Source organism: Kribbella sp. NBC_01484, assembly GCF_036227145.1.
Lineage (GTDB): Bacteria > Actinomycetota > Actinomycetes > Propionibacteriales > Kribbellaceae > Kribbella.
In genome coordinates this window covers 7,483,429-7,537,916 of sequence record NZ_CP109437.1, presented here as the reverse complement: position 1 = coordinate 7,537,916, position 54,488 = coordinate 7,483,429, and the positions used below count along the sequence as shown (strand labels likewise).

Annotated in this window: 59 protein-coding genes and 1 pseudogene (2 of these 60 only partly in view); 32 read left to right on the top strand and 28 right to left on the bottom strand. The window is 68.8% G+C overall.

Going from position 1 to position 54,488, the window contains the following annotated elements:
• Positions 1–1,046, bottom strand: the 5' portion of a protein-coding gene (locus OG555_RS36420) for an AI-2E family transporter (RefSeq protein ID WP_329477552.1). Its footprint begins 115 nt before the window's first position; 1,046 of the gene's 1,161 nt are visible here — the first part of the coding sequence; it begins with the start codon at positions 1,044–1,046; its stop codon lies off the left edge, out of view.
• A gap of 187 nt (positions 1,047–1,233) precedes the next feature.
• On the opposite strand from OG555_RS36420, the gene OG555_RS36415 reads away from it, so the two are divergent.
• The 6 genes from OG555_RS36415 (at position 1,234) to OG555_RS36390 (ending at position 7,948) form a co-directional block, all read left to right on the top strand.
• On the top strand, positions 1,234–1,752 hold the full coding sequence (locus OG555_RS36415; RefSeq protein ID WP_329477550.1) for a hypothetical protein: 519 nt from the start codon (positions 1,234–1,236) through the stop codon (positions 1,750–1,752).
• Positions 1,753–1,858: 106 nt separating this feature from the next.
• The gene (locus OG555_RS36410) at positions 1,859–2,269 is read left to right on the top strand and encodes a DUF7144 family membrane protein (protein ID WP_329477548.1); all 411 of its coding nucleotides are present in this window, start codon (positions 1,859–1,861) and stop codon (positions 2,267–2,269) included.
• Positions 2,270–2,282: 13 nt separating this feature from the next.
• A complete protein-coding gene (locus OG555_RS36405) occupies positions 2,283–4,349 on the top strand; it encodes an alkaline phosphatase family protein (protein ID WP_329477546.1) in 2,067 nt (688 codons plus the stop codon).
• Positions 4,350–4,396: 47 nt separating this feature from the next.
• Complete coding sequence (locus tag OG555_RS36400) at positions 4,397–5,992, top strand: phospholipase D family protein (protein WP_329477544.1); 1,596 nt, start codon at positions 4,397–4,399, stop codon at positions 5,990–5,992.
• A gap of 1 nt (position 5,993) precedes the next feature.
• Entirely contained in the window at positions 5,994–7,082 is a 1,089-nt protein-coding gene (locus OG555_RS36395; RefSeq protein WP_329477542.1) for a hypothetical protein, read from the top strand.
• Between the two features lie 77 nt (positions 7,083–7,159).
• Positions 7,160–7,948, top strand: coding sequence for a YhjD/YihY/BrkB family envelope integrity protein (locus OG555_RS36390; RefSeq protein ID WP_329477540.1), 789 nt, complete (start codon positions 7,160–7,162; stop codon positions 7,946–7,948).
• A gap of 234 nt (positions 7,949–8,182) precedes the next feature.
• Here the strand turns inward: OG555_RS36390 and OG555_RS43000 are convergent.
• Positions 8,183–8,623 (bottom strand): annotated as a pseudogene (locus OG555_RS43000) (hypothetical protein); the annotation flags it as partial.
• 147 nt (positions 8,624–8,770) lie between these two features.
• Here OG555_RS43000 and OG555_RS36380 point away from each other — a divergent pair.
• The gene (locus OG555_RS36380; RefSeq protein WP_329477537.1) at positions 8,771–9,262 is read left to right on the top strand and encodes an RDD family protein; all 492 of its coding nucleotides are present in this window, start codon (positions 8,771–8,773) and stop codon (positions 9,260–9,262) included.
• Between the two features lie 2 nt (positions 9,263–9,264).
• The gene (locus OG555_RS36375) at positions 9,265–9,702 is read left to right on the top strand and encodes a DUF7144 family membrane protein (RefSeq protein ID WP_329477535.1); all 438 of its coding nucleotides are present in this window, start codon (positions 9,265–9,267) and stop codon (positions 9,700–9,702) included.
• A 13-nt stretch (positions 9,703–9,715) separates the two neighbouring features.
• Here the strand turns inward: OG555_RS36375 and OG555_RS36370 are convergent, their stop codons facing one another.
• Entirely contained in the window at positions 9,716–12,136 is a 2,421-nt protein-coding gene (locus OG555_RS36370; protein WP_329477533.1) for a helix-turn-helix transcriptional regulator, read from the bottom strand.
• A gap of 444 nt (positions 12,137–12,580) precedes the next feature.
• Between OG555_RS36370 and OG555_RS36365 the strand changes: the two genes are divergently transcribed.
• The 5 genes from OG555_RS36365 (at position 12,581) to OG555_RS36345 (ending at position 15,629) form a co-directional block, all read left to right on the top strand.
• A complete protein-coding gene (locus OG555_RS36365; protein ID WP_329477531.1) occupies positions 12,581–12,847 on the top strand; it encodes a hypothetical protein in 267 nt (88 codons plus the stop codon).
• Positions 12,834–13,085: a hypothetical protein gene (locus OG555_RS36360; RefSeq protein WP_329477529.1), complete on the top strand. Its 252-nt coding sequence runs from the start codon at positions 12,834–12,836 to the stop codon at positions 13,083–13,085. The genes OG555_RS36365 and OG555_RS36360 overlap by 14 nt, the downstream gene beginning before the upstream one ends.
• A 101-nt stretch (positions 13,086–13,186) precedes the next feature.
• Positions 13,187–13,633, top strand: a complete 447-nt coding sequence (locus tag OG555_RS36355; protein ID WP_329477527.1) for a DUF6325 family protein — start codon at positions 13,187–13,189, stop codon at positions 13,631–13,633.
• 10 nt (positions 13,634–13,643) lie between these two features.
• Positions 13,644–13,961 carry an SHOCT domain-containing protein gene (locus OG555_RS36350; RefSeq protein WP_329477525.1) on the top strand — a complete coding sequence of 106 codons (318 nt, stop codon included), beginning with the start codon at positions 13,644–13,646 and terminating at the stop codon, positions 13,959–13,961.
• A 78-nt stretch (positions 13,962–14,039) separates the two neighbouring features.
• Positions 14,040–15,629, top strand: coding sequence for an MFS transporter (locus OG555_RS36345; protein WP_329477523.1), 1,590 nt, complete (start codon positions 14,040–14,042; stop codon positions 15,627–15,629).
• Here OG555_RS36345 and OG555_RS36340 read toward each other — a convergent pair.
• Positions 15,610–16,149, bottom strand: coding sequence for a potassium channel family protein (locus OG555_RS36340; protein ID WP_329477521.1), 540 nt, complete (start codon positions 16,147–16,149; stop codon positions 15,610–15,612). The two genes, OG555_RS36345 and OG555_RS36340, sit on opposite strands and share 20 nt — an antisense overlap.
• Before the next feature lie 233 nt (positions 16,150–16,382).
• Here OG555_RS36340 and OG555_RS36335 point away from each other — a divergent pair, with 233 nt between their 5' ends.
• The gene (locus OG555_RS36335; RefSeq protein ID WP_329477519.1) at positions 16,383–17,798 is read left to right on the top strand and encodes a DUF2252 domain-containing protein; all 1,416 of its coding nucleotides are present in this window, start codon (positions 16,383–16,385) and stop codon (positions 17,796–17,798) included.
• Positions 17,799–17,804: 6 nt separating this feature from the next.
• On the opposite strand, the gene OG555_RS36330 is transcribed toward OG555_RS36335, so the two are convergent.
• Both OG555_RS36330 and OG555_RS36325 read right to left on the bottom strand, forming a co-directional pair.
• The gene (locus tag OG555_RS36330) at positions 17,805–19,130 is read right to left on the bottom strand and encodes a hypothetical protein (protein ID WP_329477517.1); all 1,326 of its coding nucleotides are present in this window, start codon (positions 19,128–19,130) and stop codon (positions 17,805–17,807) included.
• 30 nt (positions 19,131–19,160) lie between these two features.
• Positions 19,161–19,541, bottom strand: coding sequence for an SHOCT domain-containing protein (locus OG555_RS36325; protein WP_329477515.1), 381 nt, complete (start codon positions 19,539–19,541; stop codon positions 19,161–19,163).
• Between the two features lie 160 nt (positions 19,542–19,701).
• Between OG555_RS36325 and OG555_RS36320 the strand changes: the two genes are divergently transcribed.
• From OG555_RS36320 to OG555_RS36310, 3 genes are read left to right on the top strand one after another with little or no spacing between them, the layout of a single operon-like run.
• Positions 19,702–20,265, top strand: coding sequence for an HdeD family acid-resistance protein (locus OG555_RS36320; protein WP_329477513.1), 564 nt, complete (start codon positions 19,702–19,704; stop codon positions 20,263–20,265).
• Positions 20,266–20,316: 51 nt separating this feature from the next.
• Positions 20,317–20,913 (top strand): GNAT family N-acetyltransferase, encoded by a 597-nt coding sequence (locus OG555_RS36315; protein ID WP_329477511.1) that lies wholly within the window; start codon positions 20,317–20,319, stop codon positions 20,911–20,913.
• On the top strand, positions 20,910–22,124 hold the full coding sequence (locus OG555_RS36310; RefSeq protein ID WP_329477509.1) for a VOC family protein: 1,215 nt from the start codon (positions 20,910–20,912) through the stop codon (positions 22,122–22,124). The genes OG555_RS36315 and OG555_RS36310 overlap by 4 nt, the downstream gene beginning before the upstream one ends.
• On the opposite strand, the gene OG555_RS36305 is transcribed toward OG555_RS36310, so the two are convergent.
• The 4 genes from OG555_RS36305 to OG555_RS36290 form a co-directional block, all read right to left on the bottom strand.
• Complete coding sequence (locus OG555_RS36305; RefSeq protein WP_329477507.1) at positions 22,061–22,888, bottom strand: metal ABC transporter permease; 828 nt, start codon at positions 22,886–22,888, stop codon at positions 22,061–22,063. The genes OG555_RS36310 and OG555_RS36305 overlap by 64 nt on opposite strands.
• A complete protein-coding gene (locus OG555_RS36300) occupies positions 22,885–23,736 on the bottom strand; it encodes a metal ABC transporter permease (RefSeq protein ID WP_329477505.1) in 852 nt (283 codons plus the stop codon). The genes OG555_RS36305 and OG555_RS36300 overlap by 4 nt, the downstream gene beginning before the upstream one ends.
• The gene (locus OG555_RS36295) at positions 23,733–24,542 is read right to left on the bottom strand and encodes a metal ABC transporter ATP-binding protein (protein ID WP_329477503.1); all 810 of its coding nucleotides are present in this window, start codon (positions 24,540–24,542) and stop codon (positions 23,733–23,735) included. Before OG555_RS36295 ends, OG555_RS36300 begins: the two co-directional genes overlap by 4 nt.
• An 86-nt stretch (positions 24,543–24,628) precedes the next feature.
• Complete coding sequence (locus OG555_RS36290; protein ID WP_329477501.1) at positions 24,629–25,606, bottom strand: metal ABC transporter solute-binding protein, Zn/Mn family; 978 nt, start codon at positions 25,604–25,606, stop codon at positions 24,629–24,631.
• An 88-nt stretch (positions 25,607–25,694) separates the two neighbouring features.
• On the opposite strand from OG555_RS36290, the gene OG555_RS36285 reads away from it, so the two are divergent.
• Together OG555_RS36285 and OG555_RS36280 are read left to right on the top strand one after the other, a co-directional pair.
• Complete coding sequence (locus tag OG555_RS36285; RefSeq protein ID WP_329477499.1) at positions 25,695–26,129, top strand: nitroreductase family deazaflavin-dependent oxidoreductase; 435 nt, start codon at positions 25,695–25,697, stop codon at positions 26,127–26,129.
• 82 nt (positions 26,130–26,211) lie between these two features.
• Positions 26,212–26,367: a hypothetical protein gene (locus tag OG555_RS36280; protein ID WP_329477497.1), complete on the top strand. Its 156-nt coding sequence runs from the start codon at positions 26,212–26,214 to the stop codon at positions 26,365–26,367.
• 8 nt (positions 26,368–26,375) lie between these two features.
• Here OG555_RS36280 and OG555_RS36275 read toward each other — a convergent pair whose 3' ends face one another.
• From OG555_RS36275 to OG555_RS36265, 3 genes are read right to left on the bottom strand one after another with little or no spacing between them, the layout of a single operon-like run.
• Positions 26,376–27,986 (bottom strand): RecQ family ATP-dependent DNA helicase, encoded by a 1,611-nt coding sequence (locus OG555_RS36275; protein ID WP_329477495.1) that lies wholly within the window; start codon positions 27,984–27,986, stop codon positions 26,376–26,378.
• Positions 27,987–28,000: 14 nt separating this feature from the next.
• Complete coding sequence (locus OG555_RS36270; RefSeq protein ID WP_329477493.1) at positions 28,001–28,669, bottom strand: DNA-3-methyladenine glycosylase family protein; 669 nt, start codon at positions 28,667–28,669, stop codon at positions 28,001–28,003.
• On the bottom strand, positions 28,653–29,687 hold the full coding sequence (locus tag OG555_RS36265; protein ID WP_329477491.1) for a phosphotransferase enzyme family protein: 1,035 nt from the start codon (positions 29,685–29,687) through the stop codon (positions 28,653–28,655). Before OG555_RS36265 ends, OG555_RS36270 begins: the two co-directional genes overlap by 17 nt.
• 239 nt (positions 29,688–29,926) lie before the next feature.
• Here OG555_RS36265 and OG555_RS36260 point away from each other — a divergent pair, with 239 nt between their 5' ends.
• Positions 29,927–30,244: a hypothetical protein gene (locus OG555_RS36260; protein WP_329477489.1), complete on the top strand. Its 318-nt coding sequence runs from the start codon at positions 29,927–29,929 to the stop codon at positions 30,242–30,244.
• 2 nt (positions 30,245–30,246) lie between these two features.
• On the opposite strand, the gene OG555_RS36255 is transcribed toward OG555_RS36260, so the two are convergent.
• The 5 genes from OG555_RS36255 to OG555_RS36235 are packed head-to-tail and all read right to left on the bottom strand — an operon-like array spanning position 30,247 to position 33,762.
• Positions 30,247–30,537, bottom strand: coding sequence for a hypothetical protein (locus OG555_RS36255; RefSeq protein ID WP_329477487.1), 291 nt, complete (start codon positions 30,535–30,537; stop codon positions 30,247–30,249).
• Positions 30,538–30,544: 7 nt separating this feature from the next.
• Positions 30,545–31,222: a VOC family protein gene (locus tag OG555_RS36250; RefSeq protein ID WP_329477485.1), complete on the bottom strand. Its 678-nt coding sequence runs from the start codon at positions 31,220–31,222 to the stop codon at positions 30,545–30,547.
• A gap of 33 nt (positions 31,223–31,255) precedes the next feature.
• Positions 31,256–31,984 (bottom strand): ABC transporter permease, encoded by a 729-nt coding sequence (locus OG555_RS36245; RefSeq protein WP_329477483.1) that lies wholly within the window; start codon positions 31,982–31,984, stop codon positions 31,256–31,258.
• A complete protein-coding gene (locus tag OG555_RS36240; RefSeq protein WP_329477481.1) occupies positions 31,981–32,937 on the bottom strand; it encodes an ABC transporter ATP-binding protein in 957 nt (318 codons plus the stop codon). The genes OG555_RS36245 and OG555_RS36240 overlap by 4 nt, the downstream gene beginning before the upstream one ends.
• A gap of 57 nt (positions 32,938–32,994) precedes the next feature.
• The gene (locus OG555_RS36235) at positions 32,995–33,762 is read right to left on the bottom strand and encodes an SDR family NAD(P)-dependent oxidoreductase (RefSeq protein ID WP_329477479.1); all 768 of its coding nucleotides are present in this window, start codon (positions 33,760–33,762) and stop codon (positions 32,995–32,997) included.
• Positions 33,763–33,899: 137 nt separating this feature from the next.
• On the opposite strand from OG555_RS36235, the gene OG555_RS36230 reads away from it, so the two are divergent.
• Together OG555_RS36230 and OG555_RS36225 are read left to right on the top strand one after the other, a co-directional pair.
• Positions 33,900–35,390 (top strand): MFS transporter, encoded by a 1,491-nt coding sequence (locus OG555_RS36230; protein ID WP_329477477.1) that lies wholly within the window; start codon positions 33,900–33,902, stop codon positions 35,388–35,390.
• A gap of 19 nt (positions 35,391–35,409) precedes the next feature.
• Complete coding sequence (locus OG555_RS36225; RefSeq protein ID WP_329477475.1) at positions 35,410–36,171, top strand: SDR family oxidoreductase; 762 nt, start codon at positions 35,410–35,412, stop codon at positions 36,169–36,171.
• A gap of 6 nt (positions 36,172–36,177) precedes the next feature.
• On the opposite strand, the gene OG555_RS36220 is transcribed toward OG555_RS36225, so the two are convergent.
• From OG555_RS36220 to OG555_RS36205, 4 genes are all read right to left on the bottom strand, one after another.
• Positions 36,178–38,925, bottom strand: coding sequence for an ATP-binding protein (locus OG555_RS36220; protein ID WP_329477473.1), 2,748 nt, complete (start codon positions 38,923–38,925; stop codon positions 36,178–36,180).
• A 159-nt stretch (positions 38,926–39,084) separates the two neighbouring features.
• A complete protein-coding gene (locus tag OG555_RS36215) occupies positions 39,085–39,456 on the bottom strand; it encodes a VOC family protein (protein ID WP_329477471.1) in 372 nt (123 codons plus the stop codon).
• 2 nt (positions 39,457–39,458) lie between these two features.
• The gene (locus OG555_RS36210; RefSeq protein WP_329484920.1) at positions 39,459–40,217 is read right to left on the bottom strand and encodes an arsenate reductase/protein-tyrosine-phosphatase family protein; all 759 of its coding nucleotides are present in this window, start codon (positions 40,215–40,217) and stop codon (positions 39,459–39,461) included.
• A 77-nt stretch (positions 40,218–40,294) separates the two neighbouring features.
• Positions 40,295–42,409, bottom strand: coding sequence for a DEAD/DEAH box helicase (locus OG555_RS36205; protein WP_329477468.1), 2,115 nt, complete (start codon positions 42,407–42,409; stop codon positions 40,295–40,297).
• Positions 42,410–42,804: 395 nt separating this feature from the next.
• Between OG555_RS36205 and OG555_RS36200 the strand changes: the two genes are divergently transcribed.
• Genes OG555_RS36200 through OG555_RS36190 form a run of 3 tightly spaced genes read left to right on the top strand, consistent with a single transcriptional unit; the run spans position 42,805 to position 45,305 of the window.
• A complete protein-coding gene (locus tag OG555_RS36200) occupies positions 42,805–44,196 on the top strand; it encodes an alkaline phosphatase (protein ID WP_329477466.1) in 1,392 nt (463 codons plus the stop codon).
• Positions 44,197–44,208: 12 nt separating this feature from the next.
• Positions 44,209–44,589, top strand: coding sequence for an ArsR/SmtB family transcription factor (locus OG555_RS36195; protein WP_329477464.1), 381 nt, complete (start codon positions 44,209–44,211; stop codon positions 44,587–44,589).
• The gene (locus tag OG555_RS36190; RefSeq protein ID WP_329477463.1) at positions 44,586–45,305 is read left to right on the top strand and encodes a cation diffusion facilitator family transporter; all 720 of its coding nucleotides are present in this window, start codon (positions 44,586–44,588) and stop codon (positions 45,303–45,305) included. Before OG555_RS36195 ends, OG555_RS36190 begins: the two co-directional genes overlap by 4 nt.
• On the opposite strand, the gene OG555_RS36185 is transcribed toward OG555_RS36190, so the two are convergent.
• A complete protein-coding gene (locus OG555_RS36185; protein ID WP_329477461.1) occupies positions 45,302–45,958 on the bottom strand; it encodes a TetR/AcrR family transcriptional regulator in 657 nt (218 codons plus the stop codon). The two genes, OG555_RS36190 and OG555_RS36185, sit on opposite strands and share 4 nt — an antisense overlap.
• A 79-nt stretch (positions 45,959–46,037) precedes the next feature.
• Between OG555_RS36185 and OG555_RS36180 the strand changes: the two genes are divergently transcribed.
• The 3 genes from OG555_RS36180 (at position 46,038) to OG555_RS36170 (ending at position 48,908) form a co-directional block, all read left to right on the top strand.
• Positions 46,038–47,480 (top strand): MFS transporter, encoded by a 1,443-nt coding sequence (locus tag OG555_RS36180; protein ID WP_329477460.1) that lies wholly within the window; start codon positions 46,038–46,040, stop codon positions 47,478–47,480.
• 13 nt (positions 47,481–47,493) lie between these two features.
• On the top strand, positions 47,494–48,156 hold the full coding sequence (locus OG555_RS36175) for a transglycosylase SLT domain-containing protein (protein WP_329477458.1): 663 nt from the start codon (positions 47,494–47,496) through the stop codon (positions 48,154–48,156).
• A gap of 128 nt (positions 48,157–48,284) precedes the next feature.
• Entirely contained in the window at positions 48,285–48,908 is a 624-nt protein-coding gene (locus OG555_RS36170; protein WP_329477456.1) for a DUF1684 domain-containing protein, read from the top strand.
• Position 48,909: 1 nt separating this feature from the next.
• Here OG555_RS36170 and OG555_RS36165 read toward each other — a convergent pair whose 3' ends face one another.
• Positions 48,910–49,329 carry a hypothetical protein gene (locus tag OG555_RS36165; RefSeq protein ID WP_329477454.1) on the bottom strand — a complete coding sequence of 140 codons (420 nt, stop codon included), beginning with the start codon at positions 49,327–49,329 and terminating at the stop codon, positions 48,910–48,912.
• Position 49,330: 1 nt separating this feature from the next.
• The gene (locus OG555_RS36160) at positions 49,331–49,840 is read right to left on the bottom strand and encodes a DUF2231 domain-containing protein (protein ID WP_329477452.1); all 510 of its coding nucleotides are present in this window, start codon (positions 49,838–49,840) and stop codon (positions 49,331–49,333) included.
• A 114-nt stretch (positions 49,841–49,954) separates the two neighbouring features.
• On the opposite strand from OG555_RS36160, the gene OG555_RS36155 reads away from it, so the two are divergent.
• On the top strand, positions 49,955–50,656 hold the full coding sequence (locus OG555_RS36155) for a helix-turn-helix transcriptional regulator (protein ID WP_329477450.1): 702 nt from the start codon (positions 49,955–49,957) through the stop codon (positions 50,654–50,656).
• A 3-nt stretch (positions 50,657–50,659) separates the two neighbouring features.
• Here OG555_RS36155 and OG555_RS36150 read toward each other — a convergent pair whose 3' ends face one another.
• Positions 50,660–51,628, bottom strand: coding sequence for a TIGR03557 family F420-dependent LLM class oxidoreductase (locus OG555_RS36150; RefSeq protein WP_329477448.1), 969 nt, complete (start codon positions 51,626–51,628; stop codon positions 50,660–50,662).
• Between the two features lie 210 nt (positions 51,629–51,838).
• Between OG555_RS36150 and OG555_RS36145 the strand changes: the two genes are divergently transcribed.
• The 3 genes from OG555_RS36145 (at position 51,839) to OG555_RS36135 (ending at position 53,549) form a co-directional block, all read left to right on the top strand.
• Positions 51,839–52,426 (top strand): dihydrofolate reductase family protein, encoded by a 588-nt coding sequence (locus OG555_RS36145; protein ID WP_329477446.1) that lies wholly within the window; start codon positions 51,839–51,841, stop codon positions 52,424–52,426.
• A 97-nt stretch (positions 52,427–52,523) separates the two neighbouring features.
• Positions 52,524–53,279 carry a DinB family protein gene (locus tag OG555_RS36140; RefSeq protein ID WP_329477444.1) on the top strand — a complete coding sequence of 252 codons (756 nt, stop codon included), beginning with the start codon at positions 52,524–52,526 and terminating at the stop codon, positions 53,277–53,279.
• A 126-nt stretch (positions 53,280–53,405) separates the two neighbouring features.
• The gene (locus OG555_RS36135) at positions 53,406–53,549 is read left to right on the top strand and encodes a GPGG-motif small membrane protein (protein ID WP_329477442.1); all 144 of its coding nucleotides are present in this window, start codon (positions 53,406–53,408) and stop codon (positions 53,547–53,549) included.
• A 55-nt stretch (positions 53,550–53,604) separates the two neighbouring features.
• On the opposite strand, the gene OG555_RS36130 is transcribed toward OG555_RS36135, so the two are convergent.
• Positions 53,605–54,228 (bottom strand): UdgX family uracil-DNA binding protein, encoded by a 624-nt coding sequence (locus tag OG555_RS36130; protein ID WP_329477440.1) that lies wholly within the window; start codon positions 54,226–54,228, stop codon positions 53,605–53,607.
• Positions 54,229–54,257: 29 nt separating this feature from the next.
• Positions 54,258–54,488 carry the 3' portion of a vitamin K epoxide reductase family protein gene (locus OG555_RS36125; protein ID WP_329477438.1) on the bottom strand. Its footprint extends 246 nt past the window's final position, so the window shows 231 of its 477 coding nt (coding positions 247–477); the start codon falls outside the window, past its right edge — the gene reads right to left on this strand; its stop codon occupies positions 54,258–54,260.

Here is a 54,488-nt window from a genome sequence, read left to right as displayed (position 1 = left end):
GGGTCGGCCTCCAGGAGCAGGGCCTTCGTCAGCAGCGAGAGCGGGATGGCCATGACGGCGCCCAGCGGGCCGAGGACCCAGGCCCAGAAGACCAGGGAGACGAAGGTCAGCGTCGTGGACAGACCGACCGCGTCGCCGACGACCTTCGGCTGGATGATCGACTGGATGATGAAGTTGATGACGCTGTACGCCACGATCACCCACAGAAAGGTCTCCCAGCCCTGGTCGAGCAGCCCGAGCAGCGCGGGCGGGATCACCCCGATGAAGAACCCGACGTTCGGGATGTAGTTGGTGATCAGGGCGAGCAGACCCCACAGCCAGGGCAGCGGGATGTCCAGCAGGTAGAGGACCCCGACGTCGAAGATCGCGACGATCAGCCCGAAGACGGTGGAGACGATCAGGTAGCGCGTCGTGCTTCGTGCGAAGCCGGTCAGGGCGGCGGTGATCTCCGGCCGGACCCGCGCCGTCTCGCGCAGGCGGTCCGAGAAGTGGGTGGCGTCGATTCCCATGAAGAACAGCAGGATGACGACGAAGGCCAGGTTCGAGAAGACCCCGAGGAGTCCGCTCAGCCAGCCTTGCAGGACATCGAGGAGCGCCCCCAGGTCGAGCTTCTTCAGGGCGGCCTGGATTTGGTCCTGGCCCACGCCGAGGTTCGCCAGCCAGCTCCGGATGTCGTCGACAAGGCCGGCGAACTTGTCCTGGTACGTCGGCAGCAGAGTCGCCAGCTTGGCGAGCGACAAGGCCAGCGCAACCGCCACTGCCAGCAAGAAGACGATCACGACCACGAGCGCGATCAGTGCGGCAAGCCAGCGCCTGACGCCTCGTCTGATCAGCAGTTGGCGCAGCGGCGTGACAGCGATCGTCAGCACGAGCGCGAGGAAGACGGGTCCGACGATGCCCGGGATGCTGCGGAGTCCGGCGGCCGTCAGGACGGCGGCGCCCGTCCCGAGGAGGACGATCACCCCGCGCGGCAACGCCCAGGACGGAGGCGGCGGGCCGGCGCCCGGCGCCTGGCCATCGAGGGACTCCGTGGAGCCTGCGGACATGGTCGCAACCTCCCTCCCCGGACTCCATCCGGGCTTCGAAGATCGCTCAGATCACCGTGGGCAGCATCACCCGCCCTGGATGATCCTTCGCGTCATCCGATCGGGGTGAGGTGGTGGGGTCCGTCGCCGCGGGAGGCTGCTCCTGATCCCATGGCACTGACCTGAACGGCACTGTGAAGGAGGCCGGATGGGAGACGGGCCGACGGCCGACTCGGCCACCGCGCGCCAGGAGCGTTCCCCGTCCGACTACGCGGGGGCGATCTACGGGTCCCTGCTGGCGGCGTCAGTGGTGGCCGGCACCGGGCCGGGGCATCGGCCTCCGAACCCTGGCCAGTTGATCGCACTGCTGCTCGCGACGGGCGTGGTGTTCTGGCTGGCCCACGTGTATGCCCACCTGGTCGGAGAGAAATCATCCCGAGCCCTCGTGTCCCTGACGGAGTTCCGCGTCTGTGCCCGGCGGGAGTGGCCGATCGTGCAGGCCGCCGTACCTCCCGCGGCGGCGGTCGGCATCGGTGTGTTCCTCGGGTTGTCGGACGCCGGCGCCGCGTGGCTGGCGCTGGCGGTGGCGGTCGGATCCCAGTTGGGATGGGCGCTGTACGTCGCTGCCAAAGCAGGCGCCACCAGGGGCCGCCTGGTGGCTGCTGGCGTCATCAACCTCGTCCTGGGCCTGGTGATCGTCCTGCTGAAGGCCGCGTTGACCCATTGAGGCCGGTACGTCGTCCGCCAAGGGTGACGCGCCGGCGGTCGGTGCGGTCCTACTGTCGAACGCGCACTCGACGTCCGTCGAGACCGAGCAGGAGGAGTGGACACAGATGACCGGCAACCGCACTGTCGAGCCGCAGGCAGAGTCGGGCTGGGCGATGACCGGAGTCGCCTTCGCTGCCACGATGATGCTGCTGATCGGCGCCTTCCACGTGATCGCCGGCCTCGCCGCGATCCTGAACGACGAATACTTCGGGATCGTCCGGGGCTACGCCTTCCATCTGGACGTCACCGGCTGGGGCTGGATCCACCTGGTCATCGGCCTGGCGCTCATCGTCGCCGGCGTCGGTCTGTTCTCCCGAGCGGTGTGGGCAGGTGTGATCGCCCTGTTCCTGGTGGTGCTGAGTGCGATCGACAACTTCTTCTTCATTCCCTATCAGCCGTTCTGGGCGCTGCTGCTGATCGCGCTCGACGCGTGGGTGATCTGGGCGCTGACGCGTCCGCGCGCACTGCGGACCTGACGGCCGGGCACCCGTGGCCACCCCGCTGGTCCGGACCGGCGATCTCGGCCGGATCGTCGCCACCTATGTCACCTCGGTCCTGGCGCTGGCCCTGGCGGCCGCCGTGCTGTCCGGCCTGCGGTTCACGTCGTTCCAGCAGTTGCTCGCCACGGCTGCGGCGGCCTTGCTGATCGGTGCGCTGGTGCGCCCGGTCCTCGTCGCCGCGAGTGCGGCGATCGGCTGGCTCGCGGTGCTCCTGCTGGCATTTCTCGGGCAGGCCGTGATCCTCGCGGTGGCGCTCACGCTGATCCCGGGCGTCGAGGCGGACTCGTTCTGGGTCGTGCTCGCCGCCGCCTGGATCGTGGCGGCCGCGACGACGATCGTGGCGTGGCTCTGCACCTCCGGTACGCCGGAAGCCTTCACCGCGGCCCTCGTCCGCCGGACCAGGCGCCGGCGCACACCGGTCGACGATCCCGAGGCTCCCGGCGTCATCTTCGTTCAGCTCGACGGCGTGCCCTTCCCCGTCCTGCGCTGGCAGCTTCTGGCCGCCACCCTGCCCACGGTGGGCCGCTGGATCCGCGACGGCGGCTATCGGCTGGTGGAATGGACGCCGGTGCTGCCGCCGACCACACCGGCCAGCCAGTTGGGGATCCTGCACGGCCGCATCGACGGCGTCCCCGCCTTCCGCTGGTACGACCGTGCCCTCGGGCGGGTGCTGGTGGCCAACCGCGCCGCCGACGCCGCCGAGATCGAGCGCCGCGCCTCTGATGGTCGCGGTCTGCTGGCCGACGGCGGCGTGAGTATCTCCAACCTGTTCAGCGGAGACGCCGAGCGATCGGTACTGACGATGAGCAAGATCGAGCTCAAGCGGGGTTCCGCTGACACGCGTCGCGGCGTCGGCTGGTATCTCGCCCGGCCGGACGGGTTCGCGGGCAGCCTGTTCGGGGCGGTCGCGGAGATCGCCAGGGAGCGGTTCGAGGCCCGGCGGCAACGTCGGCGCGACGTTCGCCCACGGGGACACCGCGGCTGGCTGTTCGCCGGCATGCGGGCCGTGACGAACGTCGTACTGCGGGATCTCAACACCGCGCTGGTGGCCGAGGAGATGATTCGTGGCACGCGGTCCGTATACGTCGACTATGTCGACTACGACGAGGTGGCTCATCACGCCGGCTGCCTGCGGCCGGAGTCGCTGGCCGCGCTCGATCGGCTCGATCACGTGCTGGCGTGCTTGGAGGAGGTCGCCGCGGCAGCGCCCCGGCCCTACCGGCTGGTCATCCTGTCCGACCACGGGCAGTCCCAGGGCGCGATCTTCGCCGATCGGTACGGAGTCGACCTCGCCGCCGTCTGTGCACAGCTGACCGAGGCACAGGTCGAGGCCGTCGAGCAGCCGGTCGAGGGCTGGGGGCGCCTGAACGGACTCCTGGCCGATCTGTCCGGAAGTGACTCGAGCCGGGGGCGCGCCGCCCATGGCGCGGCACTCCGGGTCCAGCGCCGTTCCGCGCCGCCCACGCTCACGGCCGGCTCGGACCTGGTCGTCCTCGGGTCGGGAAACCTCGGCCTGGTCTACGCCGCCGAGGAACGCCGGCTGACGATGGAGGACATCAACGGTCGCTGGCCGGCCCTCATCCCGGGCCTGGTGAACCATGAGGGGATCAGCTTCGTCGCGGTGCTGAGCACCGAGCACGGACCGCTGGTGGTCGGGCCCTCGGGTCTTCACCGGCTGACCGACTCCAAGGTGACGGGGGACGACCCACTGGCGCAATTCGGGCCGCTGATCCCGGCCGACCTGCTGCGAGCGGTGTCGATGCCCGAGGCACCTGATCTGTACGTGAACAGCTCGGTCGACCAGGACACGGGCGAGGTCTCCGCGTTCGAGGGTCTGGTGGGCTGTCACGGTGGGCTCGGCGGGTGGCAGGGACGGGGGTTCCTGCTCGCTCCGCCCGACCTGGCCGTTCCGGACCAGCCGATCCGCGGCGCGGACGAGCTGCACCGCGTGCTCGTCGGCTACCTCGAACAGCTCGGGCAGCGCGGCGGGATCTCTCGCGACGGCGCGACACAGCTATCACCGCCGGACCGACGGAGACTCACCCACAGAGGATGAGCAAACCGGCGCGGCCGGCGGGCAACACTCGACCGAGGGGTGTCACGATGATCGACCAGACTGCCGGTAAGTGGTTCCTCCGCCCGGACGAGCGCGGTAATCCCGGCACGGACATCGACCGGGTCGGCGACGTGGACGGGTCCTGGGTCGAGGGCAACCTGGTCCGGCCGCTGATCCACGGGGCGACCTACTTCCGCCGGCTGTACGAGGAGCTCTGCGCGCTGCAGGCCGGCGACCGGGTGTATTTCACCGACTGGCGCGGCGACGCGGATGAGAAGTTGCTGCCCGACGGCCCGGCGATCGGGACGGTCCTGGCCGATCTGGCCCGATCGGGAGTCGAGGTCAGAGGGCTGTTGTGGCGATCGCATTCGGATTACCTGCAGTTCAACGCGAAGGAGAACCGGCGGTTGGGAACCAAGCTCAACGAGGCCGGCGCCGAGGTGCTGCTCGACCAGCGGGTCCGGTGGATGTCGTCGCACCACCAGAAGCTGGTCGTCATCCAGCACAAGGGGCGACGGGAACTGGATCTCGCGTTCGTCGGCGGCATCGACCTGTCCCATCAGCGCCGGGACGACGGCGAGCATCTGGGGGACCCGCAACAGGCACCGATGGATCGCAGGTACGGCGACCGCACACCTTGGCACGATGCGGCGCTGGAGATCCGCGGACCGGTCGTCGGCGATCTGCTCCGCACCTTCATCGAGCGCTGGGACGACGGCCACCCGCTGGACCGGCGGACGCCGTACCGGATGATCAGGCAACGGCTCGCCCGGATGCCGCGCCATCCGAAGTCGCTGCCGGAGAGGTTCCCGGATCCACCTCCGGCCGGGCCGCACGCCGTACAGGTGCTGCGAACGTATGCCCACAAGCGTCCCGGCTTTCCGTTCGCGCCCGAGGGGGAGCGGAGCATCGCCCGTGCGTACGGCAAGGCGTTCGGCAACGCCCGGAGCCTGATCTATCTGGAGGACCAGTACCTGTGGTCCGAGCTGATCGCGCAGGGCATCCACGATGCCCTCGAGCGGTCACCCGAGCTCCGGGTGATCGTCGTCGTGCCGCGCTACCCGGACGCCGACGGTGCGGTGAGTGGACCCCCCGCTCGCTTCGGTCAGCTGCGCGCTGTGCAGATGCTGCGGCGGACCGCGCCCGAGCGCGTCGGGGTCTACAACCTGGAGAACGCCGTGGGCGCACCCATCTACGTGCACGCGAAGATCTGCATCGTCGACGACGTGTGGTTCACCTGCGGCTCGGACAACTTCAACCGCCGCTCCTGGACCTGTGACAGCGAACTGACCTGCGCGGTCCTCGACCCGACTCCCGAGGACGGGGAGTTCGTGACCGAGGGCACCCGCCGGCTCGCGCGGGAGCTGCGGCTGGAGGTGTGGTCGGAGCATCTCGGCCTGCCGCGCCGCAACCTGGCGCGCCTCGACCCGCCGACGGGCTTCGACCTGTGGCAGCGAACCGCGGCGGACCTGGAGGCCTGGCACGCCGGTGGCCGCACCGGCATCCGGCCACCCGGACAGATCCGCCCGCACGAGCCACAACCAGTGTCCCGGTTCCAAGCGCTTTGGGCGGAACCGCTCTATCGGCTGATCTACGACCCGGACGGCCGGCCTCGCCGGATGCGCCGGCGTGGGGAGTTCTGACATGAGTGTCGAGTTCGTGTTCTGGACCGTTGTCCTGGCGCGCTTCGCGCTGCCGCTGTTCATCCCGAAGTTCCCGCTGCCGGCGATCATCGCCTGCCTCCTGCTCGACGGCGTCGACCAGTCGATCTTCCAGTGGTTCGGTTTCGACCCGCCGTTCTACCAGAGCTACGACAAGGCGATGGACGTCTTCTACCTGTCCATCGCCTACCTGGCGAGCCTGCGGAACTGGACCAACCCGGGGGCGGTGAAGATCAGCCGCTTCCTGTTCTTCTTCCGCCAGATCGGTGTGGTCGCGTTCGAGCTCACCGGCGCGCGGGCGCTGCTGTTGTTGTTCCCGAACACCTTCGAGTACTTCTTCATCGCCTACGAAGGGGTCCGGACCCGGCGGAACCCGTTGCGGTACAGCTTCAAGTTCTGGGTGATCGTCGCCGCCGCGATCTGGATCTTCGTCAAGCTGCCGCAGGAGTACTGGATCCACATCGCCCAGCTGGACCTGACCGACACGATCCGGGACGTGCCCTGGTTCCTCCCGGCGCTGATCGTCGCCGTGCTCGCTCTGCTCGCGGTCCTGTACTTCTTCGTCCGGCCGCGGCTCAGCCCGGCAGACTGGGCCTGGCGGTTCCGCGCCGATCCGCTGCCCGAGGGAATCGACGAGGCCCACGAGCGGGCCGCGTACCAGGCAGCGCACCGCAAGGTGTTCGACAGCACAACGCTGGAGAAGACCTTCCTGATCGGCCTGATCAGCATCATCTACGGCGAGGTGCTGCCCGGCGTCGAGTCGAGCAACCTCGAACTGTTCCTCGGGATCGCGGTCTTCGTGGTGATCAACGCCGCGATCGGCCTGTGGGCGGCGAAGCGCGGCTACTCGTGGGACTCCGCGGCGGTCTCGTTCGGGGTCGTCTTCGCGACGAACGTCGTACTGGTGGTGCTGGCCGACGTGTTGCTGTCCCGGGGACCGGGCCAGCTGCACCTGGTCGACGCGCTCTTCTTCATCTTCCTGTTCAGCATTCTCGCCACCCTGTACGACCGGTACCGCCCGATCGCCGACTACCGCGCCGCCGCTACTGATCGGACGGGAGCCGAGCGCTGACGGGTAAGCGACTGGAGGCGATCACTCGGCGGCTGGAGCAGACGTTCCTGGGCCGGTGCGTCGAGTCGTTCGTGGCCATGCGCGGCATCGACCGGGCGATGGTCATCGCCTCGCAGGCGCTGACGGCGCTCGTTCCACTGCTGCTCCTGGTCTCGACGCTTGCTCCGGCGAACCGCCGTGATGTCGTCGCGCAGGGACTCATCAGGAAGTTCGAGCTCAGCGGCAACGCCGCCGCGGCCGTTCGGGAGGTGTTCACGCGGCCCCCAGGCGGCTCGAACATCGGTTTGCTGAGCGTGGTGATCCTGGTCTTCTCGGGGGTGTCGCTCGCCCGGCGGGTGCAGCGGATGTACCAGGATGCCTGGCGGCTCGACAGTGTTTCGGGCGTTCGTGGGTCGCTCACGACGTTCGTCGGCCTGGCCGCCCTGCTGCTGCAGATCGCCTTGCTGTCTCTGGCCCGCTCGGCGGTGCGGGCGCTGCCGATGAACTGGTTGCTGAGCGTTACGGCCTCGATCGTGAGCGGACTGGTGCTGTGGATCTGCATCCCGTGGCTGCTGCTCGACGGCCGCGTTCACTGGCGACGACTCTTGCCGACCGCGGTGGTGGCGAGCCTCTGCGGCGCTGCCTACAGCAGTGCGTCCACCATCTACATGCCGCGGATGATGGAGACCAACAGCGAGCGGTACGGTCTCTTCGGTGTCACGCTGGCCCTTGTCGGCTGGTTACTGGCTGTCTCGCTCATCCTGGTGATGGCGACCGTGGTCGGGGCGGAGTTCGATCGCAGCCAGGGCTGGTTCGCGCGCCGAGTCCGTACCTGTCTCGGAACCGAGGCTCATCCCGGGCCGGGCGTTCTCCCCCACCATGGATGAGGTGGCGCCCGGCGGCGGGACGGAGCATGGTCGCGTGGGTACATCAGAGCAGCCGGGGAACTCGCCTGACGCGCCACTGGGTGACGCGCCGCTGGGCGACGTACCGCCGGGCGACGTACCGCCGGGCGACGTACCGCCGGGCGACGTACCGCCGGGCGACGTACCGCCGGGTGACGTGCCGCCGAGTGACGTGCCGCCGAGTGACGTGCCGCCGAGTGACGTGCCCCTGAGCGAAGTGCCCCTGAGCGAAGTGCCCCTGAGCGAAGTGCCCCTGAGCGAAGTGCCCCTGAGCGAAGTGCCGCCGCTGGGACCGCAGGCGCTCCGCGTGCTCGACACGGCCGTCGGGGCTTCCCTGCTGGCCGCGGCAGTCGCGCAGACGGTAGGACGCCGGGTCGGGGGCGCTCTCAGCCCGGTCCGGCACCGGGTCGGGGGAGCTGTCAACCCGGTCGCCGTCGTGATCCTGCGGCCGCCGATGCTGGCGGAGCGGTACCAGCCGGCTACTTGGCTGGACGGTCTGGCTGAGCGCGGTGGCCGGCAACGTGCGGAACTGGAGCGCCAGCTGATGGCCGTGGTGGACTGGATGGTTCCCGCGGTGGCAGCCGAGGTGCTGAAGCGAATCGATGTGGCCGGAATGGCCGAGGGGGTGATCGCGGAGGTCGATCTCGCCGAGATCATCCGGCAGTCCTCCGGATCCGTTGCCTCCGACACCGTCCGCGGAGTCCGCATGCAGGGCATCTCCGGTGATCAGGCCGTCGGCCGTGTGGTGGCCCGGCTGAAGCTGCGGCGCGGCCGCAAAGACCCTAAGACGACGCCAACGCAACCATGAGAACGGACGAGTACGTGTCGATCGTCCCGCGCGAGGCCGAGCCGTACCAGGGACGACGAGCGGGCCTCGTCACCCGGTCGATCGCCGGTGTCATCGACGCGCTCGTGGTCGCGGTGGTGCTGGTGGCCGGCTATGTGGGCGTCAACGGGCTGAAGTTCCTGATCGATCCCCGGGGCTTCCAGTTCAGTGAAGCCTCGCCGCTGCCGGGTGTCACGACCGGGATACTCATCCTCATCGTCTACCTCACGGCCGCCTGGTCGATCACCGGACGAACCTACGGCTGTCAGGTGATGGCGCTGCGGGTGGTCGACCATCGCGGGAGGCCACTGCGGCCGCTCGTCGCGCTGCTGCGGGCCGTCTTCTATGTCGTGTTCCCGCTCGGACTGCTGTTGTGCGCGGGCGGGCGCCTGCACCGCTCTGTGCAGGACCTCGTCCTGCGGACGTCGGTCATCTACGACTGGCTACCCGGACAACCGTGGAGGAGGTGAGCGTGGCGGACACGGACCAGCGGGCCGCGACCTCGACCGGGGTCTGGATCGGCCCGATCGTCTTTGCCGGCGTGATGATGATCATTCTCGGCTTCTTCCACGGCTTCCAGGGGTTCGTCGCTCTGTTCAACGACGGGTTCTACGCGGTCCGGGAGAACGGTCTCGCCGTCCATATCGACTACACCGCCTGGGCCTGGACGCACCTGATCGTCGGCACGATCGTCCTGGTGGCCGGATTCTGTGTCCTCCTCGGTCAGGTGTGGGCCCGGGTCGTCGGCGTGATCGTGGCCGTCCTGAGCATCGTGGTGAACGCTGGGTTCCTCGCCGCGGCTCCGGCCTGGACGACGATCATGATCGCGTTGGACATCCTGGTGATCTGGGCGCTGACCTTCCACGGTCGTGAGGTGCGGCCCGAGGGTGGCATCGGCGGCCTTCCGTAGCGAGGCCGACGGTTCAGGCCTCCGGACGTGCGGGCAGCAGTCCCAGCTCCCACGCCCGCCGTACCGCCTCGTTCCGGCGAGACGCGCTCAGCTTGCGAAGAATGCTGCGTACGTGGCTGCGAACCGTGTTGACGGAGACGTACATGGTGCTGGCGATCTCTTCCGTGGTCAGCAGCTCGGCGAGGTACTCCAGCACCTCGTGCTCCTTGCTGGTCAGCGAGGCGGTGACGACCAACTCGGTCCGGGGCACTCCCCAGTGGCTGGCGGCGCGGTCGCGACTTTCTGGAAGGCCGGGCGCACGGAGCCACGGGTGATGTCTCATCAGCTCACCGCTCGGCTGCAGCAGCTTGCGCAACGACGGTGGCGCCTCCGCGAACGGACGGCGGAGCTGCTCGGGAGCAGCCAGTCTGAGCGCTCGTTCCAGACAGAGCGCGCTGCGGCCGGCGTCCCCGGTCCGGATCGACTCTGCGGCTTGGACCAGCCAGCCGTCCACCTGGGTTTCGAGTGGGACGGCGCGATCCGTGACCGGAGGTGGCGGACCAGGCGGGCGCTCGCCGGCCTCGGCAGCCGCGCGCTGTAGCACCAGGAGCGATCCGACCTGGTCGCGGCCCGGGGACTGCTCGATCACTGTGATGGCCTCCTGTGGCTGGTGTCGTGCGAGCAGCATCTTGGCCTCGTCGACGACCATCGCCTGGTCCAGCCAGCCGCCCTTCGCGCCGTACCGGTTGCTCGCGGCCCGCAACTCGGCAGCGGCGAGATCGATGTCGCCGCCGGCCCGCAGCAGCCGGGCCCGAACCAGAGCGAGTACGGCAGCGAGAACTCGTGCGTCCTGGGTGGGGGCGGCCTCCGCGGCACGCTGCACCATCTCTTCGGCGCCGGACAGATTGCCCCGGTCCGCATGTACCCAGGCCTCGGCCACGATCGCGGACTGCGGCAGCGCCGGCCCGGACTCCGACAGCGTGGCCGCGTGCGCGACGACCTCTCCGGCGCGCCGGAGATGTCCCCAGACAGCTTCCACCAGCGCCGCCATGCCGAGGAGATCGGACACGGTCTCGTGGGCAGCGGCTTCTTCCGCGATCGCGATCCCTTCGGTGAAGGCTGTCAGGGCCGCCGGGAAGTCTCCCCGCTGCAGCAGCACCCGGCCTTTGCAGGCGGCGACCAACAGCCTCGGTTCCGGATGGGCGATGGCTGATTCCCGCGATGCCGCTCTGAGCTCGGCCTCCGCGGTCAGGACGGCGCCGAGCCCGGCCTCGGGCGTCTCGCTCAGGCTTGCGCAGACCGCGTGCAGAACACCGATGGCCAGCTCGGCCGCATGCCCTTGAGCGGACGTCCGCTGGTCCAGCCAGTTCCTGGCGTTGCCGAGTTCCGACGTACAGCGGTCGGCGTCGAACGCGGCCAGTGCCCGGGCGGCTCGGACGACTGCGGCCTCGGGGCTGTCCAGATCGTCGGGGAAGCCGTCGAACAACATTGTCAGCTGTCGACGCCGGCGCCCGACGAGGAGACCGGCAACGTCGAGCTTCTCCACCAGGTATCGGGCCGCCTGCCCCCAATCACCGGCCCTGATCGCGTGATGGATCGCCTCCAGCGGCTGATCGTTCTGGGCGAACCAGGCAGCGGCGGCGCGGTGCAGCGCAGGGACGGCGGTGGGCCGCTCGTACAGCAGTTGGGCGCGAAGGAACTCCCGGAACAGTGGCTGGTAGCTGTAGCGGTCCGCGGTCTCCGGAACGGGCTGGATGAACGAGTTGCCGTGGGAGAGGAACTCCAACGACCGAAGGTCGCAGGCGTGCCCGGTCAACGCTTCGGCCAGGCTCGGCCGGACCTCGTCGACGACGCTGGTCCGAAGCAGGAACTCGCGCAGCTCCGGGGGCTGTGCGTCGAGGACCTCGGTCATCAGGTACGCCGCCACGTTCCCGGCGTCTCCGCGGAACTCCCGGATGACCCGCTGCGCGTCGGGCTTTCCGGCAAGGTTCATGGCCGCGAACATCAGGCCGGCCGGCCAGCCGTCGGTCCGGGCCTGGAGTTCGCCGACGTCCGCGGCGGTCAGTTCGAGTTTGTGCCCGCGCATCAGCGCCGCGGCCTCGTCCGTCGTGAACGCCAGCTCATCGGCCCGGATCTCGGCAACGGTGCCCGCCAACCGGTAGAGGTGCAGGGGGAGCGGCGGGTCGGTCCGCGTCACCAGGACAACCCGCACGCGTCCGGCGTTGTCGCGGAGGAGGCGATGGAGACTCTGCCCGAACTCCGGCGTCATCGTCACGTCGCCGCAGTCCACCACGAGCACCAGTACGTCGTCGTGATCGTCGCGGACGGACTCCACGATGGCCGCTGGTTCATCGCTGCCGTTCAAGGTGACGCGCCGGATCACGGCCGGACCTGGATAGCGCGCTGCCCACGCATCCAGCAGCATCGTCTTTCCGTAGCCCGCGGGCGCACTCACCAGTGTGAGCGGCCGATGAATCCCGAGGCTCAGGCGATCGACAAGACGAGGCCGCGGCACTGTTCCCGGTGGGATCACCCAGGTCCAAGCCGTGGACCTGCTGTGGCCTGCGAATGGTGCACCCGGCGAAGTGTTGCTTCGGTTCCCCGCCCCTGCATGCTGATCGCTCGGCATTTCCCCTCCTAGCGATGTGCGGCATCACGGAACGCTGGGGAGGGCGGTGCGTCGCGAGTCCGCACACTTTGACGAAATCACGGAATCGCCTGTAATACCAGCGCCTGCCGTCCGATTGCCGGACATTCCGAGACGAGATGGGTCTTAAAATGAGAACGCAAGAAACGCCCGCAACGTGGCCTGGCGGGCAGTTCACCCCGCAGGGATGAAGCCGCGACACCCGACCGTTTGCGAGCGTCGAACGCACACGTTGGGAACGGAGTGGGTTCGATGGTCGACGCGACGTACGAAATCCGCGTGGCGGGGGCCGTACCGGAACAGGACCTTCGAGACATGGGCGCCGTGACACTGGCGGTCGACCAGGTGAACACCGTTGTCTACGGCATCCCCGACCAGTCCGCGCTCTACGGTCTGCTGGCAAGACTGCGTGCCCTGGGCATCGAGGTCGTCGAGGTTCGCCGGATCCTGGACCCTGCCTCACAGTCGACGGAACCGATCGACATCGATCAGGGGGGCGGAGACGATGAAAACACATGAGGGCCGGGGCGCGTCGTACCAGGTGACGGTCCGGGGGGAACTGAAGCCGGCCGTACTCGCGTTCTGCGCCGGCCCGCAGGCCGATCACGAGACCTCCGGAGTCTTTCGGTTGCAGGTCCGCGACGATCAGGGCATCGCCGATCTCGCCGCGATGTTGCAGGCCGCGGGCCTCACGATCCTCGGCATCCGGCAGGTCACGGAGTCCGACGCGCCGTCGCCCGCGAGCCTGTCCGCCTGACTTCATCCCGCGTGGGTGATGACTGCCGGCCCCGGGCCACGGCAGTGTGGCGACGAACAGGGCGCGGGGTCGCCACGACCCTGGTGGAGGGATGGAGAGTCATGCCAGACGTAGAAGTTCATGGACCCATCGACTACGTACTCCTCGAGTTCACCGGCAACAAGATGACCGGTCGAGCGGCCGAGGAACTCGTGAACCTCGTCGAGCGCGGCATCGTCCACGTGTACGACGTCATGATCGTCGGCAAGCAGGCCGACGGAACCGCCTATGCGGTGGACCTCGCCGAAGCGTCCGGCGAGGCCGGCAGCTTCGCGGACCTCAGCGGCGCCCGATCGGGGATCCTGGCCGACGACGACCTCGCCGAGGCGGCCGCCGCGATGGAGCCCGGCACCCTGGCGGCACTGATCGTCTACGAGAACACCTGGGCGATCCCGTTCGTCGCCGCTGCCATGGAGTCCGGCGGCCAGATGATCGCCGGTGGCCGCATTCCGGCCGAGGACGTGATGGAAGCCCTCGAGGCCCTCGAAAGCCTGGAATCGACGAGTTGAGGAGCCTGACATGCCAGGACTGTTGCGAGGAATAGCGCGGACCGCGGCTGTCGCGGGTACCGCGACGGTTGTCGCCGGCCGGGTTCGGCGGCATCAAGACGCCAAGTTCGCTCAGAAGGACGCCGACACGGCAGCGCAACGCGACCAGGCGTACGCGGAGGACACCGCGCCGCCGGAGGACGCTGCACCGGCGGAGGCCGCTGCGCCAGCATCCGACTCCACTGCCGACCGCTTGGACCAGCTCAAGACCCTCGGCGAGCTGAAGCAGTCGGGTGTTCTCACCGACGCGGAGTTCGAGGCACAGAAGGCCAAGATCCTCGCCGGCTGAATCGCGGCCGCACCGGACGCCCCGGGGAAGTACGCCACCGTCTCCCGATCAGTGGCCCGACAGACAGGAACGGCTGCAATGACCGAGGAAGTGAGTGGCGTTCCGGCCGGGACGAAGGCCAACCCACGGCTTGCCATCCTGCTGGCGATGGCGATGTTCGTGCTCGTCGTGGACACCTCGATCATGAACGTCTCGATCTCTTCGGTGGTCCACGATCTCGACACGACGGTGAGCGGTGTCCAGTCCGCGATCGCGCTCGAGGCGCTGGTGTCCGCGGCCTTCATCCTGATCGGGAGCAAGGTCGGTGACCTGATCGGCCGCAAGCGTGCGTACCTGCTGGGACTGTGTGCTTACGCGATCGGCGCCTTGGCGATGGCGCTTTCTCAGAGCCTGACGGCGGTCATCATCTTCTGGGCCTTGGTGGGTGGTATCGGGGCATCGCTGCTCCTGCCCGCGATGCAGTCACTGATCCACGGCAACTTCGAAGGCGCGGCTCAGGTGAAGGCCTATGCCCTGGTCGGTGCTGCCGCTGCGCTGGCTGCCGCGGTCGGACCGCTAATCGGAGGGTTCATCACCACCTACCTGTCCTGGCGAGTAGCGTTTCTGCTCGAGGACGCGGTGATCGCGGTCGTGCTCGTCGGCCAAGGCCTGATCCGTGACGTGCCGTACACGGGATCCCGGCGGGTGGACGTGGTCGGTGCCATCCTGTCGGTGCTGGGGATGGGTGGCATCGTGCTGGGCATCCTGGTGTGGCAGGAAGGCGGCGAACTCGTCGGTCTGATCCTGGCCATCGGCGTCGTCGGGCTGGTGGCGTTCGGCTATTGGCTGGTGCGGCGCAAACGCCGGGGCGAGCCGACCCTCATCGACCCGGCTCTTTTCAGCTCCGCCGTCTTCAAGTTGGGTATCTCCCAGCAGATGCTCCAGCAGATTGCCCTGGGCGGCACCATGATCGTGCTGCCGATCTACCTCCAGATGGTCCTCGAGTACAACGCGATGGAGGCCGGCCTCACCCTGGCACCGCTCTCGCTCAGCATGTTCGGGATGGCGATCCTCGCGGAGAAGAAGGCGGGCGGGCGACGCCCGAGCAGCATCGTCAGGTGGGGATTCCTGCTCCTTGCCGCCGGCCTCGTGGTGCTGATCCCGATCGTGCCCCGGGCCGACTCCGGCTGGCCTCTCATCCCGCCGCTGATCCTCGCGGGACTGGGTCTGGGCCTGCTCGTGTCCCAGCTCAACAACTACACGCTGTCGCCGATCTCTCAGGAACGTGTGAGCGAGGCGGCCGGCGTCAACTCAGCGGCGGGCTCGTTCGGACTGTCCTTCGGTCTGGCGTTCGCCGGTGCCATCATGCTCGCGACGCTGTCCTTCACCTTCACCAACATGGCGGAGTCGAGCGCCGTCCTTCAACCGGGCCAGCAGGAGCAGGTCGCCCAAGCGCTGGACGAAGACGCCGAGGTGATGAGCAACACCGAGCTCGAGAAGGTGCTCGTCAAGCAGCCACCGGATGTCCAGGCGGAGATCATCCGGATCAACACGGACGCGCGACCGATCGCCCTCCAAGTCGCGCTGGGCATTCCGCTTCTCGCGGCTCTCGCCGGCCTGGTGAACTCCTTCCGGATGGCCCGCCAGCAGGATCCGCCGTCCGTGGCCCTCATTCCTCCCGCTGGCTGAGGTTGTGCTGGACGGCGCCGAAGAGCACCCGCGCGACCAGGCCGACGATGAGGAGATCACCGAACATCTGAATGATGGTCACTATGCGAGCTATCTCCGTCACAGGCACGATGTCGCCGAAACCGACCGTCGCGAAGACGGTCACCGTGAAGTACGCCGAATCGAGCTTGCTCAACGACTGGGAGAAGTTAGCCGGCTGGTTACGTCCCAGCAGGAAGTACGTCGTTGCGAAGATCGCGAGGAACAACGGCAGCGACGTCGCCAGCGTGCCGACCGCCCTGATGCGGGGATAGGGTGAGCGGGTGATCTCGCGGATCTGCCACGCCAGCAGGAGCGCCACCACCACAAGTCCAGCGGCCAGGGCCAGGCTCAAGGTGCCATCGAGATGGGTCATCGGCAGCAGGAAGTAGCCGGCGATGATGACCACGGACACCAGCAAGGACCGCAGCAGCGACCTTGTGGCGAGGCGGCGGCGCTTCCGCGGGGAGAGCTGGGCGTAGCTGACCTCGGTCCTTCTCACAGTCTTAGTGAAGCCCGAACCCCCGCCGGGCGGTTCATCCGGCGGGGGTGATGCTGGCCAGGCGATTTCCGGTGTTGTCTGGGGCATTCACGGATCTGAGTCTGGCTCGACCATGACCGGAGGGGGAAGGCAGCATGACTCCACAGAACCCGATCGCGACGTCACGCCGAGCCACACCCCCGACGAGGGAAGCCGTCCGCACCACGAGGTCAGTTCGCGCCGACGGTGCATCGGTGTCCGCTGCCCGTCGCCTCGCACCGGCCGACCATGCCCGCCTGGGACTCGCTGCGCGGGCAGCGCTGCCGCCGCGGGAGCAGGCGGAGCTGGTACTGCCCGCGGACCGTCCGGATCCGGTTGCGTTGTTCGAGGAGCAGGCTCGGTCTCGCGTTCCCGAACTTGTGCCGGTGCGCCACGGCAGGATGATGGTGTCGCCCTTCGCCTTCTTCCGGGGCAACGCCCTCGGAATGGCCACCGACCTCGGCGTGGCGCCGGTGTCGGGCCTCGGGGTGCAGCTGTGCGGTGACGCGCACCTGTCGAACTTCGGAGTCTTCGGATCTCCCGAACGGCGACTGCTCTTCGACATCAACGACTTCGACGAGACCATCGCCGGTCCGTGGGAGTGGGACGTGAAACGTCTCGCCGCCAGCCTGTCGATCGCGGGCCGGGACAACGGGTTCGGGCGGAAGGAGCGCCGCAAGTGCGTCCTGGAGACGGTACGGCGCTATCGCGACGCAAGCGCCGAGTTCGCGACGATGCGAGCGCTCGACGTCTGGTATGCGCGTGCCGACATCGATGAGATCGAGGAGACCCTGCGCAACAAGCTGACCTCGAGCCGAAGCCGGCGTGTCGACCAGACCTTGCTGAAGGCGCGCGGCAGCGGAAGTCTCAAGGCGTTCGCCAAGCTCACCGACATCACCGACGACGGGGTCCGGATCAAGGCCGATCCGCCGTTGGTCGTGCCGATCGCCGATCTGCTGCCCGACGCCGGCCGGGCAGAGCTCGAGACCGGGATCAGGGGCATGCTGAACCTCTACCGCAGGTCGCTGCCGGCCGAGCGGCGGGCACTGTTCGACCAGTTCGAGTTCGTCGACATGGCCCGCAAGGTCGTCGGGGTGGGCAGCGTCGACACGCGGTGCTGGATCGTGCTGCTGCGCGGAAGGGACGACGGTGATCCGCTCTTCCTGCAGGTCAAGGAGGCCGCGCCGTCAGTGCTCAAGGCCAAGGTGCCCACCACGCTCAGGCAGCGGTCCCAGCCCCGCAACGAGGGGGAGCGCGTGGTGGTGGGTCAACGTCTGATGCAGGCCGCCAGTGACATCTTCCTCGGCTGGCAACGGGTCGAAGGCATCGATGAACAGACCCGCGACTTCTACCTCCGGCAACTGCGGGACATGAAGGGCTCGGCCGCAGTGGAGCGGATGGACCCGCGCGGTATGACGATGTACGGCCAGTTGTGTGGCTGGACGCTGGCCCGGGCTCACGCGCGATCGGGCGACCGGATCGCGCTGTCGACCTACCTCAACAGCGACGACGCTTTCCCGGAGGCGATGGTCGAGTACGCCGAGGCGTACGCCGACCAGAACGAACGCGACTACCAGGCGTTCCTGGAAGCGATCAAGACCGGCCGGCTGGAGGCCGAGAGCGGACTGTAGCCGTGGTCAGGCCGGCGCGCTGGGACGGGCGTCGCCGGCCGGTGGACGGCCGATGAACTCGATCAGGGCAACCGCCAGCAGGACGACGCAGGCGGTGACCACGACGACCGAGACAGTGGGCCTCGACCAGAACGTGAGTACGAGCGCGCCGCCGACCACGCTGGCGATCAGCAGCAGACGCTTGTGGGCGAAAGTCCACGCTCCGACGCGGCCCGTGCTGAGTCCGGCGGACTCTGTCCTGCCTCGCAGGTATCCGATGCCCTTGGTCAGCCCGGCGCGCGTGCGCACCGCGGAAATGGACGGGCCGGTGAAGAAGGCCGCGGCTGCGACGATGAGCGCGAGGACGGCGACGGCGCGCAGGCCGTAGCGCAGGTAGCGCACGAGGGTGTCGAAGACGGCGCCGCCCGCGTCCCTCGAGATCACCTGTGCCGGCAGGGCGTTGAGGTAGAACACGCGGGCGAGGGTCAGGGCGACGCCCAGGACCAGCATTGATCCGGCGACTCCCAGCGCACCGAGCAGGAGAGCCCTCCGGTGGTCGCGGGCGATATAGACGCCGAGGGCAAGCAGGAACAGGGCGATGATCGGCAGCCAGGAGCCGAGGGTGTTGAGGAGCCGGTAGAGGCCCTGGGCTTTGGTCACGCTGTCGGTCTGCACCAGCACGATCGATGTGTTCACCACCGGGATCCTGCTCGCCAGGCTGAAGCCGTTGGCCACGAGCCGGTCCTTCACCTGCGCGATGATCGGTGCCAGGTTGAGCGTGACGGTGTCGTTCTGCGCGCTGAGCGCGCCGCCTTGCCTGCCTTCGAGCAGATTGACCAGTGATGCGTGCGCCGTCTGGTTCGCCTGCCTCCAGACGGCGGCGAACTGGGGGCTGGCGACGAGGTTGTCGACCTGGCCCCGGATGAAGCTCTGGATGCCGCTGACGAGCGGTCCGCTCAGCGCCTGCAGGTTGGCCGTGACCCGCGGGGGCAGGCCTTGCCGGGAGATCGCGTTCAGAGTGTCGGTGGTGATCGCCTGGAGGTCGACGGCGGCGAAGATCTGCCGGGTGACGGCGTCGGAGATGGTCCGTTGCACCGCGGGGTCGTGTGCCAGTGGTGCGACGGTTTCGAGGTACCTGTCGGTGTCCGAGACCTGCCTGCTCGCCCAGACGGCCGTCGCCGACAAGGGTGCGAGCAGGCAGGCCAGCGTGATGAGCACGGCGGAGACCACCGTGCGCCAGGACTCCCGACGGCCCGCCGGTTCGCGAGTCTCCAGGTGTTGTCCGGCGGCCAGTTCGGCTTCGAGTTGAGCCACCCGCTCGCGCAGTCGCCGTACCTCGTCGGAGTCGCTCACAGCCGGTCCTCCTCCGCTGTGGATGACAGGTCAGACCGCCAGCGCCTTCGCCTTCAGGGTGTCGAACTCCGTCTGCGAGATCTTGCCGCTGTCGAGCAGCGTGCTGGCCTGGGCGATCTGGTCGGCCGGACTGGTCGATCCGGCAACCTGCTTGATGTAGTCCTCCTGCTGCCGCTGGGCAGCCACGCGGCTGGTGACCATCCGCTCCGACATGCCCTTGCCGCGGACGATGACATACACCAGCGCGGTGATCAGCGGGAAGAAGAGAAGACAGATCAGCCAGATGGCTTTGACCACTCCTGAGGTCTCGGAGTCGCGGAACAGGTCCGCGATGATCGAGAACAGCATCATCAGGTAGGCGACGAAGACGAAGCTGATGATGATGAACCACACAATGTCCCAGAAACTCATTGCGAGCGTCCTTTCTCGGAGCGCGAACACGTGCCTCAACCGTTGCGTCCGATGACCGCACCGTCCTCACCTTTCCTGGATGATCTTCCCGGCGCCGATCCGGAGAATCATGGGCCTGATCGCGCAACCTGTGCTGCGCGGAGGCCGGGGAGGTCTGGACATGGATCAGGAGCTGTTCACGTCGAGCTGGAAGATGATGGTCGTCCGCGGGGTGGTCGGGATCGTGATCGGGATCCTGGCGATCGTCTGGCCGATCGAGACCGCGATCGCCCTGATGGTGCTGTGGGGATTCTGGGCGCTGCTCGAAGGCATCAGCCTGCTGGTGCAGGCGTTCCGGTCCAGCACGCAGGGGAGCCGGCTGGGACGTGGGGTGCTGGGGGTCATCGCGCTGGTCGTGGCGTTCTTCGCGATCTTCAGCCCGGACGTGGCGGCCAAGACCCTGACCTGGATCTTCGGTCTCTGGCTCATCTTTCGCGGGGTGGTGGAGGTCTTCACCGCTTTCAGCAGTTACCGGCTCACACCGCGGTGGCTGCTCCTCTTGGGCGCCGCCCTGTCGATCCTGCTGGGCGTGTTCTTCGTCGTGAACCCCGGGGGTGGCGTCGTCGGGATCGCGGTCTGGCTGGGTCTGATCGCGGTGTGCTGGGGTGTGGTCTTCGTCGTGACCGGCTTCATGCTGCGCCGCGAACACTCCTGGCCGGCTCCCGCCAACCCGGCACCGGCGTGATGACGGCGTTTCCGGACGGAGATCGTCCGGATAGCGTCCTAACCTGAGAGCATGGCCAAGACCAAGGTGGTTCCGGGCGAGCTCACCGTCCGGCCGCTCACCCCGGAGACCTGGGCCGCCTTCGCGGATCTCGCGGAGCGGCACAACGGAGTATGGGGCGGATGCTGGTGCACGTTCTTCCACACGCTGCACGGTGAGAAGACGTTCGAGGCGGCGGACAACCGCACTCTGAAGGAGCGGTTGGTCGCGGAGGGGCGGGCCCACGCCGCGCTGGTGTTCGACGGGGACGTCGCGGTGGGCTGGTGTGAGTACGGCGCACCGCAGGAGCTGCCGAACATCAACCACCGCAAGGAGTACGAGGCCGGGCTCAGCGAGCCGCCCGACTACCGGCTGACCTGCTTCTTCATCGACCGGCGGTATCGGCGCCAGGGCGTGTCCGCGGTCGCCCTGCGCGGCGCTCTGGAACTGATCGCGCAGGCGGGCGGCGGGGTCGTCGAGGCGTACCCACAGGACACCGCCGGCAAGCAGATCACCGCCTCGTTCCTCTACAACGGCACCCGCAGTCTCTTCGAGCAGGCCGGGTTCGCCTACTCCCGCCCCAAGGGCAAGAACCACTGCGTGATGAGTGCGACGGTGTCACCGGCATGAAGGCGACCGAGTTCCAGCAAGCCGGCGGCGTCGAGGACTGGCGGGTCCTGGGCAGCGGCGCGAGCGCCTGGTTCGACGCGCCGTCGCAGACCGCGGGCGCGGCGCTCGTCGGCCGGATCGCCGACCTGGCGCCCGGCCTGCCGGACCTGGATCTCCGCGCCGGCGGGGTTCGGGTCCGGATCGGTGCTTCCTCCGATCTCGACGTGGAGCTCGCCTGCGCCATCTCGGCGGCGGCTCAGGACCTGGGTCTGCCTGCGGATCCGGCCGCGCTGCAGACCCTGCAATTCGCGATCGACGCCGCGGACAGGTCCTCGGTGATGTCGTTCTGGCGTACGGCGCTCGCCTACGAGCCGGCCGATGACAACAGCCTGGCGGACGCGCTGCGACGGGACCCGCCGATCTCGTTCCACCGCCTGGACCAACCACGACCGCTGCGCAATCGGATCCACTTCGATGTCAGCCGATCGCCCGATGCGGTGGAGGCGGTCAAGACTGCCCTCGGCACGGAGGCGTACGGCGCGTGGCAGCTCACGCTCGCCGACACCGAAGGGAACGAGGTCGATCTGGTCCCGGGCGGCGAGCTTGCGGAGGGGCCGGAGACCGCCGACTGGCGGGTGGTGTTCGGCGCGATGACCTTCTATCCGACCTCCTCACCCGCGCAGGCAGCCGCGCTCGCTACGGCCGTTGCCGGTCTGGCCGACGACGCGGGTGTGCCGCTGATGGTCGACCTCCGGCCGGACGGCGTCACGATCGACAGCGGCAAGGATCTGTGGGAGGACGACGCGCCTCGCTTCGCGGCGCTCGCCGGTCGGATCCAGGCCGCGGCCCACGAGTTGGCGCTCGCCGCGGACCCGTCGCGCCTGCGCTTCGTCCAATTCGGCATCGACGCCGTCGATGTTCCCGCAGTGCGGGACTTCTGGACGACCCTGCTCGGCTACCAGCACGACCCACGGCCGAACGTGTCCGACATCTACGATCCGCGCCGGCTCAACCCGGTGATCATCTTCCAGCAGATGGACGCAGCCGACGAGGAACGGCTCCGGCAGCGCAACCGGATCCACTTCGACCTCGTCGTGCCGGACGACCAGGCCCAGGCCCGGATCGACGCGGCCGTCGCCGCCGGGGGACGGATCCTGGCCGAGCCGGCTCAGGGTCGCTGCACACTTGCTGACCCCGAAGGCAGCGAGGTGGATATCGTCGCCCCGGCGTAGACGACGGTCGCGGCGGCCAGGATGCCGAAGCTCGGAGGCACGTTCGGCACCGCGTAGCTGAGGGCGAGCCCGGCCCACATCTCGGTGACCGCCAGCCCTGCCGACAAGGCGAGAGCCCGGTAGGGACGATCGGTTAGGCGCTGCGCGGCACCGGCGGGAGCGGCCAGTAGCCCCAGAATCAGCAGCGAGCCCACGGCCTGGGTCGCGACGGCCACACAGGCGCCGGCGAGGGCCAGGAAACCGAGGCCCAGGAGTCGAACGGGTACGCCGCGAGCAGCCGCCACCGCCTCGTCGATCGATGCGAACAGCAACGGCCGGGCGATGGCCGCGACGATCGCGCAGATGGCGGCCGCGATCGCCGCCGCGGTCACGGCCTGCGAGGCCGACAGCCCGAAGATCGACCCGAACAGCACGTTGACTCCGGCGCCGCCGTTCGCCGCGCTGCGTGAGGTGGTGTAGACCGTGAGGAAGAAGACGCCCAGGCCGAGGATCCAACTGAACACGCTGCCGATGGCGACGTCATCGGGCCGACCGCGACGGCCGAGTACGCCGAGCAGCAGCGCAACGCCGATCGTGGCGGCGTAGAGCCCGAACCGTGGATCGACACCGACCGCCAGCGCGGCGAGCGCGCCGGTGAAGGCGACATGGCTCAGCGCATCGCCGGTGAAGACCTGAGCACGCAGGACTAGGAAGTACCCGACCAGGCCGGCCGCTGCGGCGATCGCCGTACCGGCGAGCAAGGCATGCTGAAAGAACGTCGTCATGCCAGAGCCCGTCGACCGGTCAACGCGAGCACGTAGCCGGTAAATGCGAAGGTGGCGACGTAGAAGCCGATCGGGTACGGCGTGTAGTAGGCGGCGATCAGGCCGGCCCAGGTGACCACCAGGGCGATGAGCACTGAAAGGGCGAGCCCGAGACGTGGGCTCGCGGTGAGCGTCTGGGCCGTTGCGGCCGGCATCACCAGCAGCGCGAACACCAGCAGACTCCCGGTGATCTGACTGGCCCCGGCGACCGCCGCCCCGAGGAGGACCAGGAACACCAACCCGAGCAACCGCACCGGAACACCACGCCCGGCTGCGACATCCGGATCGATCGATGCGAACAGCAACGGACGCCCGATCGCGGCCAGCAGAGCGAGTACGGCGCTGGCCACCGCGAGCAGCATCCAGACCTGAGTCGCCGTGATCCCCAAGAAGCTGCCGAACAGCAACGCGGTCACACCGCCCAGCAATCCCTTGTACAGCGCCGCGAACAGGAAACCGCAAGCAAGCAGAAAGGCCTGGATCGTTCCCGTCAGCGCGGACTCGTGGCCATCGGCGTCCCGCGGGATCATTCCGATGACCACGGCCGCCGACACACAGAAGGCGAAATAGCCGTACGACGCACTGACGCCGACCAGCGTCGCGCCGGCCGCACCGGGGAACCCGACCACGGCCAACGTGTGCCCCGCGAAGCTCTGCCGGCGCAAGACCGTGAACCACCCCACCACTGCGGCCGCGACCGCGACGATCGTGCCCGCGCGGAAGGCGTTGACCATGAACGGGAACGCCCACATCTGCTGCAGGTCGGTCACCGGGTCCCAGGACCACGCCTGCCCACCGACCGGAATCATCGGGTGAGCGGGGCGGGTGCGTCCGGCTGCCCGACGACCACGAGTCTGCCGTCGGAGGTCCGTAGTACCTCGATCGGTGTGCGGTAGAGCCGCGACAGGATCTCGGACGTGATGACCTGCTCGGGCCGTCCCGCGACGGCGCCGCCCTCGGCCAGGTAGACGACGCGGTCCAGGCGGGACAGGATCGGGTTGATGTCGTGGGCAACCATCATCACCGTCACGCCCTCCTCCCGGCAGATCCTTCCGACCAGGGCGGCCGTCGCGGCCTGGTTCGGGAGGTCGAGGCTGTCCAGGGGCTCGTCGAGGAGCATCAGGTCGGGGCGGCGTACGAGCGCCTGGGCGATGAGCAAACGCTGTTGCTCGCCGCCCGAGCATTGCCCGATCGGCCGGTGCGCAGAGGCGGAGGCGCCGACCAGCTCGATGACCTCGGCAACCCGGGCGGCCCTGCGCCGGCGGCCCCGCAGTGGAACACCCCAGCGGTCGCCGTCCCAGCCGAGTCCGACGACGTCGATGCCACGGATCCGCAGCGAGGCGTCGAAGCTGCGCCGCTGCGGGAGGTAGCCGATCCGGTCGCCGGCCCGCCCGGGTCGCTCGCCGAGCACGCGTACGTCGCCCGCAGCCGGCGGCATGACGCCGAGCAGCACCTTGACCAGGGTGGACTTGCCGACACCGTTGGGACCCAGCACAGCGACGAACTCGCCTACACCGACGTCCAGGTCGACGCCCGACCACAACGTCCGGCCGCCAACCCGCACCGCCGCACCCCGCAACGAGACCGCAGCGGCCGGATGTGTTGCCTCAGACAACGACCTCGTCGGCGTTGCCGCTGACAACTGTCCTGGTGTCGTTGCCGCTGACAACCGTGGCTGCACCGGTGGAAATGGTTCTGCGGTCATTTGGCCGTGGCCTTGGCGAGGGCTTGTTCGAGGCCCTCGAGTTGCCTGACCTGCCAGTCCTGGAAGGACACACCGGCCGGAGTCGGGGTCTCGGTGACTGTCGCGACGGGGATGCCCTTGGCCTCGGCCGCCTTCACCTGCGTCTGCACGTCCGGTGTGCTGTTCTGGCTGTTGTAGACGTAGATCTTGATCTGCTTACCGGCGATCTGCTGATCGATGAGCGACTTGTCCCGCGCGGTCGGATCGGTGCCCTCGCTGATCGCGCTCAGGAACGAATCCGGAGTCAGCATCTTCAGCCCCAGTCCATCGGCCAGTGGGCTGACGATGGACTCGGAAGCACCGATCGGCGTACCCGCGTATTTCGTCCTGATATCGGAGATCAATTGGTTGTACCGAGCAAGGGTCTTTGTCTCGTACGTCGTCTTCAGCGCATCGAAGTCGGCGGCGTCGGCCGGGTCCAGCGACTTGTAGTCGGAGGTGATCTTCTCGATGACCTTGTGGACGTCGCCGGGGGAGTACCAGCGATGCGGGTTCCCGCCCGCCTGGATGCCGACGAGGTCGCCGATCGTGAGGTCGGTGCGGCCGTCGGTGGGGTTGGCGGACAGCAGTTTGTCCGCCCAGGCGTCGTACCCGATGCCGTTGACGATCGTGTACTGCGCGCCGGCCACGGTCCGGGCGTCGGCGGCGGTCGGCTCGTAGTCGTGCGGATCCGCGTCCGGATTGCTGATGATGTTCGTGACCTTGACGTGGTCGCCGCCGAGCTGGGACGCGATGCTGCCCCAGAAGTTCTCCGCCGCCACGACCTGAATCGTCCTGCCACTCGTGGACGAATCGGCAACCTCAGGCGCCGCGGTCGAACAGGCCGCAGCCGCCATCACAGTAGTCACCGCCAAGGCGAGCCCCGACAACCGACGTACGAAGGCACGGTGTGGCACAACGATCTCCTCGACGGCGTAGATGAAAATGACTTTCATAACCATACGCCTCCGGCCACGAAGTGCAACGCCGGGCCGCCCTCGCCGTAGAGTGGGAGTCAGCTGATGGAACGGTGAAGGGACTGTGATGAGCTTCTTCCACCAGGTCCTGCGCACCCACCAATGGATCTACGAGCACACCGACGGATTTCTCGGTCATCACCTGCTTTTCGGCAACCCCACGCTGCTGCTCCGCACGACCGGCCGCCGTACCGGCGAGGTTCGCACCAACGGGCTCACCTACGCCCGCGACGGCGACGACTACCTGGTCGTCGCGTCCAAAGGCGGATCACCCAAACCCCCCGCCTGGCTGGCGAACCTGACAGCCGATCCGCGCTGCGAGATCCAGGTCGGCCGCCGCCGGATCCCGGTCACCGCACGCTCGACGCTGCCGGACGACCCCGACTACGCCCGCCGCTGGACGATCGTGAACTCGGTCAACGCCGACCGCTACACGCAGTACCAGACCAGAACCACCCGCCCGATCGCCGTCGTCGAGCTACGTCCCGTGTCCGGCGGCTGAAGGCTGGCGGCGCGGTCTGGTGTAGGGCCTGTACTGCGGGGGCACCGGTTGGCGAGTGGGCCGAGTTGGTGTGGGCGTTGGGGTGAGCCGGGGAGCGGGCGAGGGCCAGGGCTGGATGTTCATCGTCTTCCTGTTCAGCATTCTGACCATGCTGTACGACCGCTACCGTCCGATCCACGACTACCGCGTCGAGGCGGCGAGAGCTGAAACCGAGGTCCGACCCTCCACGGTGCGATGATCCGTCGATCAGGATTCGGGTTCGAGTAGGTGGTTGTGGGTCATGAAGGCTGTGCGTAGTTCTTTGTAGCCGACCCGGTCGAAGAGGACGGTCATAGTGGTGCCGTCGTAGTGTTCGACCAGGCCGGGTCCAAAGGTGGGGTGTCTGACCCGGCTGCCGATGGGGAAGGGCTGGTCGGGAGGTGGTGCGGCGGTGCGGCCGGCCAGGTCGTTGTCGCAGTTGCCGCACGGGCCGTCGTACTGCTCGCCGAAATAGCTGAGCAGCCACTCGCGGCGGCACCCGCCGTACTCCGCGTACGCCGCCATCATCTCGACCCGGGAGCGGGCGACCTCGCGGCGATCGTGCTCGACGGCCGAGGCGGCGGCGACCGCCTGGTCGACGGTGGTGCGGGCGGCCAGGTGGAATTGGTGGCCGATGGCAACCACCCGGGCATCGGTCAACCGGCCGAGCGCGCGTTCGATCCGGGCCGGACTGAGCCGGGCCGTCGTGGCGAGCTCCTCGATGTCGGCCGGATGGTGTTCCTTGATCGCGGTGGCGACGGCGAGGAGGTCCTCGTCTGTCACCCCGCCGGAGGCGAAGAATCGGTTGAGCCCGAGGTTGGCGTGGCGGAAGAACAGTTCGATGTCGGCCGGCTCGCCGTCGCGGCCCGCGCGCCCGATCTCCTGGTAGTACGCGTCGACCGAGCCCGGTGCCTCGGCGTGGCTGACCCAGCGGATATCCGGCTTGTCGATGCCCATCCCGAAGGCGATGGTCGCGACCACGACCCGGTACCGATCGGCGAGGAATCCGTCCTGGACGTCGCGACGTTGTCTCGCCGACAGGCCCGCGTGGTACGCCTGCGCGGACACACCGGCGATCTGGAGTTCTGCCGCGAGGTCTTCGGCGTGGTGGTGGGTTGCGACGTACACGATGCCTGGTCCGCGGGAGGAGCGGACGTGGCTGAGCAGCCGGCGGTTCTTGGTCTCCTCGTCGGCGAAGGTGAACACGGCGAGATTGAGGTTCGGCCGGTCGAATCCGCCGACCACCACGGCCGGGCTGCGCAGCTCCAGCCGGTGGACGATCTCCTTGCGCACCGGTGGCGCGGCCGTGGCGGTCAGTGCGAGGGTCGGTGGCCGCCCCATCGCGCGGATCGCGGCGGCGAGCCGCAGGTAGTCGGGGCGGAAATCCTGGCCCCACTCGCTCACCAGATGAGCCTCGTCGACAGCCACCAGGCGGGGACGGGACGCCGCGAGCAGGTCGAGTACGTCGGAATGCGTGAGTTGCTCCGGCGACATGAGTACGAAGCCGGGACGGTTGTTCGCCAGCAGGTCGTGAGCCGCCCGGCGACCGGCGTGGTCACTGGCGTTCAGTTCCGCGACCTCGACGCCTGCGGGGTGTTCGGACAAGGCCCGCAGCTGGTCCCGTTGGAGAGCCACCAAGGGGCTCACCACGATCGTCACTCCACCGAGCGCCAGCCCGGCGAGCTGGTAGATGGCGGTCTTGCCGGTCCCGGTGGCGAGGACGGCGAGCGTGTCCTGTCCCGCGAGGACCGCCTGAACGGATTCCTCCTGCCCGGGGCGCAGCGTGTCGAATCCGAGCCGCTCGCGAGCGAGCTCGGCGATGTCGGAGGAGCCCAGCACCCGCCCATCATGCCTTAGGACTGCCGGGCCGTCTCCGCCCATTGCCACAGGTAGAGGCACGCGAGTGTGCGGTACGGGCGCCAGGGTTCCGCGAGGCGCTCCAGCTCCGCGGGCGCGGGCAAGCCCGGCAGCTTGTACGCCTTCTCGACCATCCGGCGGATCTCCAGGTCGCCGACGGCCAGAACGTCCGGTCGCCGCAGGTGGAAGATCAGGAAGATGTCGGCGGTCCAGCGGCCGATGCCCTTGACCGCGATCAGCTGCGCGGCCACCTCGTCGTCGGACAGCTCGTGCAGGTGGTCGAGCTCGAGCTCACCGGAGCTGACGTGCTCGGCGAGCGAGCGGAGCGAGGCCGTCTTGGCCCTGGACAGCCCGACCGAGGTGCGCAGTTCGTCCGGATCGTCGGCCAGGATCTCCTGCGGCGTCGGCGGCGTTCCGCCGAAGCGGTCCCGCAGGCGCTGGAAGATGGCGCGCGACGCGAGATTCGAGATGTTCTGGCTGACGATCGCGCGGAGGAGTACGGCGAAGTGCTCGCTCGGAAGGTTCGGGTCGGGCGTCAGCGCCGGGTCGGGCTCGACGGTCAGTGGCGCGCCGTTGGCCTGCACGACGTCGTCGATGATCGATCCGAGCACCGGATCCGCCTGTCGCAGGTACTGCTCCGGCGCTAGGTCAGCTGAGGTGGTCACGGAGTACTGCCTCGATCTCGTCGAGGCGGTCCAGCATGAGCAGGGCCGCCTGGTGACGGGCGCGTCCGTAGGCTTCCAGGGATGGATCCACGGCGTCCGGGTTGTGCAATGGTTCGGCAAGAGGATACGTCGAGGCCAAGGTGTAGGCGCAGCCGACGGCGACGGTGGCTACGAGGTCGTCCGGCCGGGCCGCGGGATGCTCCTCGCGGTACGCGACGAGAAGCTCTGGCAGCCCGGTCATCCACTGATCGCCAAGGACGATCGTCCTGGGGTCGCAACCGATCCGCGCGATCTCCCACGACACGAAGCGTGAGGTCGGCGGCTGGAAGTCGATCACGGCCGCGACCTCGTCACCACGCAGCAGCAGGTTCGGGCTGGCCAGGTCGCCGTGCACGATCTGCTGGGTCAGCTCGGGGAGCCGTCCGAGGATGCCGCCGACCCGATCCAGCATCGACCGCTTCTCCCGGGCGGCCTCCAGCGCGAACAGCTCGAAGGAGCTCAGCCCGCTGCGCCGCCCGTACTCGCTGATCAGCCGATCCAAGAGATCACGCGATCGCTCGACATCGCGCACTCCGCGAGCGTCGATCCGAGCCGGCGCCGCCGCCGGATGACTCGCGAGCCGCCGATGGAGCCGACCAAGCACGGCCCCGACAGCCCGCCACCGCTCTCCGGTCAGTCCGCCCTCGGCGGTCTCGGCGTCCGCGACGTACTCCCACACCGACATCGCCGGCGACCCGTTCTCCGCAACCAGTTCGCCTGCGCAAGTACGCCGTACGCCGGGAACCGGAAGACCACCCGCCCGCGCGAACTCGGCCAACTCCACGGCAGCCCGCTCCCGCTCAAGCCCGCCGCCATCCCGATAGACCTTCGCAAACCACCGCCCACCCGACTCCTCGGTGACAAGAAAGTTCGCCGTAGCCGTGCCGGCAGCAATCTGCGTGATCCTCGCCGGCCGAATCCCGTACGCAACAACCAAACGGTCTGCAACACCACCAAGTAACCGCCCGTCATCGCTCATAGTTGCCTTCCTTGTGCCTCGCCAAGAAGCGTCGAGATCGTTGCCGCACTTGGCTTCCCACACGGGTCAATTCGAGAGGAGAACCTCGCAACTGCACCCTTCTACCCACCGCATGCCCGAGGTGAAGGGACCAGATCAGGGGTGAACCCCGCACCTGGCCGCCGCGGCTGGCCTCGGGGGTGGCGGTCAGTCCGGATTACCTCTCCAACCCTGCTCGACGCGGCATTACCGTGGATGGCATGCGAACGAGAGGAGGTCCGACGAGCTTGGAGGTCCTGCACGTCCCGGGCTGCCCGAACCTGCCGCCTCTCCTCGATCACCTCAGCCAGGTGACCGGCCTGCCTGTGGTGACGCGAGTGGTGCGTACGGACGCGGATGCCGTGCGGTTTGGCATGACGGGCTCGCCCACGCTACTGGTCCACGGGGTCGATCCGTTTCCCGCGGGGGAGTGCGGCCTGTCCTGTCGCCTCTATCGCGACGAGTCCGGCGCTCCCGTCGCCGTACCGTCGATCGAACAACTCCGCGCCGCGATCAGCCCGCCGGGCTCGGCCGACTGAGGTCACGGGAGGTGGCGGTTGATTCGGCGGAGGATCGGGCCGATCAACGGTCGTTGGTGCCAGCCCCGGGCGATCACACCTTCGCGTAGCCGGCGTACGCCGGTCCGCACCGTCGTGCCCCAGGTCGGCCTGAGCTCGTCCTGTCGCTGACCGGCGCGCTGCCTGATGTCGACGGCGCACGCACCGCAGATTCCAACCTCCGGATGAGCGCCCAACCGCACCAACTCGCGCTCGTCGTACTCCCTGTCGCAACACCAACATCTCGTCGGCGCCGGCTCCTCTGCACTGGTCACGCACCCATCATGTGCCTGCGCCCTCGAGGAATGTGAGGCGGTTGCCGTCGGGGTCCTGGGTGGCGGGGCGGCTGTCGGTTGCGAGCAGCGCGAGGTGATTGACGGGAGTGGTTGCTGGGGGCAAGGATTTGTGGAGTTGGACGGCGTCGGCGCCGAGGCGGAACGTGGCGGTGCCGGGGGAGTCGTCCGGGACGGGCTGCATGCCGAGGTGGGTGCCGTAGAACTCGGTGGCCGCCTCCAGGTCCGGTGCGGACAGTGCGATGTGGGACAGGCGGCGTACGGGACCCGAGGCGATGGGTGGGATGCGGAACTCCTCCGAGCGTTGCAGGAGTTCGATGCGTACGCCGTTCGGGTCGGCGAGGAATGCGAGTCGGCCCTGGCCGCTGCTCGCGGTCCTGGGAGACGAGAGTTCGGCGTACCCCAAGGCGATCAGGCGTGCGTAGTCCGCGTCCAGGTCGTCGGTCATGAAGCCGACGTGGTTCAGCCCGTAGGTGGCATCCGGATCGGGCTCCTCGTTGTGCAGCAACTCCACCAGCCCGGTCGCGAGCTGAATGTGCACCCGGTGGACGCGACTACTGGCCATGAACAACCGGTCGACCACCTCCGCGCCGAGCCCGGTGTAGAACGCCAGGCTGGCTTCGAGATCCTGGACCCGACCGCCGACGTGGTTCAGCTCATAGATCACCGGATCACGATAGCAAGCGCTTACCGAGGAGGGTCAGGATCGCGTGTTGGTGATCAGGATTTCGCGGTCGAAGGCTTTGGCGGCGGTCTTCCAGCCGAGCACGTTGAGGAGGATCAGGACGACCGCGGCAGTGACGGCGAGCCTGGGGGAGGGCGGGATGACGTTGAGGGCGATCAGAGTGGTCAGCGCGACCGTCGGGAGGCTCGCGAGCGTTGCGAACTGCTGGGCCACGCGGACGTCGCTCGAGCGGGTGGAGATGACGATCGCGAGCCAGATGGACCAGCCGGCCAGGAGTGGCGTGAACAGGAGCTGGGCGATCAGGTCCGAAGGCCGGATGAGGGCTGACGCGACGCCGTCGGCGGCGAAGAGTTCGACGGCGAGCAGGAACAGGCCGTAGACCGCGTAGGCGATCGCGACGGCCGGCAGGAAGGTGGCCAGAGCCTTGCCGAGCAGCAACTCGTCGGCGCGGATGGGGGTCGTCAGCACTGGCTCGAGGGTGCCTTGCTGGCGCTCGCCCACCACCGAGTACGCCGCGATCAGCGACGGAACGAGGGCCGGGATGCCGAGCATGTAGAGCAGCACATGCTCCTGCGCGAGCGGTGCCGAGGCGGCGGGCTGCAGCGCGAAGATGCTGATCAGCGGCTGGACGCTGAAGACCAGCGGGATGATCGCCATCCCGGCGGTGATGGATCGGTTGCGGCGGAACTCACGCACCTCCTTGGTGAAGACGGCTCGCACCCGCCGCCCGCTGAGGCTCATCATCTGTTCTCCACCGTCTCGAGGTAGACGTCCTCGAGTGAGTGGTGCGACTCGCCGATCGACAGTACGTCGGCGCCGTCGGCGACGAGCGCCCGTGTCACGGACGGAGCCGCGGCGGCCGGATCGGAGACGGCGAGGACATAGGCGGCAGGGCCGTCAGGCTGCCAACCCTCGACGCCTGGCAGGCCTTCGAAGACGCGCCGCGGGTCGGCGAGCGGCGCCGCGGTCCTGATCTTGAGCGTCTTGGCGAACAGTCTGTCGCGAAGCTCGTCGGGACGGCCGATCGTGCGCAGAGTGGTGTTCAGGATCGCGACGCGATCGCACAGGCGCTCTGCCTCTTCCAACCGGTGCGTTGTGAGGAAGATGGTCACGCCACGCCGCCGGAGATCGTCCACAAGGGTGTGAACGTCGCGCGCAGCCACCGGGTCGAGTCCCGAGGTGGGTTCGTCGAGGAACAGCACCTCCGGATCACTCAGCAGAGCACGCGCCAGCGAGACGCGCTGCCGGAGGCCCTTGGACAGAGCACCGCACGCGTCCCGGGCGCGGTCGGTCAAGTTGACGGCAGCCAAGGCGCGCTCGACGCGGTCGCCGGGGTGCGGCACTTCGTAGAGATCGGCGAAGCACTCGAGGTTCTCCTGCACGCTCAGCCGGAGATACAGCCCAGGTGCCTCCGGCATGATCGCGATCCGTTGGCGGATCTGTACGCCGTTGTCCGGCGTCAACGGGATCCCGGCGACCGTCGCCGTACCCGAGGTCGGCGCGATCAGCGTCCCCAGCGTCCGCACCATCGTCGTCTTCCCGGCCCCGTTCGGCCCGAGGAACCCGAACACCTCGCCGTACCCGATCTCGAACGAGACCCCGTCGAACGCAACCCGCTCGCCGAACCGCTTCCCCAACCCCTCGACAGCCAAGGCCGACCCATCCCGCACCGGGTCACCCACGCGCGCCGTCGTCATACTGCGATCATCCCTCGCCGGAATCCCTCAGACGAGCCACGCCGACCGAGCGTGGTGTCACCAGGTCTGGTCGGTGGCTCGGAGCAGGAGTTCGTTGAGAGAGACCCGGCGGGGGCGGGTGACGATGTAGGTGATGGCGTCGGCGACGTCCTCGGGGCGGAGGGGGTCGATGCCGTCGACCTGGCGGCGGACCGCGTCGCGGAGGTCGTCGGTGAGATGGTCGACGAGCTCGGTGTCGACGGTGCCGGGTTCGATCACGCTGACGCGGACGCGTTCCTCGAGGAGTTCCTGGCGGAGGGACTCGGTGAAGCCGTTCAGGCCGAACTTGGTGAGGTTGTAGACGCTGCTGGCCGGGCGGGCGACGCGGCCGGCGGTGGAGCTGACGTTCACGATGTCGGCGACCCGGCGCGGTGACGTCGCGGCTGCGTCGATGAGGTAGGGGACCGCCGCATGTGTGACGTGGATCAGCGCGGACACGTTGAGCGCGATCATGCGATCCCACTGGTCGGTCGTGGTGTGCAGGGCGGTGCCGAGCAGCATGATGCCGGCGTTGTTGATCAGGATGTCCAGGCGGCCGAGGCGGTCGACCGTGTCCTGCACCGCGCCGGACGCGACCTCCGGGTCGGTGATGTCGCCCTCCAGGACCGCGGCCCCGCGACCGTCGTCGGTCAGCTCGGCCGCGAGTTGGTCGAGCCGGTCGCGGCGGCGGGCGATGAGCGCCACCGCGGCACCTCTCGCCGCGAGGCTGCGAGCCGTCGCGGCTCCGATACCGCTGCTCGCGCCCGTGACGAGCGCAACCGCCCCGGACAGGGGCGTTTCTGTCATGGCCACGCCACGACACTCCTCCGGGCGTACGCCTGTCGCGCCAGGGAGTGTCCCTGGCCGGGCGAGACCAGGGACCGTCACGGGTGCGAGCCCGGCTGCGGCCGCGCGACCGTTGGGACGTCGAAAGGACTCACGGCATGACCGCCAACGGGACACCGAAGCCGATCGCCGCTGGACAGCTGTCGGCCCTGCGCAGCCGGACCGGCACCGCACTGGTCGCCGCGACCGTACTCGCGTCGATGGTCGGCTTCATCGACGCTTACATGATCAATGTCGCCATCCCCGCGATCGGCGCCGACCTGAACGCCGGCGTGACCCAGCTGCAGTGGGTGCTGACCGGCTACCTGGTCAGCGTCGCGTCCCTTCTGCTGCTCGCCGGAGCGCTGGCCGACCACTTCGGCCGGCGCAGGATCCTGATCGCCGGGCTCGTCGTCATGCTCGTCGCCTCGGTGTGCTGCGCCGCCGCCCCGAACGTCGAGGCCCTGATCGCCGCCCGGGTCATCCAAGGAGCCGGCGGTGCGATGGTTGTGCCGAGCCGTCTGTCCTTGCTCAACGGAACACTGGTGCCGGCGGACCGCGCCAAGGGCATCGGCGTCTGGGCAGGGCTCTCGACGCTCGGTACCACGCTTGGTCCGTACGGTGGCGGGTGGTTGATCGATCACGCCTCCTGGCGCTATGTGTTCCTGCTGAACATCCCACTGATAGCGGTCGCCTGCTGGGTCCTGCGCGCCGTACCCGAGGTCAGCCGGACCCGGCGGCCGCTGTCGCTCGATCTCGCCGGGGGACTGCTGACGATCCTCGGGCTGGGCGGGGTGATCTACGCGCTGACCGCGGGACCGGCCTCCGGGTGGGGCAGTGCGGCGGTCCTGACGTCCGCCGCCGTCGGTGTCATCTGTCTCGCCGCGCTGGTTCCGATCGAGCAACGTCGATCGGCACCGATGCTTCGGACGGCCTTGTTCCGGATCCGGCAGTTCGTTGCCATCAACGCCGCAACCGTCTTGTTCTATGGGGCTCTCGCCGCGGCCAGTTACCTGGTCGTTCTGCAATGCGAACTGCGACTGGGCTACAGCGCCACCGAAGCGGGCGCGGCGCTCATACCGGAGTCGGTCGTCTTCCTGATCGTCTCGCCACTCGTCGGCGGTCTGGTGGCGCGGGTCGGCACGCGTGGGCCGATGACGGTGGGCATCCTGATCGTGGCCGGCGGATTCGCGTGGTTGTCGACGGCTCAGCCGGGTCAGAGCTATGTGCGAGCGATCCTGCCCGGCGCGATCCTCTGGGGCCTCGGCATCGGTCTGGCGGTCGCACCGCTCACAGCCGGCGTACTCGCGGCTGTCGACGATGCCGACCTCGGCGAGGCGTCGGCGATCAACGACGCCGCATCTCGTGTCGGGGGCGTGATCCTGGTCGCGCTCGTCCCCGCGCTGCTCGGCGCGGGCAGCTCGCACGACCTCGTCGGGCCACTCGCGAACGGGTACCAGACGGCCATGCTCGTGATGTCCGGGTTGAGCGTCGCCGCCGCGATCATCACGATGCTGTTCGTCGCGCGCAGTCGTCCGCCGGCCGCCCAGGTGCCCGCTGTCGCGCCGCGGATCCACGGCTGCGCCGTACCCACGTCGACCCCGGCCTGAGACACGACAGGAGAACACGATGACCGAGGCAACCACTCTCAGTGCGCAGCAATCGGACGGAAGCCTCGCCGGGCAGGTCGTCGTCGTGATCGGCGGCAGCTCGGGCATCGGGCTGGAGACCGCCCGTCAGGCTCGCGCGGCCGGCGCCCAGCTCGTCCTCACCGGTCGCAGCCGCGAGCGACTCGGCCACGCCGCGACAGAGATTGGTGCCGTGAGTACGGCGATGCTCGATCTGCGCGATCCGGTCCGGCTCGAGCGAGTCTTCGCCGGCCTGCCCGCGCGGCTCGACCATGTGCTGGTCAGCGGCGGCGGTCCGTTCTACTCGCCGATCGCGGACTTGGATTTCGATGAGGCGCTCCGGGTGCTCGATGAGCACCTGATCGGCTCGCTGCGCATCGCCGGTCTCTGCCGGGGAAGGGTCCGACCGGGTGGCTCACTGACCTTGATCACCGGAACGCATGCGCGTCGCCCGGGGATCGGGCTGAGCCTAGCCGCCATCAGCGCGGCCGCGGTCCCCGCGATCGCCGCGAATGCGGCCGTCGAGCTCGCTCCGATCCGGGTCAACGCGATCGCGGCCGGGTTCGTCGACACTCCGCTCTCGGCGAGCCTCCTCGGCAACCAGATCGAGGATCGGCGCGCTCAACTTCGCGCCACGCTGCCGATCCGGCGAGTGGTGGGTCCGGGCGACGTGGCCACGCTCGCCGTCCAACTGATGACGAACACCGCTCTGACCGGCGCGACGTACGACGTGGACGGCGGTCAGCAACTGATCCCTGGCTGAGACCCGCTAGCCCGTGGCTGCCTCGTAGTCGGTCCGCGGTAATGCGCTCCGCAGTTGCCGGCGCGAGTTGATCGACAGCTTGTCGAAGATCTTGCGCAGGTGCCACTCGACCGTCCGCGGGCTCAGGAACAGCCGGGCTCCGACCTCCGGATTCGACAGGCCGTCCCGCACCAAGAGAGCGATCTGCCGTTCCTGAGGAGTCAACTCGGCACCCGCCGACGACGACTCCGTCCGCTTGCGCACCTTCTCCCCGGTCGCGAGCAACTCCCGCCGCGTGCGTTCCGCGAACGCCTCCATCCCGATCGAGACGAACAGGTCGTACGCCGCTCGCAGTTCGGCCCGGGCGTCGACGCGACGACTCTGCCGACGCAGCCATTCGCCGTACAGCAGATGGGCACGCGCCAGATCCGGCCGCAGCCGGGTGGTGCCTAGTTGCTCGATCGCCTCGCGGTAGGCGGATTCGGCGCTCGCGCCTTTGCTCACCAAGCCACGGGCGCGGGCTTCGAGGCCCAACCCCCAGGGCTCATGCGTCCCCCGGATCTGTACCTGGAGTCGCGCGAGTGCTTCGGTCGCGGCGCGGGGGTTGCCGCTCCGGACGGCGGCCTCGACCCATTCGCTCAGCGACCACGACGCCACGAAGAGCTCAGGGGTGTCGTCGGCGGCCAGTCTGGCCGACATCAGCGCTTCGTCGTGGCGGCCGAGGGCGTTGAGGACAATCGATCGGGTCCAGTGCGCGTACTGCACCGCGGTGCCCTGACCTACGGCCGTTGCCTCGGCGATGGTCTCCTCGATCAGGGCGAACGCGTCGCTCTCGCGGCCCCGCAGTGCCGCGAGCACCAAAGCGCCGTACTGCGCGACCTGCGCGCCGGTCGCCTCCCGGACCGCGTCGGCCTCCGCCGTCAGCGATGCCGCTTCGGCGAAGTCGCCCTCCAACGCGACGACCTGACCCAGTACGTTCACGCCGACCGCGAGTACGGCGAGGGCACCGGCGCTCCGGGCCACCTGCACCTGGCGGGTGGCTGCTCCACCACAGGCCTCGAAGTCCCATGCGAAGGCCGCGGCGGCGGTCCCGAGCCATCCCCAGCGCAGGACCTCCTCGGTCGAGACGTCACCTGCTGCGAACGCACCGGCCGCCTGCTTCAGCAGCGGCAGCGCGTGGCCGCGGTCGTCGGTGAACAACAGCGCGAAACCGTCGAGGAGCAGATCGGAGCCGCGTCCCGCGGCCTCGGCCGGGGGAGCCGCCCTGGCCGCGCGCGACACCTCCCCGAGATCCGCGGTCGTCGCCATCCGGCCGGCGAACAGTGCCGCGCTCCACGCGTCGAGATAGGTGTCCCGGGCAAGGCGTACGTCGAGCGGCTCGAGCGTCCGGGCCGCCCGGAGGAGCAGCGCCGGTGCGTCGCCGCCGCGCTGAAACGCGAAGGCGGACTCCGCGCGGAGAAGGTCGACCCGCGCTCGCCCGAGCTCATCCAGGTCGCCGGCACCGGCGGTGGCGAGAAGGCCTTGGGCGGTCTCGAAAGCCCCTGCCTGCAGGCTGGCCTGAGCCGCAGCCAACGCACGCTCGGTCCGGCGGCCCGGGTCACGTGTCAGGGCGACCGCACGCTGTAAGAAGGCGGCAGCAGCAGCGAATCCGCCCCGGGCCTGAGCCCGGTCGGCGGACCGCTCCAGCTCGACAGCGACGTCCTCGTCCGGTCCGGCTGCCGAAGCGGCGAGGTGCCAGGCCCGGCGGTCGGGGTCGACCGTTGAGTCGGTCACGTTCGCGAGGGCAAGGTGCACAGCGCGTCGTTCCGGCGGCGTCGCCGAGCCGTAGAGGGCCGAGCGGACGAGCGGGTGGCGAAACGTCACCCGTTCGCCGAGCGTGAGCAGACCGTCGATCTCGGCGAAGGCGGCGGCGATGCCGAGCTCGTCGGCTGCTCGCCAAACCAGCACCGGATCGCCCACCGGCTCGGCGGCCGCGACCAGCAGGAGCTGGCGGGTCGGCGCCGGCAGCGTGTCGGCCTGGCGCAGGAAGCTCTCCTCGATCCGGCCCGGCAACGTCTGCGTGCCCAGCAGCCCGAATCCACTGGCGAGTTGCGTCGCGGTCAGCCCGCGCGGGAGCTCGAGCAGAGCCAGCGGATTGCCGCCGGTCTCCGCCACGATCCGATCGCGGACCGGCCGGTCGAGCAGGAACCCGACCGCCGATCCGAGCAACGCGCGGGCGTCATCCTCCTGCAAGCCGTCGACGGCGAGCTCGGCGAGACCGTGCAACTCCTCGCGGACCTCCCGTGCCCCGAACAGAAGACCGACAGTCTCCGCGTGCACCCGCCGCGCGACGAACCCCAGCGTCTGCGCGGTCGCCGTGTCGAGCCACTGTGCGTCGTCGACGATGCACAACACCGGTCGCTCATCGGCCGCTTCGGCGATCAGACTCAGTACGGCGAGGCCGACCATGAACCGGTCCGGCGGCGGACCGGGCTGCAGGCCGAAGACGGTCGCGAGAGCCGCGCGCTGTGGGGTCGGCAGGTGGTCGACCCGACCCAGCAGCGGTGCGCAGAGCTGGTGCAGTGCGGCAAAGGCCAGTTCCATCTCGGACTCGACGCCCGCCGCGCGCAGAATGCGCATGTCCGGCGCGGCTGCGTCTGCCGCGAACTCCAGCAGGGCTGACTTCCCGACTCCCGCGCCGCCTCGCAGGACCAGCACCCGGCTCTCACCCGCGCGAACGGCCGCCAGCACGTCGTCGAGGACCTCACACTCCGACCGACGCCCGAGCAGCCTCATGCTCCGCCCTCGCCCCCCAGCGATGATCCGCACGACGCACACCGGGCCAACCACGCCACACCTGTGCCGAACTCGCTCAGATTATGCCGAGCGGATCCCCTTTGACCACTGACCCGGTCGAGTTTGTCCGGCCGGCTCGATGAACCTTGTCGCCCGCAGTCAGTTCGCGGGCTGGAACAGTTCGACGAGGTTGCCGGCGGGGTCGGCGACCAGGATCTGGCGCCCGCCCGGGCCGGTGGTGACTTCGCTGCGGAACGGGACGCCGGCGGCCTGGAGCCGGTCGATCTCGGCATCGAGGTCGTCGACGATCAAGTGAATGCGGTTTCGGCCAGGCCCGGCCGCGTCGGCTGGAGTAGCACGTGCGCCGGACGACGGTGGTCCGGACAGCAGGAGGCGCAACGGCCCGTGGGTGACGTCGGCGAAGGCTGGTGCGGGTTTGCTGCGCACGACGAACCCGAGGTGGGTGGTGTAGAAGTCGATGGCAGCCGGCACGTCGTCGACGATGTAGCGAACGCTCGCGAAGGTGTCCATGGTCAGTCCTCCTTCTCGGTGCTGAGGCTCGGCAGTAACTGCCGAACGCGGGTGTCGATCTCGGCCGCCGCCGACAGATACCTCGAATAGCTACTTCGGCTCTCGTCGCCGGCCGCTGGATCGGCGATGCTCCAGTGGGCGCGTGGCCAGTACTCGCCGTCGGGCAGCGCCTCGCGCGCCTTGTCGCACAAAGTGACCACACGGTCGAACCGACGACTCCGCGTGGAGTCGAGCGGGCGCGGTGCCTGCGCCTCGATGTCGATGTCGTACTGCTCCCGCAGCACCCGGACCGCGTGCGGATGGATACGGTCCTTGGGCCGGGTGCCGGCGCTGCTCACGTGGACCCGGTTCCCGGCGTGGCGGCGCAGCAACGCCTCGGCGATCGGTGATCGGGCGCTGTTGCCACTGCAGACGAAGAGGACGCTCACTCGCCCTGACCGCCGCATCGGAGCGCTGGGTACTGGCGCCATCCGCAGGGCCGGATGCAGTGCGACGCCCACGTCGGCCAACGCGATGGCGCAGCGCTCGAGGTCGAGGTGGTAGTAGCTGTCACGCGCGTCGAAACTGCTGCGCCTCGCCGAAACCAGGCCGCCGTCTCGCAGGAGCCGCAGATGATAGGAGACCAGATTCTGCGGCTCGTCGACGATGGCGACGAGTTCACGGACGCGCAGGTCGCTCCGCGCGAGCTCGGCGATCAGTTGCCACCTGAGCGGATGGCTCACCAGTCGAACGAACTCGGGCAGCGCCGCACCGTCGGTCATGCCCACCCAGCCGACATTACATCAAACCCAATTGATGCAATAGGTAGCTCCGCCGGCAACCAACGCCTGCGCACGCGCTACTCCGACAGCGCGTTGGTCAGCAGGGCGACGAGGGCTTCGAGCTGGAAGTCGGCCGACGCCGCCACCTCGTCGTCGGACCCGTCCAGGGCGGTGGCCGCGAGGCCGGCCTTGGCGTCGATCAGGTCGGCGATCTTGGTGTCGATGGTCTGGGCGGCGATGATGCGCCACGCCGTGACCGGCTCGGCCTGACCGATGCGGTGGACCCGGTCGATGGCCTGGGTCTGCTCGGCGTTGGTCCAGGAGAGTTCGGCGAGGACGACGTTCGAGGCGACCTGGAGGTTGAGGCCGACGCCGGCGGTCAGCAGGGAGCAGACCGCGATGGAGACGTCCGGGTCGTTGACGAAGGCGTCGATGTTCTTCTGCCGGGTCGTCCGGGACTGGTCGCCCCGGATCGAGGAGTAGCGGATGCCGCGCTCGGTGAAGAGCTCCTCGGCCGCGTCCAGCACCTCGATGTGCCGGGCGAAGAACACGACCTTGCCGACGCTGTGCGCGAGCTGCGCCGCGTAGTCGGCGGCAAGACCGGCCTTCGCGCGGCCGATCCGCCGTACCAGGCTGAACACGTTCTCGCCGGTCTTGGCGCTGTCCCGGTCGGAGCGCTCCCAGCCGGCCACCCGGCGGACGAGGTCGTGGTCGATGCCGTCCACGGTGCTGCCGGAGGTCCGGGTCGCGAGGGCGGTCTCGTAGCGCGCGACGAGGCGGTCGGCGAGCTCGCGCTCGGCGTCGCGGATGGAGCGGCCGATGGCACCGTCGAGCTCGACGGGCAGGTCGGCGATCCGGCGGGCCGGGATATCGGCCGCGACGTCGACCTTGCGGCGGCGGACGATGCCCATGTCGATGACCCGCGCACGGGCGGCCGCCGAGAAGCCGGGATCGGCCGGTGTCAGGTCGGTCTCCTCGAGCGACTCCATCAGCTCGGCCCGCGGTCCGGTCTCGTCGATCCAGCCGAGGAACTCCCAGATCGCGGTGAAGTCCTCGATGTCGTTGATGAGCGGCGTACCGGTGAGTGCCATCAGCAACGGTCGCCCGGCGCGGGTCCGGATCCGCTCGGACAGCTGCAGCACGTTGCGCGACCGCTGGGACTTCTTGTTCTTGATGAAGTGCGCCTCGTCGACCACCATGCCGCGGAAGCCGAGATCGCCGAGCCAGCCGACGTGCCGGTCGAGTACCTCGTAGTTGACGATGACGATGTCGGCGAAGCCGTCGACAGTCTCGCCGTCGCCGTGGATCACCGTGGCGTTCCGCTTCGGAGTCCACAGGCCCGCCTCGCGGGCCCAGTTGGTCTTCACGACGTTCGGTACGACGACGAGCAACGGGTAGGCGCCCACGGCCCGGGCGGCGAGCAACGCCTGCGCCGTCTTGCCGAGGCCAGGCTCGTCGGCGAGCAGGAACGTTCGGTGGCCGGCCGCGGCGGAGGCGATCAGGCGTGCCTGGTGCGGCATCAGCTCCAGGCCTTCCGCCGTCCGCAGGGTGGTCGGCTCAGGCAGGGACTTGCTGGCCGAGGCCGCGGCGTGCTCGAACGACCTCAGCAGCGGGGTGATCAGCTCCCAGCCGGCCAGCCGTCCCGGGCGGGGCGGACGGGCCGGGGCCGACGAGAAGTCGGGCGCGAGGAACGGGTTGGCCAGCTGCCGCTGGACCACGGTCTGCGGTACGACCCGGCGTACGGTCGTGTCGGCGGGGGTCGTCGGCCGGCTGACGGGCTCCTCGCGGGGCGGCTCCTGACCGGCGGCGATCAGCATCTCGCGCTTGAGTGACGCGGCTGCCTCCGAGATGACCGCGTCCTCGGCGAGCAGGCCGAGGAGCGTGGTCTCGCGGGCGGCGGACTTGGCCAGAATCGTCGCGATCCCGTCGAGCCGCCGCAGCTGCTCGGCGCGATACGCGTCGCTGGAGGCGTGGTCGGCGTTCACCCGGGACCGCTCCTCGCGGACGAGCAGGGCGACGACCTGGAACTTGGTCCGGACCGACGGCCGGACGTCGGCACGCTCGACCGCCGACTCGACCTCTCGGACGGCGCGGGCGAGCACCGGGAGCAGGCCGTCGGCATCGCGGGCGGGACGACGGCGCTGAGGAGCCGGTCGGGTAGCGCCGGGCTGGCGCTGGCCTCGTCGGGCCAAAGAATCCTCCTAGGGACTGCCATGGCCCCCGGCCATGGTGAAACGCGCACCGTACGGCGTGATGCCGTCGACGAGACGCCGTGTGTCCGACGAAGCCCACCGCGAGACTGGCTCAGTCCATCGCGAGATGGTCGGTCCGTCGATTCCGACGAGACCGGCCAATGTACGGGGGACCGATGACCATCAGTCGGTGGCCGTGAGCTCCAGCAGAATCCGCGGCGATCGGCGTCGCCGATGTCGGTGCGGTTCCAATACTAACCGCAGTCCGCCAGTCGGTGACCCCGGTGCCCCACCTGGCGCGCTGCTTGTGTCATCTGTTCGTTGCTTGGCGGTCACCTGTTGTCCCGAGATCACGCATACGTTCCGGGTGTTCCGTCCAAGCAGAAAGGCCCGCAATGATCAGGAAAAAGGCCGTCGTGGCCGCCTTCGCCGCGACCACGGTGATCGCCGCGGCAGGTATGGCTTCGGCCGCCGCCAGTGGCGCGTTCTCGTCGGCGCAGGGCGCGGAGGCGCAGTCCGCGCCGCACGGGCCGAAGAACGTGATCTTCCTGTTGGGCGACGGCATGGGGACGCAGGAGATCACCGCCGCGCGCTACTACCAGGGTGTCCAGAACAAGCTGAACGTCGACCGGGCGCGGTACACCGGCTTCGACACGACGTGGTCGGTGAAGCCGGCCGCCAAGCCGCCGTACAAGCCCGACTACGACCCGGACTCGGCGTCGACCGGCTCGAGCTGGGCGACCGGCAAGAAGACCCTCGACGAGCGGATCTCGCAGGGGCCGAGCAGCGCCATCGACGTACCCGGCACCAACCTCACCACGGTGCTGGAGCTGGCGCAGAAGCGCGGCCTGAAGGTCGGAGACGTCTCGACGGCTGAGATCACCGACGCCACGCCGGCGGTGCTGACGTCGCACATCTCGCTGCGCGGGTGCCAGGGACCGGCCGGCATGACCGCCTGCGCGAAGGAGACGAAGGCCGCGGGTGGCCTGGGTTCGATCGCGGAGCAGCAGGTGGACCACAAGGTCGACGTCCTGCTCGGTGGTGGCCGCGGCCGCTTCGAGCAGACGATCACCGGTGGTCCGTTCGCGGGCAAGACGGTGGTCGACCAGGCGAAGACGCAGGGCATCCAGTACGTGACCGACGCGGCCGGCCTGGACTCGGTGAAGAGCGGCAAGTCGGTGCTCGGCCTGTTCAACAGCAGCAACATGTCGCTGGAGTGGACCGGCCCGTCCGCAGCGCTCGGCAAGAGCAACACGCCGGCGGCGTGCAAGGAGAACCAGCGTCCGGCGAACGAGCCGAGCCTGGCGGACATGACCACCAAGGCGATCAAACTGCTGGAGAACCGTAAGGGCTTCTTCCTGCAGGTCGAGGGCGCCTCGATCGACAAGCAGGACCACGCCACGAACGCGTGCGGCCAGATCGGTGAGACTGTCGCCTTCGACAAGGCGATCGGCGTCGCGCTCGATTACCAGCGCTCCCACCCCGACACCCTGGTGGTCGTCACCGCGGACCACTCGCACACCAGCCAGATCGTCAGCGAGGACGCGTCCGGCTCGGGTCTGCCGACCGGCTACTCGACCAACCTGACCACCAAGGACGGTCAGACGCTCACCCTGACCTACGGCACCGCCGGCTTCGGCGGCGACGGCAAGGCTCCGGTCGGTACGCCGCCGAGCCAGCAGCACACGGGGTCCGTCGTACCGGTCTGGGCCCAGGGTCCCGGCGCCGACGCGGTCCTCGGCACGAACGACCACACGGACCTGTTCAAGGTGCTCCAGGGTCGGTGATAACATCGCCGAATGGCGATGACAGCGTCGACTGGTGTCGAGTCCGAGGTAGTCGACGAGGCGGCCGCGCTCTCCGCGGCCGCCTGTCTGTTTCACGGGTTCAGTGACTCGTCGAGGCTGGCGATCGTCCGGCACCTGGCGCTGGGGGAGCACCGGGTGGTGGATCTGACCGAGCATCTCGGTCTGGCGCAGTCGACGGTGTCGAAGCATCTGGCGTGTCTGCGGGACTGCGGTCTCGTCGAGTCCCGGCCGCAGGGTCGGGCGTCGCTGTTCAGCCTCACCCATCCCGAGGCGACCCTCGAGCTTCTCACCGCCGCCGAGCGCCTCCTGGGCCTGACCGGCGACGCGGTCGTCCTCTGCCCGATCTACGGCGAGGCGGCGAGCCGGTCATGACCGAGCCGCTCCGGATCACGAGCGCTCCGACCGGCTCGTGGACGACAGACCCAGAGCAGCGGCGACGGCTCGGCCGACGGGCACAGTTGCTCGCCGGCGCCTCGGTGGCCTACAACGTCGTCGAGGCTGTCGTCGCCGTCAGCGCGGGTCTCGTCGCGGGATCGGTTGCGTTGGTCGGGTTCGGCCTCGACTCGGTGGTCGAGGTCTCCAGCGGCCTGATCATCCTGTGGCAGTTCCGTCACCGGTTGCCCGAGAGCCGTGAGCACCAGGCGCTGCGTCTGCTCGCATTCTCGTTCTTCGCGCTGGCCGCCTACGTCTCCTTCGAATCGGTCCGCGCGCTCGTCACCGGTGCCCATCCCGACGTGTCCCGGGTCGGAATCGGCCTGGCGATCGCGTCGCTCATCGTGATGCCGTTCCTCTCGTGGGCCCAGCGCCGTACCGGCAAGGCCCTGGGCTCGAACACTGTTGTCGCCGACTCCACCCAGACCCTGCTCTGCACGTACCTGTCCGCCGTACTCCTCGTCGGCCTCGTCCTGAATGCAACCCTCGGTTGGACCTGGGCTGACCCCATCGCCGGCCTGGTCATTGCCGCGGTCGCCATCCGCGAAGGCGTCGAAGCCTGGCAAGGCAAAGGCTGCTGCTCACCCATCCCCGGCGCCGCCGCTACGGCGACCTGCGGCTGTGGCGCCTCCTGCACTGACGGTTGCTGCGATTAGTCGCGGGGGAGTAGGCCGTTGACCAGGGCCTGGAGGCCCTGGGGGTAGGTGTTCTGGGCGGCGAGGGTGGGCCAATTGTTGGCTATGGCCGCCAGGTGCGGGGTTTGGGTGGAGTCGAGGGTGGTGAAGAACGGGTCGCGGTCCAGGGGCCGGCGGGGGGAGTGGGCCCGGACCAGGATCTCGCCGACGGTGTAGTACCAGATGGTGCGGAAGACGTAGACGGCCTCATCCGGGGTACGACCTGCCTCGACGGTCGCGGCGACGATGGTTTCGACCATCCAGTGGGCCGACGGGCCGATCAGGCCCATGAAGCCGTCGGCGGTGAGGACTTCGGCGGCCCAAGGCCAGTCGGCGAGGGCATCGTGGATCGCGAGGCCGGCCGCGACGACGCGGTCGCGCGGATCGCTCGGCAGGTCGGGTCGCGGGATCTGCGCCGCGTATTCGCTCAGCAGGAGCAACAGCAGGTCCTCCTTGTCCCGGACGTGGTGGTACATGGTCGTCGGACCGATGCCGAGTTCGGCGGCCAACCGGCGGACGGTCAGCTTCTCCCAGCCGTCCCGGTCGATCAGCTGACGCGCCGCGACCAGGATCTGGGCGCGCGACGTGACCGGCGGCCGGCCGGTGCGGCCGTTCGTTGCGTTGCGTTGAGCCACGGGCCCCATCATGCCGTCCGCTGCCGGACGAAGCCGAAAACCTTTGGCGGTTCGGGCGCCTCAGTGCTACTTTCGGAACATGTTCGAAAAGTCGACAGACGCTGCAATGGCCCGGACCGGGCTCGTCCTCACGGCCGTGGCGGTCGTGCAGTTCATGGTGTCGCTGGACCTCTCGGTCGTGAACGTGGGCCTCCCGCAGATCGCGACCGGCCTCGGGTTCGGCGCCCTCGGCCTGACCTGGGTGATCCACGCCTACGCGCTGACGTTCGGCGGGCTGCTCCTGCTCGGTGGCAAGGCCGCGGACCGGTACGGGCGCCGGCGGGTCCTGCTGCTGGGACTCGTGGTCTTCGGCCTCGCGTCGCTCGCCGGCGGGTTCGCCCAGGTACCCGGCCAGTTGGTGGCCGCCCGCGCCGCGCAGGGCATCGGCGCCGCCACCCTCGCCCCCGCCGCGCTCTCGTTGCTGACAGCAACCTTCCCCACCGGCAAACAGCGGATCCGCGCCTTCGGAGTCTGGAGTGCGATGAACGCCGCGGGCGGTGCGTTCGGTGTCCTCGCCGGCGGCCTGCTCACCCAGTACGCCGGTTGGCGCTGGGTCATGTTCGTCAGCGTCCCCATGGCCGCCGTCGCGCTGGCACTGGCCTGGCGTGGCGTCCCCACCGACTCGACGACCGCCCGCGCCGGCCGCCCGGACGTGCTGGGTGCAGTTCTCGCGACAGCGGGAATGACACTGCTCGTGTACGGCGTGGTGCGCACCGACAGGTATCCATGGAGCTCGGCGACCACGCTCCTGACGCTGCTGATCGCCGTCGCGCTGCTGGCGGCCTTCATCGCGGTCGAGAAGACCACCCGCCGCGAACCGCTGATTCGGCTGGGCCTGTTCGCCAATCGCTCGGTCTCCGGCGCGAACGCCTTCAACCTCTTGGTCGGCGCAGCCATGGCCTCGGCCTTCTATTTCACGTCCCTCTACCTCCAGCGCGTGCTCGGGATCGGGCCGGCCGAGACCGGACTGATGTTCCTGCCGTTCGCGCTGGGCGTGGTCGTCGGCGCCGTACTCGCGGTCAAGCTGGGCTACCGGCTTCCCGCCCGCACACTCCTGGCCGGTGGCGCACTGCTGACGGCCGCCGGATTCGCCTGGTTCGGCCTGATCACCGCCGATGGCAGTTACCTCACGAACATCCTCGGCCCGTCGATCGTCGCCAGCGTCGGCTTCGGGCTCTGCCTCGGTCCGGTGGTGGCGACCGCGACCGCGGGCGTCGATCCTCGCGAGACGGGCATGGCCTCAGGTCTGCTCAACAGCACCCGTCAGCTCGGCGCCTCGCTCGGACTGGCCGCTGTCGGCACTGCCGCTCACGATCGCAGCGGGCAATCCGTGACACCCCAAGCGCTCAGTGACGGCTACGCCCTCGGCTTCACGCTCTGCGCGGCGCTGCTGGTCGCCGCTGCGCTGATCGCATTTGCTGTCGTACGGCGTACGAACCCGGCGGTTCAGGTCGAACGTGACTTGGTTCCGTTGCGCGATTGACTAGGTTGGGTGGGTGGCGAAGCGCTGGTGGTGGGTGGCGGTCGGAGTCGTGATCGTGGGCGTCTGGGCCGTGCGCCACGACGGCGACCGCAAGACCGCGGAGACCGCGGAGACGGCGACCGCCCAGCCCACTCCCTCGGCGACGCCCCAGCGGACTGTCAGTCCGACGCCGGCCGCGAAGCCCTGGTACGACGACTACGACCCAGCCCACTTCGCCCCGCAGGTACGTCGGTATGCCGGTCAGGCCGGGATCCGTCCACAGTTGTTGATGGCAATCCTGTACAACGAGGCGTACAAGCCGCACGACCCGAAGTTCGAGCGCTCGTGGGCCCAGGTCGACTCGGATCCCGCCTTCGGCATCGCGAACATGCATCGGGCCGCCTTCGACGACACCAAGCGCGGGCGCGACTTCGCCGGCCGGAAGTGGGAGCAACTGCCCGACGATCCGGGCCTGGCCATCGAGGCCGCGGCCTGGCATCTGCACGACCTGGCCAAGCGCCTGCCCGACAAGCGAAGCCAGCGGTACACCAAGGACGAATTACTTGCCCTGGGCTACAACACCGGCGCCGGGAACATGCGGGCGTTCGCCAAGGGTGCGAAGGCCGGCGCACAAGCTCAGTCCTACCTCGACCGCCTGCACGACAGCTGGGACAAATCCGCCCGAGCCGTCGGGTGATCCCACCGGGCTGACCCGCCGGATCGCGTACCCGCCGCTTCCGCGAGTACGTCGTCCGTGGGCGGTGATCACGCCGTTGGGGTCGCCTCCGTAGTGTCGTGGGTGAGCAACCGGAGAGAAGAGGCAGTGTGAAGGACGATCAGGTGGACTACGCGTCCGTGCTGGCTGTGGCCGATTGGCGCCGGCGGGTGTTCGCGCTCTACGGGGCGGTGCGGGCGGAGAGTGATCCGGCCAAGGCACACGCGGTGTGGCAGGCCGGGCGCGACGAGTTGCTGATGACCCATCCCGCATCGCCGGTGGAAGATCGCGACGCCTACAAGGGCCCTGAGATCGGGGCCTATCGGCCGGAGTTGCGCTTCGAGATCGCCATCGACCCGGATGTCGAGCCGGTGCGATGGGAGGTGCCCTCGGCAACGGATGGCGTGATTCCGTTCACCCGGGCCGGAGTCCTGCACGTGCCGACCGTGGGTGACCTGGATGTGTGGTGGCTCGAGTCGTACGGCGGTGGCCTGTTCGTGCCGGTCAAGGACTCGCTCGCCGGTGAGCGCACGTACGGCGGTGGGCGTTATCTGCTCGACACGGTCAAGGGCGCGGACCTCGGTGGGGACGTCCGCGAAGGCTGGCTCGTCGTCGATCTGAACTTCGCCTACAACCCCTCGTGTGCCTACAGTCCACTCTGGACGTGCCCGCTGGCACCGACAGGCAACACCGTGGCAGCGGCGTTGCCCGTCGGCGAACTGACGAGGTCGTAGGTCAACTCCCTCCGACCTCGAGTGCTGTCAGCAGGACCAGGACCAGAGTCACGAAGGCGAACAATCCGTGGCCGCCGACGACCGCCATGGGGAAGTGACGCTCGGCCGGCGCGTCGGCGGCCGGTGCCTCGGTCCGCTTCCGGTACGTCGGCAGCCAGCGGAAGAACATGGTGTAGCCGAGAAGAGCCACGGGTAGCAGGAGGACGAAGGCGATCCAGGCCAGTGTGTCGCTGTCGACGATCAGGTAGATGATCCACAGCACCAAGCCGATCGCGGCCAGGGCGAAGTGGCCGAAGATCAGTGCCGGCGGGAAGTGGCTCGAGCTCGGCTTGCGGGGGCCGCCGTTGCTGATCCAGGTGTACAGCAGGAAGAACCCACCGAGCGCGGTGATCAGCCACGTGACGAGTGCTGCGATACCCATGTCATCTCCTCGGCTCGAAGCCTTCGGCTTGGTCATGCTCCTCGGCGACGCGGACGCCGTACCGGAACGCCAGCTTGCCCCCGAGATAGCCCGAGACCATCAGGGCTCCGAGGCTGACCGCGGACAACACGATCGGGCCGACCGGGACCTGGTCGGCCTCGGATCCACGGCGCCACAAGGCATTGACGACGTACGCCACGGTGACGGCGAGGTTGAGGATCAGGTGGACGAGGCCGGTGCGGAACGCGGGGGTGCCCGACGGGATGGCGAAGAAGTCGAGCAGACCGACACTCGCGGCCGCGACGGCGCCGACGATGCCGATCACGATCAGCCAGACCGACGCCTGCACCAGGAACGCGGCGTCGGCCACCCGCGACCCGATGTCGAAGACGAAGCTGGCCACCCACGCGCCGATCGGGATCGTCACCAGGATCGGATGGAACGGATGACCGTACGGACCGGTCAGCAACGCACTCACCGGACGCTTCGCCGCAGCGGACCGATCGGACACCGGGGCCTCCCTGTTCCACTAATGGAGTTTGGTCTTATTGCGGATCACAGGTCAAGGGTTGAAGGGCAACTGCCGATGCTTTTCGCCAATGATGATGTCCGTTATGGTGGATCGGTGAGAGCACGGGGGAGCGGAGCGGACGCGACGATCCAGGCGGTGTCGGTGCTGAGCGACGACACCAGGCGCCGGATGTTCGACTTCTGCCGTCGGGCCGGCCGGGCGATCAGCCGGGACGAGGCGGCGGCCGAGGTGGGGATCTCGCGGAAGCTGGCCGCGTTCCATCTGGAGCGCCTGGTCGATGCCGGTCTGCTGCGGGCTCACTACGACCGTGCCGGCGGGATCCGCAGGGTCGGCCGGGCGCCGAAGATGTACGAGCCGGTCGCGACCGACCTGCAGGTGTCGATCCCGCCGCGCCGGCCGGACCTGCTCGCCGAGATCCTGCTCGACGGCGTCCTCGATCAGGACGACGTCAGTCCGCTGGAGTCGGCGCGCCGGGCAGCCTTCCGGCACGGCGAGCGGGTCGGCGAGCAGGAGCGGGATCGGACCCGCCCGGGCCGCTTGAGTGCAGAGCGGGCGTTGACGATGTCCGAGGCGACGTTGGCGAGCGTCGGCTTCGAGCCGGTCCGTCCACGCCCGGGCTGCGTCCGGCTGCAGAGTTGCCCGTTCCACCCGCTCGCGCAGTCACAGCCCGAGGCCGTCTGCGGCATCAACCATGCGTTCGTGAGCGGAGTGGTCTCCGGCCTCCAGGCGACGGCCATCCACGCCGTACTGGATCCCGAGAGTGGCGAGTGCTGCGTCGAGCTGACCGCGGTCTGACGCCTACGAGCGGTTGGTGCGGCGGAGTTCGGGGAGGACCTCGGTGCGGTAGAGGTTCATCATGTCGATCGAGTGCGGCCCCATGTTGGCGACATAGACCTCGTCGAAGCCGGCCTCGACGTACGGCGTGAAGGCGTCGACGTGGACGTCCGCCTTCGGTCCGCAGGCGACGGACTGGGCGGTCGACTCCTTGGTCACCAGTTGGCTGGCCTGCTCGAAGTGCCGAGGGGACGGCAACACCTGGGCGAGTTCACCCGGGAGGCCCGAGTTGGCCCAGATCCGGTGCGCCTGCTCGACACCTTCGGCCTCGCTCGGCGCGTAGCTGACCTTGAACCCGGCCTGCGCCGGCTTGTCCCCGCCGCCGTTGTCGCGGAACCGTTGCAGCAGTTCGGCGTCCGGCGTCGTGCTGATGTAGCCGTCCGCGATCCGCGCCGCGACATCCGTTGCCTCCGGCCCGAATCCGGACATGTAGATCGGCAGCGGCGCCTCTGGCCGGGTGTAGATCCGGGCGGTGTCGACCGTGTAGTGCTTGCCGTGGTGTGAGACGAACCCCTCCTCCGTCCACAGCCGGCGCATGATCTCGACCGCTTCCTCGACCATCTCGAGTCGTACGTCGATGGTCGGCCACACGGACCCGACCACATGCTCGTTGAGCGCCTCGCCGGTGCCGATACCGAGCGTGAACCGCCCGTTCATCAGTACGGCGCTCGTCGCGGCAGCCTGCGCTATGACCGCCGGATGGATCCGCACGGTCGGACAGGTGACAGCCGTCGTCACCGGCAGCTCACAAACCTGGGAGATCGCACCGATGGTCGACCACACGAACGCGCTTTGCCCCTGCTCGTCGTTCCACGGATGGAAGTGGTCGCTGATCCACAGCCCGTCGAACCCGGCCTCCTCGGCAAGCCTCGCGTGCTCGAGCAACTCGGACGGCGTGTACTCCTCACTGGACAGGAAATACCCGATCTTCACAGTTCTCCGATCACTCGCTTTCCCACCGAGTGCCCGCACGCCGACGTTTCATGCGGTCGCTCTTTTGGTGGCAGTCGGCCCGGAGTGGCCACCGTCGGTCACGGGGGTCGACGCCAGAACTCTTGCTCGAGGACGTGTCGGATCTGCGGTGAGGCGTTCGTAGCATGAGTGAGGCGGCCGAGAGTGCCGCATTGATCAGAGGAGCACATCGTGACCGCTACGTATACGTTCGACGTCTTCTCGACGCTCGACGGCTTCGGCTCGCCCGGCGGCGGCGACTGGGGTGGCTACTGGGGCAAGCAGGGACCCGAGTTTCTGGAACACCGCCTCGCGCAGTACAGCGAGAAGCAGCGCATGGTCTTCGGGGCCAGCACGTACCGAATGTTCGCGGGGATGCTGGCCACGTTCCCTAAGGGTTCCGAGATCTACGACCCCTGGGTCAGCCGGATGCTGGAGTTGCCGGCAACCGTGGTGTCGAACACCCTGGACGAACCCCTCGACTGGGTGGACGGGACCATTGCCTCGGGCAACGCCATCGACCTCGTTGCCCGGCTCAAGGACGAGTCCGACGTACCGCTGCGCTCGCACGGCAGCATCTCGCTCAACCGCGCTCTGCTGGCCGCCGGTCTGGTCGACCGGGTCCAGGTGACGGTCTTCCCGGTCCTCACCGGTCAGACCGGAGCGAACCCGGTCTTCCGAGGCACGGCCGACTTCGATCTCGAGCTGCTCGAGTCCCGGACCCTCGACGGCAACATCCAAGAACTCACCTATCGGCCGACCCTGCACGTCCTCAGGTGATCAGGTCACCACTGGTTCTGGGGGTCGCGTCTGATGCAGAGCGCTGACGTTTTGTTGCCACTTGGCGCGGGCGGGGCGGGTGCGAAAGACTGCTTCGATGTCTGCTGAGTACGCCGAGAGTGACCAGTTCCGTGGTGCCCGCATCCGGTCGAGTGAGCTCGCCGGGCTCGAGATCCGCGATTGCGAGGTCAGCGGTCTGAAGATCGTCGATTGCTACGGGAGCGAGGTCTCCCTCGGCGGCGCCTTCGAGCGTGTTGTCGTCAACGACGTCGACGTGACTGCCTACGTCGAGGCCGAGCTCGACCGGCAGTACCCCACGCGGGCACTCGCGCGTGACGCCGTGTCCCCCGACGACTACCGGGCTGTCTGGGATGCCATCGAGAGGATGTGGCAGGCCACGCACGACCGCGCCCGGTTGTTGCCCGAGGCAAAGTTGCACGTGCAGGTCGACGGCGAGTGGTCGTACGTCGAGACCCAACGACACCTGCTGCACGGCAGCGATGCCTGGCTCGGCAACGCCGTGCTCGAGGAAGAAACGCCGTATCACCCGTTGGGCTTCCCCATCGGCGGGATGCCGCCTGAGGCGTCGGCGAAGCTCGGCCTCACCCTCGAAGCCGCCCCGACTCTCGACGAGGTGCTGGCGGCGCGGTTCGCCCGCATGGCCACGATGCGGCGTGTCGTCGACGGGCTCACCGAGGCCGAGCTCGATCGGGTCTGTCGTCGCAAGCCGGCGGACTCGTATCCCGACCAGGAATACGTCGTGCGCCGCTGCCTCAAGGTGGTGCTCAAGGAAGAGGCCGAGCATCACCGCTATGCAGTGCGCGACCTCGCCGAGCTCGAGGCCGGTGCCTGAACCGGCTGAGGGGCGCTCGCGGCGAATGCGCCAGGTTGTTTGCAGCGTTTGGGCTGGGGCACCGGAGGTCGTGCACGGGGAGTTCAGCCGCCGGGTTTCCGCCCGGCCGGAGAGATGGGAAGGACCATGGGTCTCATTCTGTGGATCATCGCTGCGATCCTCGTCATTTCGGGAATCGTCTCGCTCTTCCGCGGCCAGTTGCTGTGGGGCGCGGCACTGATCGTGATCGGCCTGCTGGTCGGTCCCGGGGGCGTCAGCATCTTCACCTGACCCGCTTCCGGATCTGGTCGCCCTCACGTCGCCCCGGCGTGGGGGCGACCTCCTGTCATGCCAGGAGGCCGGCTGCGGCGCGCAGGTCCTTGACGAAGTCGGCGAAGTCGCGCCGGAACTCCTGCGAACGGACCACCGCAGACGGGTGGACGGTCGCGACCGCGGCGCGGCCGTCGGGGAGTTCGACCCGCTCGCCGCGGTGTTCGGTGACCTTGAAGCCGGTTCCGAGCAACGAGCGCGCGGCCACCGCGCCGAGGATCACCACCAGCTCGGGTTTCACGATCGTGAGCTCGCGGTCCAGCCAGGGATGGCACGCGACGATGTGGCCGACGGCCGGGGTCTTGTGAATGCGGCGCTTGCCCTGGCGCTCGAAGCGGAAGTGCTTGACCGCGTTGGTCAGGTATACCTCCGAGCGGTCGATGCCGGCCTCCGCCAGAGCCTTGTCGAGCAGGCGTCCGGCCGGCCCGACGAAGACGTGACCTTCCTTGTCCTCGACGTCGCCGGGCGTTTCACCGACCAGCATCATCCGGGCCCGGACCGGACCTTCGCCGGGCACGACCCGCTCGGCGTACTCCTGCAGGTCGCACCCGCGGCAGTCCGATAGGGCCGCGCGCAGCTTCCGGATCCCGCCGTTCTGTGGGACCCAGCGCGTTGCTCCGGCGAACTCGTCGGGTTGCATGCTTCACCAGTACCCGGCTCCGGTCAGTCTCAGCCGCCGTCGGGATCCAGCGCCTGGCGGATGATGACCAGGGCGAACAGCACGAGGGTCAGCGCGTGGACGACCGTGCACCACAGGCAGATGGCGTCGATCTGGAACAGCTCGGCCCAGATCAGGTAGCAGACGAAGACCACGCCGACGACGACGGCGGTCAGCCGCAGGCGGCTCGGCCAGGGGGACGACGTACGCCACATCGGAGGCAGTGAGAGCGCTGTCATGCC

Bases quoted from the DNA above. Each gene is read 5' to 3' on its own strand.
- OG555_RS36210 (WP_329484920.1), bottom strand. From the start codon at position 40,217: ATGACCGACGGTGCGGCGCTGCCCGAGTTCGTTCGACTGGTGAGCCAT.
- OG555_RS36235 (WP_329477479.1), bottom strand. From the start codon at position 33,762: ATGACAGAAACGCCCCTGTCCGGGGCGGTTGCGCTCGTCACGGGCGCG.
- OG555_RS36395 (WP_329477542.1), top strand. From the start codon at position 5,994: ATGAGTGTCGAGTTCGTGTTCTGGACCGTTGTCCTGGCGCGCTTCGCG.
- OG555_RS36310 (WP_329477509.1), top strand. From the start codon at position 20,910: ATGAAGGCGACCGAGTTCCAGCAAGCCGGCGGCGTCGAGGACTGGCGG.
- OG555_RS36305 (WP_329477507.1), bottom strand. From the start codon at position 22,888: ATGACGACGTTCTTTCAGCATGCCTTGCTCGCCGGTACGGCGATCGCC.
- OG555_RS36265 (WP_329477491.1), bottom strand. From the start codon at position 29,687: ATGAGCGATGACGGGCGGTTACTTGGTGGTGTTGCAGACCGTTTGGTT.
- OG555_RS36225 (WP_329477475.1), top strand. From the start codon at position 35,410: ATGACCGAGGCAACCACTCTCAGTGCGCAGCAATCGGACGGAAGCCTC.
- OG555_RS36285 (WP_329477499.1), top strand. From the start codon at position 25,695: ATGAGCTTCTTCCACCAGGTCCTGCGCACCCACCAATGGATCTACGAG.
- OG555_RS36410 (WP_329477548.1), top strand. From the start codon at position 1,859: ATGACCGGCAACCGCACTGTCGAGCCGCAGGCAGAGTCGGGCTGGGCG.
- OG555_RS36365 (WP_329477531.1), top strand. From the start codon at position 12,581: ATGGTCGACGCGACGTACGAAATCCGCGTGGCGGGGGCCGTACCGGAA.
- OG555_RS36220 (WP_329477473.1), bottom strand. From the start codon at position 38,925: ATGAGGCTGCTCGGGCGTCGGTCGGAGTGTGAGGTCCTCGACGACGTG.
- OG555_RS36390 (WP_329477540.1), top strand. From the start codon at position 7,160: ATGCGCGGCATCGACCGGGCGATGGTCATCGCCTCGCAGGCGCTGACG.
- OG555_RS36245 (WP_329477483.1), bottom strand. From the start codon at position 31,984: ATGATGAGCCTCAGCGGGCGGCGGGTGCGAGCCGTCTTCACCAAGGAG.
- OG555_RS36320 (WP_329477513.1), top strand. From the start codon at position 19,702: ATGGATCAGGAGCTGTTCACGTCGAGCTGGAAGATGATGGTCGTCCGC.
- OG555_RS36325 (WP_329477515.1), bottom strand. From the start codon at position 19,541: ATGAGTTTCTGGGACATTGTGTGGTTCATCATCATCAGCTTCGTCTTC.
- OG555_RS36135 (WP_329477442.1), top strand. From the start codon at position 53,406: ATGGGTCTCATTCTGTGGATCATCGCTGCGATCCTCGTCATTTCGGGA.
- OG555_RS36195 (WP_329477464.1), top strand. From the start codon at position 44,209: ATGGCGATGACAGCGTCGACTGGTGTCGAGTCCGAGGTAGTCGACGAG.
- OG555_RS36260 (WP_329477489.1), top strand. From the start codon at position 29,927: ATGCGAACGAGAGGAGGTCCGACGAGCTTGGAGGTCCTGCACGTCCCG.
- OG555_RS36200 (WP_329477466.1), top strand. From the start codon at position 42,805: ATGATCAGGAAAAAGGCCGTCGTGGCCGCCTTCGCCGCGACCACGGTG.
- OG555_RS36130 (WP_329477440.1), bottom strand. From the start codon at position 54,228: ATGCAACCCGACGAGTTCGCCGGAGCAACGCGCTGGGTCCCACAGAAC.
- OG555_RS36355 (WP_329477527.1), top strand. From the start codon at position 13,187: ATGCCAGACGTAGAAGTTCATGGACCCATCGACTACGTACTCCTCGAG.
- OG555_RS36350 (WP_329477525.1), top strand. From the start codon at position 13,644: ATGCCAGGACTGTTGCGAGGAATAGCGCGGACCGCGGCTGTCGCGGGT.
- OG555_RS36400 (WP_329477544.1), top strand. From the start codon at position 4,397: ATGATCGACCAGACTGCCGGTAAGTGGTTCCTCCGCCCGGACGAGCGC.
- OG555_RS36360 (WP_329477529.1), top strand. From the start codon at position 12,834: ATGAAAACACATGAGGGCCGGGGCGCGTCGTACCAGGTGACGGTCCGG.
- OG555_RS36180 (WP_329477460.1), top strand. From the start codon at position 46,038: ATGTTCGAAAAGTCGACAGACGCTGCAATGGCCCGGACCGGGCTCGTC.
- OG555_RS36230 (WP_329477477.1), top strand. From the start codon at position 33,900: ATGACCGCCAACGGGACACCGAAGCCGATCGCCGCTGGACAGCTGTCG.
- OG555_RS36290 (WP_329477501.1), bottom strand. From the start codon at position 25,606: ATGAAAGTCATTTTCATCTACGCCGTCGAGGAGATCGTTGTGCCACAC.
- OG555_RS36315 (WP_329477511.1), top strand. From the start codon at position 20,317: ATGGCCAAGACCAAGGTGGTTCCGGGCGAGCTCACCGTCCGGCCGCTC.
- OG555_RS36345 (WP_329477523.1), top strand. From the start codon at position 14,040: ATGACCGAGGAAGTGAGTGGCGTTCCGGCCGGGACGAAGGCCAACCCA.
- OG555_RS36215 (WP_329477471.1), bottom strand. From the start codon at position 39,456: ATGGACACCTTCGCGAGCGTTCGCTACATCGTCGACGACGTGCCGGCT.
- OG555_RS36190 (WP_329477463.1), top strand. From the start codon at position 44,586: ATGACCGAGCCGCTCCGGATCACGAGCGCTCCGACCGGCTCGTGGACG.
- OG555_RS36165 (WP_329477454.1), bottom strand. From the start codon at position 49,329: ATGGGTATCGCAGCACTCGTCACGTGGCTGATCACCGCGCTCGGTGGG.
- OG555_RS36140 (WP_329477444.1), top strand. From the start codon at position 52,524: ATGTCTGCTGAGTACGCCGAGAGTGACCAGTTCCGTGGTGCCCGCATC.
- OG555_RS36240 (WP_329477481.1), bottom strand. From the start codon at position 32,937: ATGACGACGGCGCGCGTGGGTGACCCGGTGCGGGATGGGTCGGCCTTG.
- OG555_RS36380 (WP_329477537.1), top strand. From the start codon at position 8,771: ATGAGAACGGACGAGTACGTGTCGATCGTCCCGCGCGAGGCCGAGCCG.
- OG555_RS36415 (WP_329477550.1), top strand. From the start codon at position 1,234: ATGGGAGACGGGCCGACGGCCGACTCGGCCACCGCGCGCCAGGAGCGT.
- OG555_RS36300 (WP_329477505.1), bottom strand. From the start codon at position 23,736: ATGATTCCGGTCGGTGGGCAGGCGTGGTCCTGGGACCCGGTGACCGAC.